35 protein-coding genes and 2 pseudogenes (1 of these 37 running past the window's edge) are annotated in these 57,671 nt (G+C 68.7%); 16 read left to right on the forward strand and 21 right to left on the reverse strand.

From position 1 onward, the window contains the following. Positions 1–6 precede the first annotated feature (6 nt). Positions 7–1,164 (reverse strand): recombinase family protein, encoded by a 1,158-nt coding sequence (locus J7E91_RS29385; RefSeq protein WP_214909718.1) that lies wholly within the window; start codon positions 1,162–1,164, stop codon positions 7–9. A 362-nt stretch (positions 1,165–1,526) separates the two neighbouring features. Here J7E91_RS29385 and J7E91_RS29390 point away from each other — a divergent pair, with 362 nt between their 5' ends. Further along, the gene (locus J7E91_RS29390; RefSeq protein ID WP_308377484.1) at positions 1,527–2,639 is read left to right on the forward strand and encodes an XRE family transcriptional regulator; all 1,113 of its coding nucleotides are present in this window, start codon (positions 1,527–1,529) and stop codon (positions 2,637–2,639) included. Between the two features lie 72 nt (positions 2,640–2,711). Further along, positions 2,712–3,806, forward strand: coding sequence for a hypothetical protein (locus J7E91_RS29395; RefSeq protein WP_308377486.1), 1,095 nt, complete (start codon positions 2,712–2,714; stop codon positions 3,804–3,806). Positions 3,807–3,825: 19 nt separating this feature from the next. On the opposite strand, the gene J7E91_RS29400 is transcribed toward J7E91_RS29395, so the two are convergent. Continuing rightward, the gene (locus tag J7E91_RS29400; RefSeq protein WP_214909722.1) at positions 3,826–4,443 is read right to left on the reverse strand and encodes a hypothetical protein; all 618 of its coding nucleotides are present in this window, start codon (positions 4,441–4,443) and stop codon (positions 3,826–3,828) included. Positions 4,444–5,708: 1,265 nt separating this feature from the next. On the opposite strand from J7E91_RS29400, the gene cas3 reads away from it, so the two are divergent. The 8 genes from cas3 (at position 5,709) to istB (ending at position 17,015) form a co-directional block, all read left to right on the forward strand. Then, positions 5,709–8,444: a CRISPR-associated helicase Cas3' gene (gene cas3, locus J7E91_RS29405; RefSeq protein ID WP_214909724.1), complete on the forward strand. Its 2,736-nt coding sequence runs from the start codon at positions 5,709–5,711 to the stop codon at positions 8,442–8,444. 114 nt (positions 8,445–8,558) lie between these two features. Further along, positions 8,559–10,274: a type I-E CRISPR-associated protein Cse1/CasA gene (casA, locus tag J7E91_RS29410; RefSeq protein ID WP_214909726.1), complete on the forward strand. Its 1,716-nt coding sequence runs from the start codon at positions 8,559–8,561 to the stop codon at positions 10,272–10,274. Beyond that, positions 10,271–10,888 (forward strand): type I-E CRISPR-associated protein Cse2/CasB, encoded by a 618-nt coding sequence (gene casB / locus J7E91_RS29415; protein WP_214909728.1) that lies wholly within the window; start codon positions 10,271–10,273, stop codon positions 10,886–10,888. The genes casA and casB overlap by 4 nt, the downstream gene beginning before the upstream one ends. A 4-nt stretch (positions 10,889–10,892) precedes the next feature. Then, complete coding sequence (gene cas7e, locus J7E91_RS29420) at positions 10,893–12,068, forward strand: type I-E CRISPR-associated protein Cas7/Cse4/CasC (RefSeq protein WP_214909730.1); 1,176 nt, start codon at positions 10,893–10,895, stop codon at positions 12,066–12,068. Then, on the forward strand, positions 12,065–12,844 hold the full coding sequence (cas5e, locus tag J7E91_RS29425) for a type I-E CRISPR-associated protein Cas5/CasD (protein ID WP_214909732.1): 780 nt from the start codon (positions 12,065–12,067) through the stop codon (positions 12,842–12,844). The genes cas7e and cas5e overlap by 4 nt, the downstream gene beginning before the upstream one ends. A gap of 11 nt (positions 12,845–12,855) precedes the next feature. After that, positions 12,856–13,608: a type I-E CRISPR-associated protein Cas6/Cse3/CasE gene (gene cas6e / locus J7E91_RS29430; protein ID WP_214909733.1), complete on the forward strand. Its 753-nt coding sequence runs from the start codon at positions 12,856–12,858 to the stop codon at positions 13,606–13,608. A gap of 1,323 nt (positions 13,609–14,931) precedes the next feature. Continuing rightward, positions 14,932–16,194: an IS21 family transposase gene (gene istA, locus J7E91_RS29435; RefSeq protein WP_214909734.1), complete on the forward strand. Its 1,263-nt coding sequence runs from the start codon at positions 14,932–14,934 to the stop codon at positions 16,192–16,194. Further along, positions 16,194–17,015: an IS21-like element helper ATPase IstB gene (istB, locus tag J7E91_RS29440; protein WP_214909735.1), complete on the forward strand. Its 822-nt coding sequence runs from the start codon at positions 16,194–16,196 to the stop codon at positions 17,013–17,015. Before istA ends, istB begins: the two co-directional genes overlap by 1 nt. Before the next feature lie 6,889 nt (positions 17,016–23,904). On the opposite strand, the gene J7E91_RS29445 is transcribed toward istB, so the two are convergent. Further along, the gene (locus J7E91_RS29445) at positions 23,905–26,064 is read right to left on the reverse strand and encodes a RecQ family ATP-dependent DNA helicase (protein ID WP_214909736.1); all 2,160 of its coding nucleotides are present in this window, start codon (positions 26,062–26,064) and stop codon (positions 23,905–23,907) included. Between the two features lie 196 nt (positions 26,065–26,260). On the opposite strand from J7E91_RS29445, the pseudogene J7E91_RS29450 reads away from it, so the two are divergent. Both J7E91_RS29450 and J7E91_RS29455 read left to right on the forward strand, forming a co-directional pair. Beyond that, positions 26,261–28,045 (forward strand): annotated as a pseudogene (locus J7E91_RS29450) (helicase-related protein); the annotation flags it as partial. Positions 28,046–28,303: 258 nt separating this feature from the next. Then, the gene (locus J7E91_RS29455) at positions 28,304–28,930 is read left to right on the forward strand and encodes a hypothetical protein (RefSeq protein WP_214909737.1); all 627 of its coding nucleotides are present in this window, start codon (positions 28,304–28,306) and stop codon (positions 28,928–28,930) included. 117 nt (positions 28,931–29,047) lie between these two features. Here the strand turns inward: J7E91_RS29455 and J7E91_RS29460 are convergent, their stop codons facing one another. From J7E91_RS29460 to J7E91_RS29485, 6 genes are all read right to left on the reverse strand, one after another. After that, a complete protein-coding gene (locus tag J7E91_RS29460; RefSeq protein WP_214909738.1) occupies positions 29,048–29,695 on the reverse strand; it encodes a hypothetical protein in 648 nt (215 codons plus the stop codon). A gap of 60 nt (positions 29,696–29,755) precedes the next feature. Further along, positions 29,756–30,466, reverse strand: coding sequence for a ribonuclease HII (locus J7E91_RS29465; protein WP_028814179.1), 711 nt, complete (start codon positions 30,464–30,466; stop codon positions 29,756–29,758). Positions 30,467–30,527: 61 nt separating this feature from the next. Further along, positions 30,528–30,656 (reverse strand): hypothetical protein, encoded by a 129-nt coding sequence (locus J7E91_RS36880; protein WP_285439148.1) that lies wholly within the window; start codon positions 30,654–30,656, stop codon positions 30,528–30,530. Positions 30,657–31,093: 437 nt separating this feature from the next. Next, positions 31,094–32,833: a DUF4173 domain-containing protein gene (locus J7E91_RS29475; protein WP_308377493.1), complete on the reverse strand. Its 1,740-nt coding sequence runs from the start codon at positions 32,831–32,833 to the stop codon at positions 31,094–31,096. Positions 32,834–33,274: 441 nt separating this feature from the next. Beyond that, on the reverse strand, positions 33,275–34,183 hold the full coding sequence (locus tag J7E91_RS29480) for an ADP-ribosylglycohydrolase family protein (protein WP_214909743.1): 909 nt from the start codon (positions 34,181–34,183) through the stop codon (positions 33,275–33,277). Then, entirely contained in the window at positions 34,180–34,854 is a 675-nt protein-coding gene (locus tag J7E91_RS29485) for a histidine phosphatase family protein (protein ID WP_214909744.1), read from the reverse strand. The genes J7E91_RS29480 and J7E91_RS29485 overlap by 4 nt, the downstream gene beginning before the upstream one ends. Before the next feature lie 96 nt (positions 34,855–34,950). Between J7E91_RS29485 and J7E91_RS29490 the strand changes: the two are divergent. Then, positions 34,951–35,124: pseudogene (locus J7E91_RS29490) on the forward strand (TetR/AcrR family transcriptional regulator C-terminal ligand-binding domain-containing protein); the annotation flags it as partial. A 3-nt stretch (positions 35,125–35,127) separates the two neighbouring features. Here the strand turns inward: J7E91_RS29490 and J7E91_RS29495 are convergent. Beyond that, positions 35,128–35,733 carry a YdbC family protein gene (locus J7E91_RS29495; RefSeq protein ID WP_214909745.1) on the reverse strand — a complete coding sequence of 202 codons (606 nt, stop codon included), beginning with the start codon at positions 35,731–35,733 and terminating at the stop codon, positions 35,128–35,130. 332 nt (positions 35,734–36,065) lie between these two features. Here J7E91_RS29495 and J7E91_RS29500 point away from each other — a divergent pair, with 332 nt between their 5' ends. Then, positions 36,066–36,596, forward strand: coding sequence for a TerD family protein (locus J7E91_RS29500; RefSeq protein WP_214909746.1), 531 nt, complete (start codon positions 36,066–36,068; stop codon positions 36,594–36,596). Positions 36,597–36,688: 92 nt separating this feature from the next. Here J7E91_RS29500 and J7E91_RS29505 read toward each other — a convergent pair whose 3' ends face one another. Together J7E91_RS29505 and nrdR are read right to left on the reverse strand one after the other, a co-directional pair. Continuing rightward, positions 36,689–39,595 carry a vitamin B12-dependent ribonucleotide reductase gene (locus J7E91_RS29505; RefSeq protein WP_214909747.1) on the reverse strand — a complete coding sequence of 969 codons (2,907 nt, stop codon included), beginning with the start codon at positions 39,593–39,595 and terminating at the stop codon, positions 36,689–36,691. Positions 39,596–39,720: 125 nt separating this feature from the next. Then, positions 39,721–40,245: a transcriptional regulator NrdR gene (gene nrdR / locus J7E91_RS29510; protein WP_214909748.1), complete on the reverse strand. Its 525-nt coding sequence runs from the start codon at positions 40,243–40,245 to the stop codon at positions 39,721–39,723. Positions 40,246–40,692: 447 nt separating this feature from the next. Here nrdR and lexA point away from each other — a divergent pair, with 447 nt between their 5' ends. Continuing rightward, entirely contained in the window at positions 40,693–41,478 is a 786-nt protein-coding gene (lexA, locus tag J7E91_RS29515; RefSeq protein WP_214909750.1) for a transcriptional repressor LexA, read from the forward strand. Between the two features lie 93 nt (positions 41,479–41,571). Here lexA and J7E91_RS29520 read toward each other — a convergent pair whose 3' ends face one another. Genes J7E91_RS29520 through J7E91_RS29540 form a run of 5 tightly spaced genes read right to left on the reverse strand, consistent with a single transcriptional unit; the run spans position 41,572 to position 49,630 of the window. Further along, positions 41,572–43,542: an ATP-dependent DNA helicase gene (locus J7E91_RS29520; protein ID WP_214909752.1), complete on the reverse strand. Its 1,971-nt coding sequence runs from the start codon at positions 43,540–43,542 to the stop codon at positions 41,572–41,574. A gap of 55 nt (positions 43,543–43,597) precedes the next feature. Then, complete coding sequence (locus J7E91_RS29525) at positions 43,598–45,475, reverse strand: IucA/IucC family siderophore biosynthesis protein (protein WP_214909754.1); 1,878 nt, start codon at positions 45,473–45,475, stop codon at positions 43,598–43,600. Positions 45,476–45,535: 60 nt separating this feature from the next. Beyond that, a complete protein-coding gene (locus tag J7E91_RS29530; RefSeq protein ID WP_214909756.1) occupies positions 45,536–46,261 on the reverse strand; it encodes a GNAT family N-acetyltransferase in 726 nt (241 codons plus the stop codon). Positions 46,262–46,301: 40 nt separating this feature from the next. Further along, a complete protein-coding gene (locus J7E91_RS29535; protein ID WP_214909757.1) occupies positions 46,302–48,209 on the reverse strand; it encodes an IucA/IucC family siderophore biosynthesis protein in 1,908 nt (635 codons plus the stop codon). A 29-nt stretch (positions 48,210–48,238) separates the two neighbouring features. Then, positions 48,239–49,630 carry a diaminobutyrate--2-oxoglutarate transaminase family protein gene (locus J7E91_RS29540; protein WP_214909758.1) on the reverse strand — a complete coding sequence of 464 codons (1,392 nt, stop codon included), beginning with the start codon at positions 49,628–49,630 and terminating at the stop codon, positions 48,239–48,241. 294 nt (positions 49,631–49,924) lie between these two features. On the opposite strand from J7E91_RS29540, the gene J7E91_RS29545 reads away from it, so the two are divergent. Then, on the forward strand, positions 49,925–51,148 hold the full coding sequence (locus J7E91_RS29545) for a serine protease (protein ID WP_214909759.1): 1,224 nt from the start codon (positions 49,925–49,927) through the stop codon (positions 51,146–51,148). Positions 51,149–51,236: 88 nt separating this feature from the next. Here the strand turns inward: J7E91_RS29545 and hflX are convergent, their stop codons facing one another. The 4 genes from hflX to dapF form a co-directional block, all read right to left on the reverse strand. After that, positions 51,237–52,736, reverse strand: coding sequence for a GTPase HflX (hflX, locus tag J7E91_RS29550; RefSeq protein ID WP_214909760.1), 1,500 nt, complete (start codon positions 52,734–52,736; stop codon positions 51,237–51,239). A 148-nt stretch (positions 52,737–52,884) separates the two neighbouring features. After that, on the reverse strand, positions 52,885–54,450 hold the full coding sequence (locus tag J7E91_RS29555) for a M1 family metallopeptidase (protein WP_214909761.1): 1,566 nt from the start codon (positions 54,448–54,450) through the stop codon (positions 52,885–52,887). Between the two features lie 126 nt (positions 54,451–54,576). Further along, positions 54,577–56,700, reverse strand: a complete 2,124-nt coding sequence (locus tag J7E91_RS29560) for a bifunctional (p)ppGpp synthetase/guanosine-3',5'-bis(diphosphate) 3'-pyrophosphohydrolase (RefSeq protein ID WP_214909762.1) — start codon at positions 56,698–56,700, stop codon at positions 54,577–54,579. 199 nt (positions 56,701–56,899) lie between these two features. Next, a protein-coding gene (dapF, locus tag J7E91_RS29565; RefSeq protein ID WP_214909764.1) for a diaminopimelate epimerase crosses the window boundary here: on the reverse strand, positions 56,900–57,671 show its 3' portion. It continues 107 nt past the right edge of the window; the window shows 772 of its 879 coding nt (coding positions 108–879); the start codon falls outside the window, past its right edge; it ends in the stop codon at positions 56,900–56,902.

Consider the following 57,671-nt stretch of genomic DNA (forward strand, 5'->3'; position numbering starts at 1 on the left):
AGATCTTCATGAGTCTTCTAGGAGCATCCTCACTCGTCGCCAGGTCTGCTTCTCGACTGGATCAGCAGCCAGGTAGGGGCAGGAGCAGATGGGTGCACCTGCGTATGCCCTGGTCCGACCCTGGCATCGGTATGCCTTCGTTCTGAGGATCGTTCCCCCGCCGATGTAGCGCTTGCCGCAGGGGCTGACGATCCGGCCGCTGAGGGTGTAGGGACGGGCCTTCTGCAATGTGCGGACCGGGCGCACACTGGACGCCCGGAGTTCCTCAACCTCGGCCGGGGTGAAGATCGGCGGTAGCGGAATGACCACCCGGTCGCCGTTCACCGGCCGTCCCTCGTGGTCTCGCCGCACTCCCGCAGAGCCGCGGAACACCTGCCGTGCCTCCAGGACAATGGGGTTGAGCACCTGCTGGCGCAGACTCTGGCCGCCCCACAGCCCGCCGTCCCGCCTCCGAAAGCCCTCCGCATTCACCGCGAGCGCCGCCTGGCTCCAGTCCCGCAAGTCGAGATAGAGCGTCCGCCCCCGCCGCAACGCGCACGCCTCGTGTTTCGCCGCGCAGTCCCTGTCCTCACGGCACTCATCCAGGACGAGGCGGCCCGCCCCGACGCGGTAACCGTAAGGGACCTTGCCACCGATGTAGCCGCCGCTCTCGGCCTTCTCCTGGATTCCGCCCTGGGTCCGCTCGCGGATGATCTCCCGCTCGTCCTCGGCGTAATCGGCATCCTTGCGCATCTTGCTCTCCCCCTCGGGAGTGCTGTTGTCGTAGTCCCGCTTGACCACGGCCACGAAGATGCCGATCTCCTGGAGTTCCCAGACCCACCTCCAAAAAGCACGTCCGGTACGACCGATGGCACGGCCCTCGTTCACGACCTCGATGTCAAAGGGCCGCGGGACCGCCCACGCTCGCTCCATCAACCGCCGCAGGTCGGGGCGTTGGCGTGACTCCAAAGCTCCGGAGACACCGTCATCGACGAAAGTGCCGACGTGCTCCCAGCCCTTCTTACTGATGTACCTGGCTGTCTTCTTGCCCGAGGACGCGATGCCGTAGCCCTTGGCCTGCTCCTCCGTCGACACACGCAGGAAGTCCACAGCCCGCAAGGCCCGCCTGCCCGAACGCAGCCGAGCCGCCGCCACCGCCGCCACCGCCACATGAGGATCTTGCATGCCGGGTGGGTTACCCCTGCGGACCCGAGACGAAGCGCCCGTCGTATGGCGGTTCGACTCCACGCCGACTCGAGGCCGGCCCCGGGAGGGGTGGCGCGAGCCGGGTCGTCGCGATCCGCACTCACACCCCTGACGCCCTGGTCGGTACCGCCATAGGGGCGGCGCCCGGACTGCCACGGCTTCACATCGAGCACCTCACGACACGAAACGATCAACATCGGCCAGAGTGCCCGCTCTTGGGATGTCAGTGGGGCGTGGTATCCCTAGAAACCAGACAGCCTGCGGATCACGACAGGAATATTCTGAGGGATAAAAACGTGTATCCTCAGGGGTGTTGAGTCGGGCAGGACGGGAGGTGGCTCGTGAGTGACCAGGAGAACTTGATCGCGGAACCGGCCATGCTCACACTGGCCCGCGATTCCCGCGGTTGGACTCAGTCCGGTCTCGCTGCAGAGATGTCGCGTGTGGAGGGCGAACGCATCACGCAGGGGTACGTAAGCCGGGCCGAAGCCGGGCGCATCCCGGTCCGGGGTGAGCGGCTGCACCTCTTCGCTTCCGCGCTTGGCTTCACCACCCAAATGCTGTGCCGGGATGCCGAAGCGACCGGGACAGGCGTCGGGCTGGTACATCACCGCAAGCGCGCCTCCATGGGCGCCCCCGCACTACGCCGGATCCACGCGACACTGGCACTCACCCGTATGCAAGTCGAGTCGGTGACACGAGTCGCGGCCCTCCGTCGCAACAGTCTGTTCAGGCCCATCGAAGTCAACGATTTCGATACTCCTGCAGACGCGGCGGAGACGGTACGCGACGAGTGGAATGTTCCCGCTGGCCCCATCGACGACCTGGTCGCTCTGCTCGAGGATGCCGGTGCACTGATCGTGGTCCGCGACCTGGGCACCACGGAACTTGACGCCGTAAGCCAGTGGCCGGCGGGCAAGGCACCGCTGATTCTCTTGAACTCAGCGGGACCCGCCGATCGTTCACGCTTCAGTCTCGCGCATGAGCTGGGCCACTTGGTGATGCACCGCGAGCCCGGCGAGAGCCGTGTGCAGGAGGCCCAGGCCGATCGGTTCGCCTCTGAGTTCCTGATGCCTCACGAGGTGATCCTGCCTGAGCTGAAGCCCAGCATCGATGTTGCCCGACTCATCGACCTCAAAGGCCGGTGGGGGGTGTCAATGGCCGCTCTGATCAGACGAGCCATGGACCTGGGAGTCATCAGCGAATGGCAATACCGCACGCTGATGGTCGAGCTGTCCGCTCTCGGCTACCGAACCAACGAACCGACCACGATTCGGCGCGAAATTCCGCGCCACCTCGCTCAAGTCGTCACCCGACTTGAGGAGCAGCTCCACCTCAGTGCGATCGAGACCGCTCACCTGGCGGGCCTGGGTCGTGAGGAGTTCCACGAGATCTACTTGTGCGCTTCCTCTCCGTCCGGACACAAGGACGTGCCGGACTCTCCAGCGAGGTGATTCATGAGCAACACCCCAGACCCGAGGCAGCAACCGCATGCCGCCAGAACTCTCGACCACACCGTTGCAGCTGTGCCGCTCCTGCAGGGGCGCGTCCTGCTCCACGAGAACGCCATCAACATCCCGCGACCCCGCAACGCACTCAATGACGATCTCAGCGGGGTGGTCATGACCGGGCCCAAGGCCGATGCACGAGCCTTCCAGCTCCGCACCGCTGCCGGCTACAAGGGAACGCTGCTGATCGACAGCGCCCCCTACGCCACCCACACCGCCACGGCAGAAGAACCGTTCATGGCCACTCCTGACGAGCTGTTCGCCGCCGTGGACGACTCCCTCACCTTCCAGAAGGCTCGAGGGGCGAGCGCAGCACTGACTCCGACCGGATACATCCCGCCAGCCAGCTCCAGGGCGCTCAAGGCCGTGATGCGGGAAGCAAACCGAATCGAGCGCGCCGACACCCTGGTCTCTCTCCCGATCGACGTCACGTGGCTCAACCGAGAGAACATCGGTCAACTCATCGCGGTCTGCTCGAAGATCGACCACCCGAAGGCCGTCATCCTCTTCCGCCAGTTCGACCCGCTGGAACAGACGAAGGACGTCCCCGCCAACCTGCGCAGGCTGTTTACCGAGGTCGAACACATGTCGCTTCTGCGCACGGATCTCGCAGCGCTGGACGTCATGGCACATGGCGCCCTCTGTGCCGGCATCGGCGTCCAGAGCTCGCTCCGCCACGCGATCCCGCCCGACGAGAAGCCCCGGACCGGCAAGCGAGGTGGCGGCCCCACCTACCCACACGCACTAATGCCCGAACTGATGTGCTTCAAAGGAGCCGAGTCCCTGTCCAAGCTCTACGCCAACGTGGACCCCGCGACATGCGACTGCGACGAGTGCGACGGGCGCGGCCTCGACCGCTTCGCCCTGCCCGACGGTGAAACGCGACGTGAGGCCGATAACCACACCCTCCTCACCTGGAGCAGCTGGGTCAGCGAAATGGCAAGCTACCGCGCCGGCAGCGAGCGCAGAACGTGGTGGCGCAGCAAATGCGCCGCAGCAGTCGATCGCTACGCGCTGGAGAACCAGCGCATCGGACTAGGCGCACACCCAAAGTCCGGATTCCAAGTACCCCCACCGCTCAGAGCGTGGGCGACGCTACCCGTCGCTCTATAGCAAGCTGCGGGCAGAACACTCAGGGAAGCTGACGGTAGACATCCTCCAGAAACTTCCATCCGGCGACGGTATGGCGTCTACGCACGAACGGACGGGGGGAAACCACGGCCTCCACCGCATCATCCCGCGCCACGAACAGTCCAATGCCGAAGTAATCCGCGCGCATCACAGCATCATCCCTACGCCGCAACACGCCATCCACCACGACCGAACGAGCAGCAAAAGGAGTAAACCGCTCGGCCCGCTCCATAGCCGACTCCCAGCTACGCCCCGGCACAAAGACCATATCGATATGCACCGGATGAATCGCCTGCCTGACGATCAGGCCACCCCGACGGACCACCGCACCCCCCGGTAGGCATTTCAACGCCCGCCGTTCCCTCTCACTCAAAAATCGAGCAGGAACCGACTCCCCAACAGGAAGAGCCATCAGAAGATTCAGCGCATCCAGCCGCACCAGCGGCGGCATCCCCACAGCTGCCCGTCGCTCACGCTCTCGCGCTTCATACCGGTAGGCCACAACTACCTGCGCCCCGAAAACTTCGGCAACAGCCAGCTTCGACTCACGGGGCAAGAGGTCACCCGGAGCCAGCGCCCCCGCGACCACATCCACAGGCTCCCGTGCCGTGATCGCCATGAACCAACCCCCTCTCGTCCCGGACTGACAACCGCCCCAGCGGGGCTTGCACGCACTCCTCGTCACCGCAAGCCATGGACCACCGGATGCAGGTGCAGATCACCTGTCATGAACCGTCTTCCGCTCCTGAGCCGCAGCGCGCGCAAGGCCCACAGGGCTAACTGGCCTCGCGGAGCCCGAGACACGAAAACGCCTCCAAGCGACCAAGGCTAGTACGGGCACTCGCACGATCGGCGACCACCTCCCGAATGATCCCGAATCGGTCAGCAACTGGCCTGCGCTGCCCAGCAAGCACCCGCAGCGGACACCACCGATCGACAGCGATCGTAGCCACCCCAAGACATGACGCCTACAGTTGTTCGAATATTTACAGGAGCCCACCGCCTTAAAGAGCGTTTTGTCCCGGCAAGGCTATTTGAGACTCTGGCCGGAATCGGTGGAGTCACCGACGAGGAGGACCCAGCTAGGAGTACCGGACACAGGGGCGGAAAGATCATCGGACACGGCAAACAAGTCAGCCAGAGCGCAGCCGCTAGGACAGAATTTCTGCGGTGCACGGTGTGGGCGTCCGCGTGCAAGGTGTAGACCAGGCTGCCCAGGAGCGGAAGCCGGCCAACTCTGGCCACTTACTCGGCCAAGGAGGCGACCAGCTGAGGGCGGGTGCGACAACTGCACCGCCACGGCCTCTGCGGGCTGGCCACCTGCGTCCGGTGGGCCAGTCTGCCGGGTGAACAAACCCAGTCCACCATCGCCATCACGACAGCGTTCAACACGTCGTCCGGGACGGACCCATCCGCTGCACCATCATCGCTCAGCCGGGGCCTATGCCGTCGGGGTGATCTCCACGCGCGCGCATCCCACGAGCGGGCCAAGGAAGATCCCGCCCTATTGGCGATCTCCGCCTGCGCGGAGCAGACTGGCGCTGCAGGGCGCGCACCTTGTCGAGGTCCGGGCCATCTCCACCTACGCGGAGCAGACGTGGACTTCATGCACCTGGTACTGCGATCCGGCGGGCCATCTCCGCCTGCGCGGAGCAGACCAGCCCTCGGGCCGCATGGCAAGTGCTGCGATCGGGCCATCTCCGCCTGCGCGGAGCAGACCCTCTTTCACCTGGCCTTCTGTGGCGGATTTGCTGTTTGTTTATCAAAGTGCAAGACCAGCCTTCGGGAGAGACGGCCATGGTTGTCACAGTAGCGCGTGCGGGATTTCTGCTGTCCTCTGTCAGAGGCTGCCGGTAGGACTGTGCGGGAGGACGTGGAGGCTGGATGTCGAAGTTGTCTGACGTGGATCGGCTCTTGTGGGCGAAGACGTGGCGTCGGAATCGTTGGGCGCCGGATACGCCGCCCGGAGCTTTGTGGCATTCGTTGATCGCGCATGTGTGGGACAGCGGTCACGCGGGTGGTTGGTTGTGGGATCACTTTCTCGCGCTCCAGGTTCGCCGGTTGCTCGCTGCGGACCTGGCGGAGGATGCCCAGTCGGCTCGTGTTCGGTTGGTGTGGTTGGCCGCTTCGCATGATCTGGGGAAGGCGACGCCGTCTTTCGCCGGCCTGGATAGCTGCCGCCGAGCGGAATTGATGGCTGTTGGGCTGCCGGTGGATCTGTCCGTCAGGGGCTCACTTCCCCACAGTTGGCTGTCAGGGCGCTTGATCTTCGACATGTTGTGCGCCGAGGGGTGGGATGCCGAGGCTGCCGAGTTCGTGGCCCTGACGCTGGCTGGCCATCATGGTGTGTTCCCCCGGGTGGGTTGGCTGGATGAGGGCATCCGGGCCAAGCGGCGGGGTACCGGTGCGTGGCTGCCGGCGCAGGATGCCGTACACAGGGCAGCTGTAGAAGGCAGCGGAGCTGAGCTGTTCCTGGAGAAGTGGTGCCGGAGTGTGCCGTCGGTGCCGGCCCAGTTGGTGCAGGCTGGCGCGGTGACGCTGGCGGACTGGCTGGCCAGTAACGAGAATCTCTTCCCTTATGAAGGCCGTTTTCCGGACGGATACATGAGGACTTCCGCCTCCCGCGTCCAGCACGCGGGTGAGGTCATGGGGGTGCGGGGAGCTTGGAAGCCGGATGCAGAAAGCGCTCGGTTGGGAGCGCGTGCGCTGTATCGGTCTCGGTTCGGCATTGCTGAGCCGCGTTCCGTACAGGAGGCAATCTGTACGGTCGCGTGCTCTGTGCGTAACCCTGGTCTCCTGATCCTTGAGGCGCCCATGGGAGAAGGCAAGACGGAGGGCGCCCTGGCAGCGGTGGAAGTGCTAGCCGCCAGGCTGGGCGCGAACGGGGTGTTCTTCGGTCTGCCCACGCAGGCGACGGCGAATCAGATGTTCGGGCGGGTCGTGAAGTGGTTGGAGCGACAGGGGGCCGACACGACGGTGGCGCTGGCGCACGGGAAAGCGGCACGGCAGGAGGACTACCGGGCTCTATTGAGTAGTGCCGTAGGGGTGGACGAGTGCACGGGGCTGATCGCGTCGCTGTGGGTCCAAGGCCGCTACCGGGCGCTGCTGGCACCGGTGGTGGTGGCGACGGTTGACCAGTTGCTGCTGGCGGGCCTCGCGTCGCGCTATGTGTCGGTGCGGATGTTGGGTCTGGCCGGGAAGGTGGTGGTCCTGGACGAAGTGCACGCCTATGACGCTTACATGTCAGGGCTGTTGAAGCGGGTGCTGGAGTGGCTCGGTGCGTGCGGTGTGCCGGTGGTGTTGCTGTCGGCGACTCTGCCCGCTAGGCAGCGGCAGGAGCTGCTCGATGCGTACGCGGGGCGGCGATTGGCACTGGTAGACGACGAGGCGTATCCGCGGCTGACATGGGCTGACGCCCCCGGTAGTGGCCGACCAAGCTCGGCGCCGCAGGTTACTGCTGCGACGACGGATCGCGGGCTGGGGGTGCAGGTGGAGATGCTGCCGGAGCCGGATGTCACCGCGGTCGCAGAACGTGCAGTGGAGATGGTGTCGGAGGGTGGGTGCCTCCTGGTCATTCGCAACACGGTGGACAGGGCGCAGAAGCTGGCGGCGCAACTGCGGGGAGTTCTTGGGGAGGACGCTGTCACGCTGATGCACGCGCGGTATACCGTGGCCGACCGTCGGCGCCTGGAGACGAGGCTGATCGAGCGGTTCGGGCCGGCCGGGGCGCGGCCTGTGCCGCACGTGGTGGTCGCCACGCAGGTGGTCGAGCAGTCCTTGGACGTGTCGTTCGACGGGCTCATCTCGGATCTGTGCCCCATTGACCTGCTGTTCCAGCGCATTGGTCGGATGCACCGGCATTTGGTGGCCGACCGCCCGAGGATGCTCGCGCAGGCTCGGGTTGTCGTGACCGGTTATCAGGTTGGCGTCGACGCGCCGCCTTCGGTTCCGGCTGGGTCGCGCACCGTGTACGGGGATCACCTGTTGTGGCGCACAGCAGCGGTATTGCTGGACCGGGGCGTGCTGGAGATGCCGGTTGCCATTCCAGAGCTGGTCAACCGTGTCTACGGCGATGAAGGGGTGGGGCCGGATTCCTGGCAGGAGCGGTTGGTTGAGGCGGCGCGCCAGGATGAGGAAGATCGTGACCGGATGGCGACGCTGGCGGCACAGGTGACTCTGCCCAGTCCGCGCGATGTGGAGACCCTGGCGGACCTCCACAGGGATGCCGCCTTCAGTGGTGAGGACGATGACGGCACGGCGCAGGTCCAGGCGCTGGTGCGGCTCGGGAAGCCGTCGTTGGAGGTGATCTTGATGCGTGGGGGAGCCGCTGCGGGCACGGCTGCGTCTGTCTCCGCTGGAGAAGGCTCAGTGGTGTCGCTGGCAAGCCTGCCGGATCCGGATGGAGTCGAGATGGTGCTGGACCAGGCGATCCGGTTGCCCGGGTGGTCGCAGGAGCTGACGGATGCCGCGGGCGCAGCTGCCTTCACTCCGGAAGCGTGGCGGGACTCTGCGTGGCTGGGTTCGGTCCGCGTGCTCCTCCTTCCAGCGGATGGCCGGCCCCTGCGGTTGGGTCGCAAGAGGGTCACTTACTGCTCACAGGATGGCTTGCAGATCGTCTGATCGGTCTCCTCTCAGCCTGTTTTTGCAGTTCATCGCCCGTTGTCAGTGGGGTCCTGTAGGTATGTGAGTCCGCGCCAGGCACTTGAAAGACGCCTGGACGCAGGGTGATTCGTCATGCCTACGCGCTGGAGCGGTATGGAATTCAACCTGGTCGACGACGACTGGATCCCGGTCGTCCTCACCGACGGCACGTCTGCGGAGGTATCCCTGCGCAGCGTCCTGACACGCGCCGGGCAAATCCGGAGCCTGGCCCTCGACGCCCCTTCCCAAATTCCGCCGGTCATGCGTCTGTTGCTGGCTGTACTGCATCGCGCTCTGCAGGGGCCGACCAGTGAGAAGCAGTGGGTTTCCTGGTGGGACGCTGGGGCCTTCGACGCCGAGGTGGTCGGGAGATACCTCGATGAGCACCGAGCACGGTTCGACCTGTTCGACCCGCAGTCGCCTTTCATGCAGGTGGGAGGGCTGGAAGCGCTCAACGGAAAGACGAAGACCGCAGCTCTGCTGCTCCCGCACATCGCCAGCGGGAACAATGTGCCGCTGTTCTCGGCCGAACGCGATGACCGGCCGGCCGCGTTGTCTCCGGCTCAGGCCGCACGGTGGCTGCTGCACGCCCATGCCTGGGACACCGCGGCGATCAAGACCGGAGCCGTGGGCGACGACCAGGCCGTCAGGGGCAAGACGCTGTCCAACCCTGTCGGATCGCTCGGCCAGCTCGGCGTGGTCATGCCCATGGGACCCACGCTGTGGCATTCCCTGATGTGCAACCTTCTGCCTCTCACCAGCTCTGAGGCCGGGGGGACGGACTTGCCGGTGTGGGAACGTCCCCCTCTGTCGGCGCAGTGGTCGCAGCGGGCGCCGCAAGGACGGCTCGAGCTGTTCACCTGGCCTGCACGCCGTATCCGTCTGGTCCCCGAACCCGCCCCGGAGGTACCGGGGCAGTTCGTGGTGCGACAGGTCGTGGTCTGTGGTGGGGACCGGCTCTCGTTGGAGACCGGTCAGGACCTTCGAGCATGGATGCGCAGTGAACCGCATTCGGCGTGGAAGCGCAGCTCGAACCTGGAGAAGAAGCGCAGCTTCCCCTTGGTGTACTGGCCCGTGCGCCACCAGGTTGAGCGGCAGCTGTGGCGCGGGCTGGGCCCGCTTCTGGCACGCGCGGAGCCGACCACCGCATCAGCGGTCCGGGACGCGCCGACGTTCCAGGGTCCTGCGGTGCTGTCTCAGCTGGGCAGCAGAGCACGCATGACAGCCCTGAAAGGCATGCCTCTGCACGTTCTCGCGGTCGGCTTCGAGTACGGCAACCAGAGCGCGGTGATCAACGAGGCGTACGGGGACGTGCTCCCTCTGCCCGTGATCGTTCTTTCCGCCCAAAGTGACGAGTGGCGCCACGCCGTGCTCGACGCGGTCAGGGCTACCGCCGCTGCCGTGCACGCGCTCGCGAAGCTAGCCGAGAACCTGGCAGTCGCCTCGGGGTGCCGCCCTTCCGAGGAGGGCCTGCTGGCCGGGCACCGGGAGCGCGCCCGAGAGACCGCGTACGCCGCCCTGGACACACCATTCCGACGGTGGCTGTCCTCACTAACCGAGAGCGACGCCGACATCGATCAAACCCTCGATCTATGGGCGAACGAGGTCCGGACCATCATCCGGGCCAGGTCCGGCACGCTCCTGAACGCCACCAGCCCGTCAGCGTGGCATGGCCACGAAACAGAGGACGGCCAGGTCATGGACGCGTCCCTCGCAGAAATCTACTTCCACAGTGCTCTGCACAAAGCACTGCACGAACTTCTCGCCCCTGAAGACGACCCGGACGACCTGGAGCCACCCACGCCATGACCACGACCAGCAACAAGAAGCCCTCCACCGAGCCACCTGCATGGCACAAACGCCTCGTCACCCAGCTCCGGGCCATCGACCGGGACCCGGGACTTGCCGCCGCCTGCCGCCGAGGACGCAACAGGGAGCCCCTCGACGAACTGGACATGCACCAGCCCATCTCCTACGTACTGGAGGGCAACGAAAACACACCGCTCGCCGAGTACGTGCCCTCATGGCAGCGCGACGAGGTCATCGCAGCCGTTCACCACACCCTCGCCCTGTACGCCTGCCACGCGCAGTCCAAGTCCACCTCGGTGCACCGAGACGGCATCTCCCTGGGGGCAGCCATCCGCAGACTGCAGAACGCAATGCCGTCGAAGGACGGCGCGTCCAGGCGCTTTCGCGCTGCCCAAGGCGCCGACTCGACGACCGAGCTGACCAGTCACGTGCGCTTCCTCGTCTCGCTCATGCGCACCTACAACGTGACTCTCGACTACGTCGCGCTGGCCGACGCCCTCGCAGCCTGGCACTCCCCCGCCCGGCGACAGGGCCTCAAGCGCATCTGGGGCATGGACTTCCACCGCACCCCTCACAAGCCCACCGACGCAACCACCGAACCGATCAAGGAGTAGCGCCATGGCCTTCCTCGACCTCCACATCCTTCAGAACGTACCGCCCTCCAACATCAACCGGGACCAGGACGGCAGCCCCAAGACTGCCGTCTTCGGCGGAGTCAGGCGCGCACGCGTCTCCTCCCAGGCGTGGAAGCGTGCCGCCCGCACCGCGTTCGAGGCAGACGGAGCCCTGGCCGGGGAGGACGCCGTCCGTACCAGGCAACTCCCCCAGATGATCGCGGACGAACTCACACAGAAGGCACCGGCCCTCGCCGGCAAGGCGGATGCCATCGGCATGGCAGCGGCGTTCGCGATGTTCAAGGTCGCCGCGAAAAAGCCCTCTGCGAAGAAGGATTCCACCGGCGCACCGGCCGAAGACCGGCCCGTCACCGAATACCTCCTCTTCCTCGGCCGCACCCAGATCAGCACCGTCGTCGACGCCCTGGCCACCGAGGTCGACGCCCTCGCCACCGCGAGCACCGACAAGAAGATCGCGGACATCGTGGGATCGCTGGGTCTGAAAGAGATGGGTGTGACGGCTCACCCCGGCGCAGTGGCGCTCTTCGGCCGGATGGTCGCCAACTCGCCGGACACCGGAGTGGACGCCGGCTGCCAGGTCGCGCACGCCATCTCCACCCACGAAGCGATCACCGAGTTCGACTACTTCACCGCCGTCGACGACATGCAGAAGGAGGACAACAAAGGCGCCGGCATGATCGGGTCCCTGGAGTTCAACTCCGCGACCCTCTACCGCTACGCCACCCTCGACCTGCGCACCCTGCACGCCAACCTCGACAACGACCACGACAGCACCGTGAAGTCCGCCCTCGGCTTCGTACGCGCCTTCACCTCAAGCATGCCCACCGGCAAGGCCAACACCTTCGCCCACCACACCCGCCCCGAAGCCATCGTCCTCAGCCTCCGCGAAGACCGCCCCGTCAGCCACGTCGACGCCTTCGAACGCCCCATCGCCCGCAGCTCCGACGGCTACCTCACCGCATCCGTCGAGGCCCTGTTCACGCACATCCACGACGCAGACGAACAGTGGGGCGACGCCCCGGCCTGGTCCGCCGCCGTCTACCCCTCCGCGCTGCGCAACACCAGCCCTAATCTGCCTGCGCCCACGACGTGGAAGACCGCCCTCGACGAGGCTCAGAAGGCGATCACCGCGGCACTGCCCAAGGCTCCGACCACATGAGCGTCCTGATCCTGCGGCTCGCCGGCCCCCTGCAGTCCTGGGGCATCGAAAGCCGGCACACCATCCGAGCCACCCTCCCCTACCCCAGCAAGTCGGGCGTCATCGGGCTCCTGGCAGCCGCCTGCGGCATCCCCAGAGACTGCAGTGCCTCGCAAACCACCGGCCTCACCCTCGCCAACCTCGCCCTCCTCCGCCTCGCAGCACGCGCGGACCAGCCCGGCGAACTCCTCGTGGACTACCACACCGTCAGCGGCGCCTCCCACGCCCCCACCGACCCCGTCCAGCAACGCCTGCCCAAAGCCGACAACGGCCGACTGCAGGTCAAGGAATCCACCAAGATCACCCGACGCCACTACCTGAGCGACGCCGTCTTCACCGCCTACCTCGAAGGCGACGCGGAGACACTCGCCACTGCGGCACGCGCCCTCCAACGGCCCCGGTTCCCTCCCTTCCTCGGCCGCCGCTCCTGCCCGCCCAGCAAACCCCTACTCATCGGGCTCCAACACCAGACCTGCCTCGACGACGCACTGCGCGCCACACCTTGGCAGGCCAGCGACCGGACGATCGCCCGCCACCACGCCCGAGGACAGTCCAGCGTCAGCCTGGACACCGTCATCGAAGATCCAGCAGGGACCGACGTCCTGCCCGACCAGCCGCTCCCGCCGACCACTCCCTTCCGGCGCCGGTACACCGAACGCCCCATCAGACACGGGCACATCACCCTGCCCCTGTCGACCCACAAAGCTGCCCACGACCCCTTCGACCTGCTCGGCTGACAGGACCCGCCATGTACCTCACCCGCGCCTACATCAACCCCCGCCGCCAAGGCGCCATCAAACTCATCGGCAACCCACGAGCCCTCCACGCCCTCATCATGGGCTGCTTCCCCGACCAACCCCCCACCCCACCAGGCCAAACACCACCCCGAATCCTCTGGCGCCTCGACAGCGACGACACCCGCCGCCCCACCCTGTGGACCGTCTCGCCCACCCGCCCCGACTTCACCCAGCTCATCGAAGACGCCGGATGGCCCGCCGCCGAAACACCCCAATGGGAAACAAAGACCTACACCCCACTCCTCAACCACATCCAAAAAGGCCAGCGCTACGCCTTCCGCCTCACCGCATCCCCCACACACCGCACCGCCTCCCCCGGCCCCAACCAACGCGGGCGCCGCCTCCCCCACACCACCACACACAACCAACTGCGCTGGCTCACCGAACGCGCAGAACGAAACGGCTTCACCATCCCCCTGGCCGGCAACTCCGACGACCTCGGACCCGACGGCGCAATCCCCCTGCAACTCCAACTACGACACCGCGGCAAGAACACCTTCGACAAACTCGACCACCAGGACAAACGCATCCGCGTCGCCCTCACCACAGCCACCTACGAAGGAGCCCTCCACGTCACCGACCCCGACGCCCTCCGCGCCCTCCTCACCACCGGCATCGGCCAAGGCCGCGCCTACGGCTGCGGCCTCCTCACTCTCGCCCGCCTTCCAGAAACCACGCAAAGAAACGGCAAAGCCATCCGGTAAGCGCAGGCCACAAAGGGTCCGCTCCGCGTACGCGGAGATGCTCCGACGAACGGGTTCCTCGCCGATCTCCACATCGAGTCCGCTCCGCGTACACGGAGATGCTCCGGGCGGTCACTTCGGGCACTCCCAGGTCCCTGGGTCCGCTCCGCGTACGCGGAGATGCTCCGCAGGGCAAGCGGCTGCGGGCCGAGCCGATCGCGGGCGCTCCGCGTACGCGGAGATGCTCCGCACTGTGCGGCGTTGAGTGGGAGGATCCGTACGTCCGCTCCGCGCACGCGGAGGTTTTTCGGACCCCCGCGCCGTCGTAGCCCTGCTGCCCGCACTTCGCTCCGCCTACGCGGAGATACGCCGTTCGGCTCGCTGTTGAACTTGAGGGAGCCCTCGTCCGCTCCGCGTACGCGGAGATGCCCCGTCGTGCAGTCCTCGACGTACACGCCCGCGTCCGCTCCGCGCACGCAGAGATGTTCCGGCGGGTATCCTCGGCCAGACCGCTGGTACGACGTCTGCTCCGCGTCGGCGGAGATGCTCCGATGGCGAACTTCCTGACGGTCTACGGGGGTGGGTCCGCTCTGCGTAAGCGGAGATGCTCCATCCTCGACCATGCACGGATGAATCGGCACGCGGTCCCCTCCGCGTACGCGGAGATTTTCCGTAGAACCGGCAGTAGGTAGAGTTCGGCGCAGTGGCCGCTCGGCGTATGTGGAGATGTTCCGTGGGGCGCGACCTACATCGGTTGGACGCCGCCATCCGCTCCGCAAACGCGGAGTTGCTCCGTCGATGGCCGCCTTCGCCTCGCACACGATCGGGCCTCCGCGTACGCGGAGGTGTTCCGTACCAGGCGTCCGATTCCTTGCCGCCCTGGATGTTTGCTCCGCGTGCGCGGAAGCGTTCCAGAGCGCCCGACGCGTCAAAGGACGTGCAGGCAGATCGCTCCGTAAATTGCGGAGGTGCTCCTTCCATAAGGTTGTCGACGACGATCACAGCCGGTTTCGCTCCGCGTACGCGGAGATACTTCGACCAACCAGCGCAACATCCAGGCTCGGTTCAAGTCCGCTCCGCGAACGCGGAGATACTCCGTGGACCTCGGCGTAGGTGGACTGCCACAGCAGGGACCGCTCCGCGAACGCGGAGATGCTCCGGGGTCCGGCGTCCACGCCCCTGTGCAGACAAGTCCGCTCCGAGTAGCGGAGATGCTCCGCGTGCTCTATGGGCGATGCCCTCTCGGCGACGCCTGAATTCTGACCCTCTGACGGCGGATCAAAAGTGACCCTCTGGGTGGTCTTCGCCTGAACCTGATCTTGATCAGAAGGTCAGGAGGGAAGGGTGATCCGCGTGGAGGACTGGGCAGAGATCCGCAGGCTGCACCGGGCCGAGCAGATGCCGATCCGGGCGATCGCCCGGAAGCTGGGCATCTCGAAGAACACGGTCAAGCGGGCGCTGGCGAGTGACCGGCTGCCGAAGTACGAGCGTCCGGCCAAGGGCTCGGTGGTCGACGCGGTCGAGGTGCAGATCCGTGAGCTGCTGCGGGAGACCCCGACGATGCCCGCAACAGTGATCGCCGAGCGGATCGGGTGGGAGCGCGGGATGACGGTCCTCAAAGAGCGGGTGCGGGAACTGCGGCCTGCCTACGTTCCGGTCGATCCGGTCTCGCGCACGACCTATCAGCCGGGCGAGCTGGCCCAGTGCGACCTGTGGTTTCCCGAGGCGGACATCCCGCTGGGCTACGGACAGACGGGACGTCCGCCGGTGCTGGTGATGGTGTCGGGCTACTCGCGGGTGATCGCCGCGCGGATGCTGCCCTCCCGCACCACCGGCGACCTGATCGACGGCCACTGGCGGCTGCTGAACGGATGGGGCGCCGTGCCCAAAACACTGGTCTGGGACAACGAGGCCGGGGTCGGCCGCGGCAAGCTCACCGCGGAATTCGCCGCGTTCGCGGGCCTGCTCGCCACCAAGATTTATCTCTGCCGGCCCCGCGACCCGGAAGCGAAAGGGCTGGTCGAGCGCGCGAACGGCTATCTCGAGACCTCGTTCCTGCCCGGCCGCACGTTCAGCGGTCCCGGCGACTTCAACACCCAGCTCACGGCCTGGCTGGCCGTCGCGAACCGGCGCCTGCACCGCACTCTGCAGGCGCGTCCCGCCGAACGCTGGGAGGCCGACCGGGCCGGGATGCTCACTCTGCCGCCCGTCGATCCGCCCGCCTGGTGGCGGATGCAGACCCGCATCGGGCGTGACCACTACGTCCGCGTCGACACCAACGACTACTCCGTGCACCCGGAGGCGATCGGACGCACCGTCACCGTCCTCACCGACAACGATGAAGTCATCGCGCTGGCGCCCGGCGGCGTGATCGTCGCCCGCCACCCCCGCTGCTGGGCCCGCCACCAGACCCTCACCGATCCCGATCACGCCGCCGCCAGCCAGACGATGCGCGGGCAGGCCCACCACCAGGCCGCCCAGGCCAAGGACACCCGCCGGACCGCAGCCGAGGACGGGCCGCTCGTCGAGGTCGAGCAACGCGAACTCCACTCCTACGACCGACTGTTCACCGTCATCGAAGGCGGCGGCGACAGGGAGGCCGGCTGATGCCCCGCACCACCACTGCCCCGGCCGACAGCACCGGAGCGGGCCGCAGAACCGGCTCCCAGACCACCGCCGACCTCGCCTTCCTCGCCCGCGCGATGAAGGCCCCGGCCCTGCTGGACGCCGCCGACCGGCTCGCCGAACGCGCCCGCAAGGAGTCCTGGACCCACGCCGAATACCTGGTCGCCTGCCTCCAGCGCGAGGTCTCCGCCCGCGAATCGCACGGCGGCGAGGCCCGCGTCCGCGCCGCCCGCTTCCCCGCGATCAAGACGATCGAGGAACTCGACGTCACCCATCTGCGCGGCATGACGCGACAACAGCTCGCGCATCTGGGCACGTTGGACTTCATCGCAGGCAAGGAGAACACCGTCTTCCTGGGCCCGCCCGGCACCGGCAAGACACACCTGGCGATCGGGCTCGCGGTCCGCGCCTGCCAGGCCGGCCACCGCGTCGCCTTCGCCACCGCCGCCGAGTGGGTCGACCGCCTGGCCGCCGCCCACCACACCGGACGGCTCCAGAGCGAACTCACCAAACTGAGCCGTTATCCGCTGATCGTGATCGACGAGGTCGGCTACATCCCCTTCGAAGCCGAGGCCGCGAACCTGTTCTTCCAGCTCATCTCCAACAGATACGAACGCGCGTCCGTGATCGTCACCAGCAACAAACCCTTCGGACGCTGGGGAGAGGTCTTCGGCGACGAGACCGTCGCAGCCGCCATGATCGACCGCCTCGTCCACCACGCCGAGGTCCACTCCCTCAAAGGCGACTCTTACCGCATGCGAGGACGCGAACTCGGACGCGTCCCCACCACCGACAACGACTGAAACGACCGAACCGAAGACACCCGGGTCAGATTTCACCTGTCCAGACTGGGTCCAGGTTCAGCCGCCGCCGACATGCCCCGGCGAAAGGCGTCCGCTCCGTAGACGCGGAGATATTCCGGAGAACCTGACGGGCGTAGCGCGCACTTTCGCTCCGCCAGGCGGAGATGTTCCGATGGTCTCCTGGACGTACTCCGGGGCCGGGGAGCTCGCTCCGCGAATGCGGAGATGTTCCGGACCCCCGCGCCGTCGTGGCCTTGCTGCCTGCGTACGCGGAGGTACTCCGTCGTAGACCATGGCGCGGATGGCACGTGTTGGTTCGCTTCGCGGTCGCGGAGATGCTTCGATGGTGATGCCCGTCGAGATGATCGTCCTGATGTTCGCTCCGCGTAGGCGGAGGTGCTCCAAAGGTAGTGACGATGCCCTCCGCGAACGCGTGGTTCGCTCCGCGTGCGCGGAGATGCCCAGGCCGTTGAGATCACCGAGCAGGCACGGCCGACATCCGCTCCGTGTTCGCGGAGATATTCCGGACCGGACGACTGGTCCACGGCGGCAGTCGGTCCCGCTCCGCGCATGCGGAGATGTTCCGTCGTACACGTCTAGGGCCTCGCGGATAGGCTGGTCTGCTCCGCGCACGCTGAGATGCTTCGGCGAACATCGGCGACCGCGCCCGCGGCGCCTCGTCCGCTCGGCGCAAGCGGAGATGTTCCGGACCCCGAATTCGTTGCCGTGGACTACTCCGGATCCGCTCCGCGCACGCGGAGATGCTCCGTAGACGCCGCTGTCAGTGCTGTGCCGTACCGTGTCCGCTCCGCGTATGCGGAGATGCTCCGGCGCTGGGGATCCACTCGCCGTCGCGCTTGATGTCCGCTCCGCGCACGCAGAGATACTCCGGGCGACGTCCTTACCTTCCCGCACCCTCTGTTGCCCGCTCCGCCTACGCGGAGATACTCCGACCAACCAGCGCAACATCCAGGCTCGTGCAAGTCCGCTCCGCGTACGCGGAGATGCTCCGGTGACGGCGCCGGCGGTGGTGGAGTAGATGCCGTCCGCTCCGCGTAGGCGGAGATGCTCCTTGGGTCGACATCACCGCGGTGCGGAGATGATCCCAGCCATCCGCGTGCGTCAATGGGCCGTCCCGAGTGTCGCTCCGTGTAGACGGAGATACTCCCATCATGGCCGCTAAGGGAAGCTCGTCCCATCCGTCCGATCCGCATACGCCGAGGTGTTCCTCCATGAGGTTGTCGAAGACGATCACCGCCGGTCTCGCTCCGCGTACGCGGAGATGTTCCGTACCAGGCGTCCGAGTCGTCCCCTCCCTGGACGTTGCTCCGCGTGCGCGGAGGTGTTCCGGCGAACTGACGGCAGCGCGCCACGAAGGCCAGGTTCGCTGCGCGTACGCGCAGATGTCCCGATGAACGGCAGCCGCACGCGGTAGCAGTTCAGGTTCGCTCCGCGTACGCGGATATGTTTCGTACCTCGAACGCCCGCTCACCGAGCAGGCCGAGTCCGCTCCGCGCACGCGGAGGTGCTCCGTCGGATCCGTGGACCTTCCCGCCAGTTCCAGAGTCCGCTCCGCCTACGCGGAGATGCTCCGGCGCGTGCTTCCTCCAGCGACGGAAAGCCCTCTTCCGCTCCGCATGGCGGAGATGTTCCGTACATCAACGAGATGACTGCTGCGCTGCGGGGGTCGGCTCCGCGTACGCGGAGATGCTCCGTGGCAGATCCGTGACCTGTTCCCGAAGTCCAGATCCGCTTCGCGTATGCGGAGATGCTCCGTGACCCCAGGTGATGCCCGTGCGGCTCTAGCCGTCCTCTCCGCGTACGCGGAGATGTTCCGGAACCTGACAGGCGTGGCGCGCACTTTCACTCCGCCAGGCGGAGATGTTCCGATGGTCTCCTGGACGTACTCCAGGGCCGGGGAGTTCGCTCCGCGAACGCGGAGGTGTTCCGAACCCCCGCGCCGTCGTGGCCTTGCTGCCCGCGTACGCGGAGGTGCTCCGTCGTAGATCATGGCGCGGATGGCCACGTGCTGGTTCGCTTCGCGGTCGCGGAGATGTTCCGCCGAAGATCACCAGATACGCGGCAACGGCCAGGTCCGCTCCGCGTGCGCGGAGACGCTCCGGGCGACACCGGGGCGACAGGTGCGCAGGGGTCGTCCGCTCCGCGCACGCGGAGATGTTCCGGCGATGATCGAGGGCCAGACCTACCACCTGGTGTCCGCTCCGCGTAGGCGGAGATGCTCCGAATACCTGCGCGCCGACGGCCGGGTAGTCGCTGTCCGCTCCGCACATGCGGAGGTGTTCCGATGACCTCCAACGTGAGAGGTCAGATATCAGAAGTCCGCTCCATTGTTCCGTTCAAGGCCAAGATGGGCCGCGGCCACCGGGGGTCCGCTCCGCGTACGCGGAGATGTTTCGACGGTCGTGCACTGGGTGCCGATCACCCGCAAGTCCGCTCCGAGTGCACGGAGATACTCCAACGGCCGGCGGCGGCATCGGTCAGGCCATCTCGTCTGCTCCGCGTACGCGGAGATGTTCCGTTGTCGAAGACCTCGGGGTTGAGCGGGGTGGCGTCTGCTCCGCGCACGCGGAGATGCTCCGATCGGGGCGATCACCCACACGACCTGCCACAGGTTCCGCTCCGCGTACGCGGAGATGTTCCGCCGTCCCAGTGGTGAATGAGCTTGCCGTTCACGTCAGCTCCGCGTACGCGGAGATGCTCCGACCGTTGTCTTCCGCGGTCCGCGCACAGCCAGGTCCGCTCCGCGTACACGGAGATGCTCCGGCCCTCTCGAAGGCGCTCCCCGCCCGCCCCAAGTCCGCTCCGCGTACGCGGAGATGATCCCAGCCATCCGCATGCGTCAATGGGCCGTCCCGAGTCCCGCTCCGTGTAGACGGAGATACTCCCATGATGATCGCTAAGGGAAGCTCGTCCCATCCGTCCGATCCGCATACGCGGAGGTGTTCCGTCCATGAGGACGCGGATATGTCTCGTGGGGTGCTACCTACATCGGTTGAACGCCGCAGTTCGCTCCGCGTACGCGGAGATATCCCGCTGTGGGAGCAGCGATCGTACTGGCACGTGCTGTCCGCTCCGCATACGCGGAGGTGGTCCAGGGTGCTGGCGGCGCAGCCAGAGCATGTCCTCGTTCGCTCCGCGTACGCAGAGGTGTTCCGGGTGCTCCCCAGGAACGGTTCCCTTTATCTCGTCTGCTCCGCGTACGCGGAGCTACTCCAATCGCCTTAGAGGTCGCGACCGGCCAGCTCCTGTCCGCTCCGCGTACCCGGGATTGCTCCGCCCACCAAACGGTCCGGGACCGCTCCGCCTACGCGGAGATGCTCCGTGGTCCGGGTACGGCAGTATGCGGCCCCGGGTGTTCGCTCCGCGTACGCGGAGATGCTCCGTCCTCGGCCTTGGTACCGAACAGGGCGACCGCGTTCGCTCCGCGCGTGCGGAGATGCTCCCCGCACCGCATGGCCGTCGTCTGCATTGCCCGCAAGTTCGCTCCGCGCTCGGGAGATGCTCCGCTGAAGGCTGGGAACACAGCCGACCTTGGCGTCCGCTTCGCGTACGCGGAGATGCTCCATGGGGCGCGACCTACATCGGTTGGACGCCGCCCTTCGCTCCGCATACGCGGAGATGCTTCGTTCGGTGCCACTCCAGAGGACCGGGCCCGGCTGTCCGCTCCGCATACGTGGAGGTGTTCCGATGACCCCCGCGTGGGAGGTCAGGTACCAAAGTCCGGTCCAAGTACGCGGAGCTCCGCGCACGCGGAGATGTTCCGTGGATGGGTGGCGGCATCGCGGCCATCCTCCTGTCCGCTCCGCATTCGCGGAGATGCTCCGCTCGACGACGCCATCATCGCGCGCACCAAGGCGTACGCTCCGCGTGCACGGAGATGCTCCGGTGGTCGCCATGCCTGAAGTGCACGTCTTGACGTCCGCTCCGCGTACGCGGAGATGTGCCGCAGCGCTCCGACGTCGAGCCGGTGATCCCGTAGTCCGCTCCGCGTACGCTGAATTGCTCCGACCCGTAAGCAGCCCGGCACCTCAAGGCGCAGTCCGCTCCGCGTACGCGGAGATGCTCCGCGGATGTGCCTGGTCTACTGCGCCTACGGCTAATCCGCTCCGCATACGCGGAGATACTCCAGACCCCGAGTTCGTCACCGTGGACTACTCCGGATCCGCTCCGCGAACGCGGAGGTTCTCCGGACCCCCGCGGCGTCGTAGCCTGCTGCCCGCATTCGCTCCGCGTACGCGGAGACGCTCCGGAGGAATCATCATGGGCACCGCCGAGAAGATCGTCCGCTCCGCGTACGCGGAGATGCTCCGGGTCAGCGCCACATAGACCACGCCTCGGCAATGTCCGCTCAGCGTACGCAGATGCTCCGATCACCGGATCCCGGGCGATCAGGCTGACCCCGTCCACTCCGCCTACGCGGAGATGCCCCGTTGCCCAGGGGCCTTCGACTGCGTGCCGAGCAAATCCGCTCCGCGTACGCGGAGTGCTCCGTTTACGACGTGCCCGTGACGGCCGGTGCCGTCGTCTGCTCCGCGTACGCGGAGATGCTCCGGTCGACATCTCCAACTGGACATCGCAGCTGGAGTCCGCTCCGCGTACGCGGATATGTTTCGTGGTGCGCGACCTACATCGGTTGGACGCCGCCCTTCGCTCCGCATACGCGGAGGTGTTCCAGGGTGCGGATAGCGCAGCCAGAGGATCTCCTCGTTGGCTCCGCGCAGGCGGAGGTGCTCCACAGGCAGTGACGATCCCCTCCGCGAACTCATGGTTCGCTCCGCGTGCGCGGAGATACTCCATGGGGTGCGGCCGACTTCGATCCGAACCAGATATCTGCTCCGCGTACGCGGAGATGTTCCGTACTGGACAAAAGTTCAGCACACGGGTCCTGGGTCTGCTCCGCGTATGCGGAGATGCTCAGCTGTCGAAAACCCCGGGATTGAGCGGGGTGGCATCTGCCCGTGCACGCGGAGATGCTCCGCCGGAGGAGGTGTAGGACCTCCTGTGGAGGCCGTCCGCTTCGCGTACGCGGAGATGCTCCGACGAAGAACAGGCAGCCGGGAACAGCGGGCGGGTCCGCTCCGAGTACATGGAGATGTTTCAACCGCCGGTGGCGGAGTCGGTCAGGTCATCATGTCTGCTCCGCGTACGCGGAGATGTTCCGTCGTACACATCTAGGGCCTCGCGGATAGGCTGGTCTGCTCCGCGCACGCGGAGATGCTCCGAGATCCCCGGCGTATGGCAGGAACAGGTCGACTTCCGCTTCGCGTACGCGGAGATGCTCCGGACGCGAAGCTCCGCCAGTCGGGCAACCGGCTGTCCGCTCCGCGTGGCGGAGATATCCCAGCGTTCTACCGGTAGCGCGCTATTAAGGCCGGGTTCGTTGCACGTACGCGGAGATGTCCCGATGAACGGCAGTTGTACGCGATAGCGGTTCAAGTTCGCTACGCATAGGCGGAGATGTTCCGTACGACACGGCCGTCCGTGAGCATGGGGCCGCGCCTGCTCCGCGTACGCGGAGATGTTCCGATCTTGGTGTCGTCCGCCATGGCCTGAAGGGCGTCTGCTCCGCGTACCCGGAGATCTTCCGTACTTGTGCTGCTCACGGCTGCCGTAGGCGTGTACGCGAAGATATCCCGCCGTGGGTGCAGCGATCGTACGGGCACGCGCTGTCCGCTCCGCATACGCGGAGGTGGTCCAGGGTGCGGGTAGCGCAGCCAGAGGATCTCCTCGTTGGCTCCGCGTGCGCGGAGGTGTTCCGGCGAACTGACTGCAGCGCCACGAAGGCCAGCTTCGCTGCGCGTACGCGCAGATGTCCCGATGAACGGCAGCCGCACGCGGTACCAGTTCAGGTTCGCTCCGCCTACGCGGAGATGTTCCGATGGTGATTCCTGTCGCGATGCTCGTCCTGATGTTCGGCCCGCATACGCGGAGGTGCTCCCTTGCCTACCGTCCATCAGGTTCCACCAATACGGTTGCTCCGCGTACGCGGAGATGCTGCGTGCGTCTACTCCCTGGCGAAGAAGGGCCTGCAGTCCGCTCCGCGTACGCGGAGATGTTCTGGAGTCCGGCACGTGCGGCGACGTGTGCATCCTGTCTGCTCCGCGTACGCGGAGATGTTCCGGCGCTGGGCATCGCCTCGCCGTCCAAGGTCATGTCTACTCCGCGTACGCGGAGATGCTCCGACGAAGAACAGGCCGCCGGGGGCCAGAGGCGGGTCCGCTCCGAGTCGATGGAGATGTTTCGACGGTCGTGCACTGGGTGCCGATCACCCGCCAGTCCGCTCCGTGTACGCGGAAATGTTCCGACGGACGGGTGCGCCTGGTACATAGTTGCCCAGCCCACTCCGCGTGGCGGAGATGCTCCCAACGGCAAGTCCACGCTGGGCGGCGGCATCGCGTCCGCTCCGCGTACGCGGAGATACTCCGGACCCCGAGTTCGTCGCCGTGGACTACTCAGGATCCGCTCCGCGTATGCGGAGATGCTCCGTTCCGACCTGACTTGGCGTCAAAGATCAGTCGGTCCACTCCGCGTGCGCGGAGATGTTCCGACGCCGAGGAACTGCGGGTCCGGCGTCAGGAAGTCCGCTCCGTGCACGCGGAGATGTTTCGGTCTCGCCGGACATCGCGCGGGAGCTGGCGTGGCTCCGCGCAGGCGGAGATGTTCCGCCGTGCATGTCGTCCTCGACGTACACGCCCGGGTTCGCTCCGCGTACGCGGAGGTGTTCCGCCAGCCACACCAAGCTGGATGGTCACACCCGAATGCCCCGGGAAGGGCTCAACCTCTCGTAGGTCCGCTTCATCGCGAGTGTGGAGGCCAAGGTCGAAGCCCGGCCCTCCGCAGCAGCAATCTTCGAGAGTCCACATAGCGGCTATCCGGCGAGCGCCAGGACGAGCGGGAGCACTTGGTCGGCTCCGGCTTGGCGCAGGAGGCGTGCGCCCACCGCGAGGGTCCAGCCGGAATCGGTGTAGTCATCGACGAGCAGAACCGGGCCAGGAGTGGCGGCCAAGGCGGCGGCGAGTCCGTCGGGAACGGTGAACGAGTCTGCGAGCGCGCGCAGCCGCTGGGCCGAATTGCTGCGGTGCGCGGTGTGCTCGTCGGCGTGCGGGGTGTAGACCAGGCTGCCCAGGAGCGGGAGCCGGCCGACCCTGGCCACTCCCTCGGCCAGGGAGCCGACCAGCTGCGGGCGTGTGCGGGAGGGCATGGCGACGACGCCGACGGGCCGGGCCACCGCGTCAGGAGTACCGCTGGCCCAGCCGCCCGGTGAACGGGCCCAGTCCGCCAGCACCGTCACCACAGCGTTCAGCACATCGTCCGGAACCGGCCCGTCTGTTACCTGCGCCGACAGGAGTGGGCGCAGGCGGTTGCCCCAGCCGATGTCCGACAGCCTCCCCAGCGCCCGCCCGGTCACCGCCTGTTGACCCGCAGGGATGCGGCCCTTAAGGTCCATGCCGACGGCTGCGAGGCCGGTCGGCCACATCTTGCGGGGCTCGACCTCGACGCCCGGCCGGTCCAGCTCCCCCGTCGCCGCCGCGAGAGCCCCGGACGACACGGCGGGATCGAGCCAGGGGCCGGCACAGTTGTCACATCGACCGCACGGAACCGCCTTCTCGTCATCGAGCTGCCGCTGCAGGAACTCCATGCGGCAGCTGGTGGTCGCCACGTAGTCCCGCATGGCCTGCTGCTCCGCGGCCCGCTGCTTCGCAACCCAGGCGTACCGCTCCGCGTCATACGCCCACGGCTGCCCTGTGGCAGTCCAGCCGCCCTTCACCCGCTTGACCGCCCCGTCCACGTCCAAGACCTTCAGCATCGACTCCAGACGCGAACGCCGAAGATCCACCAACGGCTCCAGCGCCGGCAGCGACAACGGACGCCCCGCGTTCTCAAGCACATCCAGAGTGCGCCGCACCTGCTCCTCGGACGGGAAACCCACCGAAGCGAAATACGCCCAGATCGCCTCATCCTCCCGCCCCGGCAGCAGCAAAACATCCGCATGATCCACACCACGCCCCGCACGCCCCACCTGCTGGTAATAAGCAATCGGAGACGAAGGCGAACCCAGATGCACCACAAATCCGAGGTCCGGCTTGTCAAAACCCATTCCCAGCGCGGACGTGGCAACCAGCGCCTTGACCCGGTTCGCCAGCAGATCCTCCTCCGCCTGCAACCGGTCCGCGTTCTCCGTCTTCCCCGTATAGGAAGCCACCGGATATCCACGCTGCCGCAGGAACGCCGCGACCTCTTCAGCCGCCGCCACCGTCAGCGTGTAAATGATCCCCGAACCCTGCAGATCCCCCAGCCGCTCCCCCAGCCACGCAAGCCGGTGCGCCGCATTCGGCAGCTCCAGCACCCCAAGGCGAAGACTTTCCCGGTCCAGCGGCCCCCGCAACACCAAGGCGTCCTTGCCGCCGGTGCCCAATTGCTCCGCCACATCCGCAGTCACCCGAGCATTCGCCGTGGCTGTCGTGGCAAGCACCGGCACCCCCGTCGGAAGCTCCGCCAGCATGGTGCGCAGCCGCCGGTAGTCAGGCCGGAAATCGTGACCCCAGTCGGAAATGCAGTGCGCCTCATCGACCACCAAAAGCCCGGTCGTCGCCGCAAGCTTCGGCAGCACCTGATCACGAAAGTCCACAGAATTGAGACGCTCCGGGCTCACCAGGAGAACGTCGGTCTCCCCGCGCTCCACCTCCCCGTAGATCGTCTCCCACTCCTCCGGATTAGCCGAGTTGATCGTGCGCGCCTGAATTCCCGCACGCGCCGCCGCCTCGACCTGGTTACGCATCAACGCCAACAGCGGCGAAATAATCACCGTCGGGCCAGCCCCCCGCCGCCGCAGCAAAGCAGTGGCCACGAAATACACTGCCGACTTTCCCCACCCGGTGCGCTGCACCACCAGCGCCCGACGACGCTCCTCGACCAGGGCCGCCACCGCCTGCCACTGATCCTCCCGCAGCCGCGCAGACCCCGCAGGGGCGCCGACCAGCTCAACGAGGACGGCATCGGCTTCAGCGCGCAGTTCCAGGGTGTCCATACCCCCATGCAACCCGATAGCACCGACAATCGACGACTCCACCCCGTGTCACCACCCGCTCACAAACGGTCCACAGGCACACGCCGATCGAGGACGGCCGAAACCGACCCTCCCGCCACGACCACCCCCGAACAGCACATTTACGCAGGTCAGGGCTCCACATCCGCCTGGAATTTGAATGCCCTCCCAGTGCCGTAGCCCGGAGCGGCTCAACAATCCCGACTTCCGCGACGAGGTGCTGCCCAAGCTGTCGGCTGCCACCGGCCTGCTGGTGGTGGACGAGGCCCACTGCATCTCGGACTGGGGGCACGACTTCCGGCCCGACTACCGACGGCTGCGCACCATGCTCGCCGACCTGCCGCCCGACGTGCCGGTTCTCGCCACCACGGCCACGGCCAACGCGCGCGTCACCGCCGATGTCGCGGAGCAGCTGGGCACGGGAGGCGGCTCCGACGCCCTGGTGTTGCGCGGGCCGCTCAACCGGGACAGCCTCAGCCTCGGTGTCCTGCACCTCCCCGACGCGGCTCACCGGCTGGCCTGGCTTGCCGACCACCTCAAAGAGCTCCCCGGCTCCGGGATCATCTACACCCTGACCGTGGCCGCCGCCGAGGAGATCACCGCGTTCCTGCGCCAGCGCGGGCACGCCGTCGCCTCGTACACGGGCAAGACCGAGAACGCCGACCGGCAGCAGGCCGAAGAGGATCTGCTCGCCAACCGGGTCAAGGCTCTCGTCGCCACCTCCGCCCTCGGCATGGGCTTCGACAAACCCGACCTCGGCTTCGTCGTCCATCTGGGCTCCCCCTCCTCCCCCATCGCCTACTACCAGCAGGTCGGACGCGCCGGACGCGCCGTGGACCACGCGGAGGTGCTGCTGCTGCCGGGCAAGGAGGACGAGGCGATCTGGCAGTACTTCGCCTCGGTCGCGTTCCCGCCCGAGGAGCTGGTCCGGCGCACCCTCGATGTGCTCGCCCGCGCGGGGAAGCCACTGTCGCTGCCCGCACTGGAGCCTTTGGTGGAGCTGCGCCGCTCACGCCTGGAGATGATGCTCAAGGTCCTCGACGTGGACGGCGCGGTCAGGCGGGTGAAGGGCGGCTGGACCGCCACCGGACAGCCTTGGACGTACGACGCCGAACGGTATGCCTGGGTGGCCCGGCAGCGAGCGGCCGAGCAGCAGGCCATGCGCGACTACGCCACGACGGCCGGCTGCCGGATGGAGTTCCTGCAACGCCAGCTGGACGACGAAGGCGCGGCGCCCTGTGGCCGCTGCGACAACTGCGCGCAGCCCCGGTTCACCGCCGGGCTGTCCCCGGAGGCACTGGATACGGCGCGCGGCGAACTGGGCCGCGCGGGCGTCGAAGTGGAACCGCGTCGGATGTGGCCGACCGGGCTCGCCGCGGTCGGCATCGACCGCAAAGGCCGTATCCCCGCAGGCGAACAGGCACTGCCCGGGCGTGCCCTGGGGCGGCTCTCGGACATCGGCTGGGGCAACCGGCTGCGCCCGATGCTGTCGCCGCGCGCCGCGGACGGACCGGTGCCGGAGGCCGTGGCAGAGGCGGTGGTGGGTGTGCTGGCCGACTGGGCGAAGGGGCCGGGCGGATGGGCATCCGGTGATCCGGACGCCCCCGCACGCCCGATTGGGGTGGTCACCATGGCCTCGCGCACCAGGCCGGAGCTGATCCACACACTGGGCGCCAGGATCGCTGAAGTCGGAAGGATGCCGTTGCTCGGCTCGCTGGAGTACACGGCGGCGGCCAACGTCACTTCCCCGCATCGCAGCAACAGCGCACAGCGGCTCCGTACGCTCGACGGCGCCCTCACTTTGCCGCCTCAGCTGGCTTCGGCACTGGCGGGCGCCGATGGCCCGGTCCTCTTGGTGGACGACTTCACGGAAACGGGCTGGACGTTGGCGGTGGCAGCGCGCCTTCTGCGTCAAGCGGGCGCCCCGGCGGTGCTGCCGCTGGTGCTTGCCGTGCAGAGCTGAGTCACCTGGTCAAAGCGGATGCGCTGCCGCTGCTCCGGCCGGGTGGGAGGCATCTCACGCGGCCGGACTGGGCAGGGATATCCACGTCATACCCGCAGATTTCAGTCGGCCGCGCCAATTGCTCGTTGCCGCACACCCCGCGGGACAGCGAGAATTGGAGCGCTCCCCGCGCGGACCGCCTGAGGACCGGAAGGGCTGTACCGCGGTGCGCCCAACCGACCCTGCCCGCATCGCGGGCGCGTATGCGAAGGGAGGACCGTGACCTTCGGATTCGCTTCGTCCACCGGCTCGTTGAACTCGGCATCGGCCGATTCCGCCAGCCGTCTGGGCCGGACGCTCGAACCGTCCGAGTGGGCAGCCGCCGGTATACCGCTGCTGCGCAATCCGCGTGAAGTGGTCAGCGGACTGCACGCCCGGCATCACCCACAACCTGCCACAGCTGTCGTCGCCGTCCTCGACGCCGAGGAACGGCTCACCGCCAGCGCTTCGTTCGCCCGGCGTTCCGTCCCGGCGGACGGCTGGGAGTTCCGCAACTCCCTGCTCGCGCACCTGCGTCGCGTCATCCCGCACGACCTGCGCCGCCGTACGCCCGTACGGACCGCCGTGCTGCTCTACTGCCGCGACGGCGACGAGCGCTGGACCGAGGAGGACGGGGCCTGGATGTGGGGCCTGCGGGACGCCTGCACCCTGCACGGACTGCGCTGCGGCGCGTACATCACGTTGACGCACGGCGGCTGGCAGGTGCTGGGCGAAGGCCGTGGCGGCCGTCGCCCGAGCACCGGATCACGCCCGTCCGGCCTGGCCGAAGCCGCGGCCGAGGCAGAGCCGCCGCCGCGCACAGGTGGCGGGGCGGCGGACGCGCTGCGGCGGGCGGCGGCCCGCTGAAGCGGTCCGCCGACCTGCTCGCCCCTCCCGTACCTCACGCACCTCGCGCACCGCACGGAGCGCGAGTTGCGCACGGAACGTACGGCGCGCACCAAGGCGTACGTACGTGTAAGTGCCTCAGACGCCCGCGCCGAGCACGGAGTTGACCCGCTGCGGGTCTCCGCACACGATCAGCAGCGCGCCCGCACGTGCCTTGGCGAGTCGCAGCGCCGGGTTCACCGCGTCGCCACGCTCGTCACCCTCGCCGGCTTCGCCGTTGACAGCGACGACGACCACGGGTCGGGCGGCAGCCCGCTCCGCGACGGCGGCGTCCGCGTAGAAGACGTCGTCACGGGCGTCGTGCTGGGCCCAGTAGGCGGCTTCACCGAAGGACAGCTCGTGGGCGGCCCATGGGTGCAGCGCACCGGTAGTGAGCACCAGGATGTCGCCCGGCGCGCGGCCCGCGTCGAGCAGGACGTCGACCGCCTCGTCGGCGGCGTCGAGCGCGCCGCCCGCCGGAGCGGGGATCAGCTGGATCTGCGGCGCGGAACGATTCTCCTGCCGCGGGGACGGGGACCGGCCACCGGGCGTGTGCACCCGCTGCGCAGCGGGCGACGCCGGCCTGACCGGGCCGGGGCCGGGTACGGCACGTCCGGGACGCGGCGTGGCCGCGGTGCGCGGACCGGGTACGGGACGGGGGGTCGACGCGGGACGGCCGGTGGCCGGAGTGACGCGGGGACCCTGGGCGCTCTCGTGAATCTGAGGCTCCTCGGGGGAGAGAGGCATAAGTGGATGTCTATCAAATGTCACCGCTGAACGCAGCAGCGGGTGGGTACATGCGTGCGATCAGAAATCGAAGCCGAGTTGGCCCCCGTTTTCCAGAGCTGCGGCCTCCGCCGAGATCCGGGTCTTCTTGAGATGCTGCCACTGGGGCAGCGCGTCGAGATAGACCCACGAAAGCCGGTGGTACGGGGAGGGCCCCCGCTCCGCCAGCGCCGCCTTGTGCACTGGTGAGGGATAGCCCGCGTTGGCCGAGAATGCGTAGGCGGCCAACTCCTCGGATTCCTTCTCCAGTTCGGCCATCATCGCGTCCCGCCGCACCTTGGCGATCACCGAGGCCGCAGCGACCGCGATGCAGGACTGATCGCCCTTGATCACCGTACGGACCTTCCAGGGCAGTCCGAGATAGTCGTGCTTCCCGTCGAGGATCACCGCGTCCGGCCGCACCGGCAGCGCCTCCAGGGCGCGTACGGCGGCGAGCCGCAGGGCGGCAGTCATCCCGAGCTCGTCGATCTCCTCGGGCGAGGAGTGCCCGAGGGCGTGCGAGGTGACCCACCCCTCAAGGACCGCGGCCAGCTCGGTACGGCGCTTGGGGCTGATGAGCTTGGAGTCGGTGAGTCCGTCGGGCGGACGTCGCAGACCGGTGACAGCCGCGCACACAGTGACGGGTCCGGCCCACGCTCCGCGCCCGACTTCGTCGACACCAGCAATGATCTTGGCACCGGTGGTGGCGCGCAGTGAGCGCTCGACGGTGTGGGTGGGTGGTTCGTACGGCATGGCGCCTGCCAGGTTACGCCGCCGGGGGCGGCCGGCGACACCCCGGGCCCGTCCCCTGCGTTCAGCCGGCCACCGGACGCAGAAACGGCGCCCTGACCTGGTCGGTCATTTCGGCGATCTCCTCGTCCTGCCATTCGCTGCCGCACACCTGCGAGCGGTACATCGTCAGGCCCAGGACCACGTCGAGCACCAGATCATCGGCGGGAGCGTCGGGCGGACGTCACCCCCGTCGATTCCCCGGCGTACGACCTCACAGAAGAGCCGGTTCGACGGCTCGGTCACTTGCCGAAGGATCACTCCGTGGAACCGTTCGGCGACCCCGCTGTCGCATTCGTAAAGAACCGACCGCAGTGGGAAGCCGGGCTCGGAATACATCGCTCCGCACACCTGCCGGCAGAGCTGACAGAGATCTGCGCGGATGCTGCCCCTGCCTGAGCGCCGGCGCGCCGCCAAACCACCTGCGCGGCATCCACCGTGACTAGCTCTCAGCCGGCCGCGCCACACAAGCCGGGCGCAACCGCGCGTTCACGCGGCCCGACGGGTCCGCTGTCGGCGTCAGCCCGGAACGGCCAGGGGTGGAGCCACGGTTCGGCTCCACCCTCTGGCCCGTTGACCGCATGTTGCCGGTCAGTACTCGTCGTAGAACCCTCGCTGGTCGCCGTACGTGCCGAGCTTCCGGCACTCGGTCTCGTCGACCTTCAGCGGGCGGTCTTCGAGGATCTCGCGCGCCCGCGCCACGCCGAGGCTCGTCGCGTACCAGGGCTCGTTCCGGTCCTCCAGCCGGCCCGCGATGCCGACCAGCGCACAGGAACGCTGCGGTTCCGGCAGCGTGTCCAGTGCCGGAACGGCGTCGGCCGACAGGTCCTGGAAGTAGTGCACGTCAAGCTTCCCGGTACTGCCGTAGCGCGCCACGTTCTGCTGCGCGACCAGCCCGTCCGGCGAGATCAGGCCGAAGGCCAGCACGGCCGCCGCCGCACTCGCGGCAACCGCGCGCGGCAGCCAGCGGGACCCGAGCATCCCGGCCGCCATGATCAGTACGATCACCAGGCCCAGCCACAGCTCGACCGCCGCCACGGAGATGCGCAGCCTGGTCAGGCCGTACGCATCGACGTACAGGTCCATGCGGCGCAGCGCGGACGCGACGACGACCAGGGTGAGGACGCACAGAGTGCCGAGCACCGAGCGGACCAGGGTTCGGTCGCGGTCTCCGCCGCGCGGGGCGAAGCGCAGGGCGAGGGCGATGACCAGGAGGACCAGCAGGGTGGCCCAGAGCAGTTGCCAGAAACCCTGCCGCGCGTACTCGGCGTACGACAGTCCGGTCTCGCTGAGCACCTTGTCGTAACCGCCGAACAGGACGGCGAGCTGGACCGCGATGAAGGCCGCGAAGAGCAGATTGAGCACGACCAGCGGAAGTGCCCACTCCGCTCGGCCGCGGGCACGCCCGGGACGTATCTCGAGCCGGTCCCAGCGCATCGGCGCGGCAGCGGTGCGGGCGGCGGCGAGCGCACCCAGCAGGCCGACCGCGAAGAGGAATGTCCGCCAGGGGCCGTCCGCGACGGAGACGTCGGGGCTGAGGCCGCCGAGCAGATCGGCGAAGGCGGCGTCCGCGGAGGCGAAGAGCGCGCCGAAGACGATCAGCAGTACGACGGCGACAAAGGTCGTACGCACCATGGGCGCCCAGCGGCCGCGGGACACTTCCGCCCGCTCGCGCAGACCGCGCCAGGCCCACGCCGTACCGGGGCCGAGTGAGCCGAAGATGCCCAGGGAGCCGGCGAGGACGCCGGCCCAGGTCCGGTTGCCGTGCAGGGCGAGCGAGCCGAGCGCCAGCGCGGAGATGCAGGCGAGGAACGTCGGCCAGCCCGCGTCGCGCAGCGCCGGAATGGCCAGCAGCGCCAGGCCGCCGACGGCCCAGACGAGCGTCCAGGGGCGCAGGCGGCGACCGGCCGCCTGAGCGGCGAAGTACGCGGCGACCGCGGCCGGTACGGCTACGACCAGCAGGTTCAGGCCCAGCCCGTCCCCGAGCAGCAGGGCGCTGAGCAGGGCGGTGGCCAAGGCAGCCACGAACGTGGCCGGACGGATTCTGGCCGGTGGCTCGGGTCGTACGTCGGTCAGCCACTTCGGGGGGCCGGCCGGTTGCCGCGGTGCGGCGGGTGGCGGCGGCCAGGGATGGTGGCGCTGGGGCTGTGTCGCCCTGCTGTGCTGCTCCCGGTACGACATCGTCGCCGGTGGCTGCGGAGCTGTGTCCTGCGGCGCGGGTCCCGGACCGTTGCCGCCATCGGACTGCTCGGGCGGTGCGGACGGCGTGGATGAACTGGACGGCGTGGACGGTGCGGATTGCTTGGATGGTCTGGATGGCGTGTCGGACACGGGACCCCCTCCCGACCGGGCGGGGAGACGGCAGGGTGCCGCTGCCGGAGCCCGGTGTCTCGTCGGCGCCCGCCCGACATGATCAACAGGGCGGCGTGGCCCGTCAGACTAGCTCTGACGCACCCGGTCGGCGCCGCCAGGAGCGGGCTGTGGCAGGACCGTGACAGTCACGGAACCCCGCCGCGACGGGCGACCGGCCGAGACGCCACGAGGCTGCCGAAGCCGGGCGCCGGCCAACGACATGTCGCGGGCGACGTAGTGCCAGGGCGGCATCACACGGCCCGTGTCACACGAGGCCGCCGTCACGCGAGGCCGACATCGTGCGGGCCGGCGCCATGCGAGGCCGACATCGTGCGGGTGGACATCGTGCGGGCCGGCGTCATGCAGGGCCGACATCATGCAGGGCCGGCGTCACGCGAGGCGGCATCATGCGGCCCGGCGTCAGATCGTCTGCGCGGGAATCCATCCGGGCAGCTCTTCCGTCCGCTCCAGCCAGGCGGCCGGCGGGGCTCCGGCCTTCCCCGCGGCGACGACTCCGCCGAAAATGGCGCAGGTGGTGTCCACGTCGCCGCCCACCTGCGCGGTGACCCAGAAGCCCTGCTCGAAGTCGCCGAGCGCCCGGGCGGCCGACCAGAGGGCGAACGGCACGGTGTCGTGCGCACTCGTACGCCGTCCACAGCCCAGCACCGCGGCCACTGTCCCGGCGTCGCCGTAGTCCAGCATGTCGCGGGCGCGGCGGAGCCCGGCGCCCACGGCGCTGCGCGGTACCAGCGCGATCACGCCGTCGAGCAGCCCGGTCGGCGTCGGCGGCCCTGCCGGATCGGCGGCGAGCGCGGCGGCGGCCGCCACGGCCATGGCTCCGACCACGGCCTCACGGTGCTGATGCGTGACGTACGCCGAGATCTCGGCCTGGTGGGTGGCCTGCTCGGGGTCGTCCGCGTACCAGGCGCCGAGCGGCGCGATGCGCATCGCCGCGCCGTTGCCCCAGGAGCCCTGGCCGTTGAAGAGCGCCGCCGCGAGCTCGCGCCAGTCACCGCCCTCCCTGATCAGCCGGAGCATCCGGTTGACGGCGGGGCCGTAGCCGCGGTCGAAGTCGTGATGATCGGCGAAGGAACGTGCAAGCGCGTCCTGGTCGATACGGCCGTGTTCGGCGAGCACGGCCAGGATTGAGCAGGCCATTTCGGTGTCGTCGGTCCACTGCCAGGGCGCGGGCGGCAGCTCGCGACTTCTGAGCAGCGGATAGTTCGCGGGTACAAAGAACTGGGAGCCCAGGGCGTCTCCCAGGGACAGCCCACGCAGGCTGGCCAGGGCGCGTTCGAGGCGCCGGACGGTGGAGGAGTCAGCGGTCATCGCTCCGCCACTCTATCCGGACAGCCGTACGGCTCGGGAGCCCTCCAGCGCTGGAACGGCCGGTCAAGGGTGTAGCGCCCGTCCTTCCCCAGCAGCAGTGTCCGGGTTTCGCCGTTGCCCGGATTGCACAGCGATTCGAAATCCGCCACCGTCCAGTGGAACCAGCGCATGCAGAACAGCCGCATGGTCAGACCGTGGGTGACGAGCAGCACGTTCGGCGGGTGGTCGGGCGCCTCGAAGCTCCGGTACAGGCTCTCCAGGAAGGCCCCGACGCGGTCGTACACGTCGGCCCCGGACTCCCCTTGGGCGAATCGGTAGAAGAAGTGCCCGTAGGCGTCCCGATACGCCTTCTGCAGGCGTACGTCGTCCCTGTCCTGCCAGTTTCCCCAGTCCTGCTCACGCAGCCGCGGCTCCTCCCGTACCCGCACGCGGTTCGGGTCGAGCCCGAAGGCGGCGAAGGTCTCATGCGTGCGGCGGTACGGCGAGACGTAGGCGCTGACCCGCTCTTCGCCGAAGAGTTCACGCAGGTGCGCCCCCACTTCCTGGGCCTGACGCAGACCGGCTTCCGTCAGTCTGAGCGCGTGGTCGGGCTCACGCTCGTACACCGAGTCGTCGGCGTTTCCCTCCGACTCCCCGTGCCGGACCAGTACGATGCGCCGCGGTCGTGCCATGCCGAAACCCTAGAACGTGAGATCGGATGCGGCTCAGCCGGGTAACCGCCCAGCCTCCATCCAGCGTATCCGGCCGTTGAAACGCCTGCGCAGCAAGCGGTCGCCCTCGACCTGGCCGGCGAGGACGACAGGACCCCGCCGGACACCGGCAGCCTCGAAGGAGACCTGCGCGCCCTCGCCCGCGAGGTGACCGACTCCTTCAGCGACCCGGCCGCGGCCGCCGCGACCGCCGCCGCCCGGGCCGGTGCGTACCGGAGCGCCCGTGCGGCGTGATCACACCGTCCAGGCCGGATCCAGCTGAACGACCGCGCCGGCGATTTCGGCCACATCGGCATCAGTCTGCGCACGCAGCGAAAGACGCTCCACCCGCTCGGCGCGGTACTTTCCGTGCTCGGCGGCGGAGTGCCACATCGACAGCACCAGGAACTCATTGCCGGGCGCCTCGCCGAAGAGCCCGCGCAGCATGCCCGGCGACCCGGCCATCGCCGGATTCCAGACCTTCTCCTGCATCAGCGAGAAATGCTCGACCCGGCCCTCATGCACCTTGCAGTGCGCGACACGGACCACATCGGCGTCGGTGAACCGAGGCTCGAAGCCCGTCTTGACGTCGAACCGGTAGTCGAAGAGCCCGACTTGGATGTTCTTGTACGTACCGGACTGTGCGGCAGCGAGCCGGTCGTGCGAGCGCGCCATGAACGAGTCGTAGAACGCGCGGCTCTCCCAGAAGGAAAAGATGTGAGCCACGCCCGGCCGCTCACGGCTCCAGCCACCGCCCTGCCCCCGGAAACCCGGTTCCCCCAGCAGCCCCGCCCACTTCCGCTGCCCCCGCTCGAAACCCCGACGGTCGATCACTGTGCAGCGAATCCACTTGACCAGCACCGCGCCATCGTACGGCCAGGAACACGCACCCGCTCACGCCCGCGGCGCACTTCACCACGACGATGCGGCGCAGCCCGACTCCCCTGTCAATGCGCCCAGTTGCGCCACATGGGAAGCTCCCGGCTCAGTGCCGAAAAGCTACACGCACCGCGCCGTCACAAACGATCAGCGTGCGAACGCCGCACATCAATGCGGTTTTCATCGGCGAACAGGGCGGAACAGGCCTCGACGCCACCCGAGTTGTCGGTGCTCGGGGCTAGCCTGGTTCCAGGTGCAATTCGCACAGCTCGCGCCGGTGGGATCCGGCCGGGTTCCGAGGGAGGGGAAGACCGGTGGGCAGTCTCAACAAAGGGGTCGGCAAGGTCGAAGTGACGCTCAGGTGGGACCCCACCCCCCTGGGCGAACCGGCCCACGACCTCGACATCATCGCCGCGACGTACGCCGCGGAGGACCCGTACGGCAGCCCCGCGTACGTCGTGCACTTCGACAGCCGCTCGCCGGACGGCACCATCACCCTCAACAGGGACAGCCGAGACGGCCAGGGCTTCGGTTTCGACGAGGCCATGACCCTGGAGCTCGACCGGCTGGCGCCCGCCTATGCCCGGGTGGTGGTGGGCATAGCCATCCAGCAGCGCGGGGGAAGGACGACGTTCGGCGAAATAGTCAATACGGGCTTCCGCATCCGTGAGGGCTACACCGTGCTCGCTGAGAACGACTTCGCCGACGTGTCCGCATCGACGGCCGCCACCATCGCCGAGTTCACCAGAAACGCCTCGGGCGGCTGGGAGTTCCGCCAGGTCGTCCGCGGGTTCGACGCCAACCCGAATTCCTTCGCCGGAACGATGGGAAGCAGCCTGACCTGACAGCCGTGCGCGCCCGGAAACGCCGAAGGGCGGCGAGCCCGTCAGGCCCGCCGCCCCTCTGTTCCTCAGTGTGTGTGCCTACTGGCCGCAGATCAGCTGCAGCCGCTGGTCGAGCCGCAGCCCTCGCAGATGTAGCAGCTGCCCGCACGCTGCATCTTCGTACCGCAGGAGAAGCACAGCGGCGCGTCCGCGCTGATGCCGAGCTGCATCTCGACGAGCTCCGCCGAGGTGTGCGCCTGCTTCTGCTCCGGCACGGCCTCCACCTTCGGGGCGGCGACCGGCTTCAGCGTCTCCGTCTGGCGCGGGGCGGACTGTGCCAGACCCTCGACGTCGATGTCGACGTCGCTGTCCTCCATCGACGGCTCGTACGAACCGGTCTCCAGGTGACGCTGACGCTCTTCGGCGGAGTGGATGCCGAGCGCCGAACGGGTCTCGAAGGGCAGGAAGTCCAGCGCCAGGCGGCGGAAGATGTAGTCGACGATCGACTGCGCCATCCGCACGTCCGGGTCGTCCGTCATGCCGGCCGGCTCGAAGCGCATGTTCGTGAACTTCGAGACGTACGTCTCCAGCGGAACGCCGTACTGCAGACCGACCGAGACGGCGATCGAGAAGGCGTCCATCATGCCCGCGAGGGTCGAGCCCTGCTTGGACATCTTCAAGAAGACCTCACCGAGACCGTCGTCCGGGTAGGAGTTGGCGGTCATGTAACCCTCGGCCCCACCCACCGTGAAGGAGGTGGTGATCCCCGGGCGGCCCTTGGGAAGGCGCTTGCGCACCGGGCGGTACTCGACGACCTTCTCGACCGCGGCGCGGATCGTCTCCTCGGTCTTCGCCGTGACCTCAGCCTTGACGTCCTTCTTCTTGGCGGAGAGCGGCTGGCCGACCTTGCAGTTGTCGCGGTAGATCGCGAGCGCCTTGACGCCCATCTTCCACGCCTCGAAGTAGACCTCTTCGACGTCCTCGACGGTGGCCGTCTCCGGCAGGTTCACCGTCTTGGACAGCGCGCCGGAGATCCACGGCTGGATGGCCGCCATCATGCGGACGTGGCCCATCGCGGAGATGGAACGCTCGCCCATCGCGCAGTCGAAGACCTCGTAGTGCTCCTGCTTCAGACCGGGGGCGTCGATCACATTGCCGTGGTCGGCGATGTGGGCGACGATCGCCTCGATCTGCTCCTCCTGGTAGCCCATGCGACGCAGCGCCTGCGGCACCGTGCCGTTGACGATCTGCATCGAGCCGCCGCCGACCAGCTTCTTGAACTTGACCAGCGCGAGGTCGGGCTCAAGGCCGGTGGTGTCGCAGGACATCGCGAGACCGATGGTGCCGGTGGGCGCGATGACCGAAGCCTGCGCGTTGCGGAAGCCGTTCTTCTCGCCGAGGCGCAGCACGTCCTGCCAGGCCTCCGTGGCAGCGGCCCAGATCGGCGAGTCCAGGTCGTCCACGCGCGGGGCGGTGGCGTTGGCGTCGGAGTGCTGCTTCATGACGCGCTTGTGCGGCTCGGCGTTGCGGGCGTAGCCGTCGTACGGGCCGACGACCGCGGCCAGCTCGGCGGAGCGCCGGTACGACGTACCCGTCATCAGCGAGGTGATGGCGCCGGCGAGCGAACGGCCGCCGTCGCTGTCGTACGCGTGACCGGTCGCCATGAGCAGCGCGCCGAGGTTGGCGTAGCCGATGCCCAGCTGACGGAAGGCGCGGGTGTTCTCACCGATCTTCTGGGTCGGGAAGTCCGCGAAGCAGATGGAGATGTCCATCGCGGTGATGACGAGCTCGACGACCTTGGCGAAGCGCTCGGACTCGAACGACTGGTTGCCCTTGCCGTCGTCCTTGAGGAACTTCATCAGGTTCAGCGAGGCCAGGTTGCACGAGGTGTTGTCCAGGTGCATGTACTCGCTGCACGGGTTCGACGCGGTGATCCGGCCGGACTCGGGGCAGGTGTGCCAGTTGTTGATGGTGTCGTCGTACTGAATGCCGGGGTCGGCGCAGGCCCAGGCGGCCTCGGCCATCTTGCGGAAGAGCGACTTGGCGTCGACCTCCTCGATGACCTCACCCGTCATACGGGCGCGGAGGCCGAACTTGCCGCCGGTCTCGACCGCCTTCATGAACTCGTCGTTCACACGGACCGAGTTGTTGGCGTTCTGGTACTGGACGGAGGCGATGTCGTCGCCGCCCAGGTCCATGTCGAAGCCCGCGTCACGCAGCGCGCGGATCTTCTCCTCTTCCTTCACCTTGGTCTCGATGAAGTCCTCGATGTCGGGGTGATCGACGTCGAGCACGACCATCTTGGCCGCGCGGCGCGTGGCGCCGCCCGACTTGATCGTTCCCGCGGAGGCATCGGCGCCGCGCATGAAGGAGACCGGGCCGGACGCGTTGCCGCCGGAGGAGAGGAGCTCCTTGGAGGAGCGGATACGGGAGAGGTTCAGGCCGGCGCCGGAGCCGCCCTTGAAGATCATGCCCTCTTCCTTGTACCAGTCGAGGATCGACTCCATGGAGTCGTCGACGGCCAGGATGAAGCAGGCGGAGACCTGCTGCGGCTGGGGCGTTCCGACGTTGAACCAGACCGGCGAGTTGAAGCTGAAGATCTGGTGCAGGAGCGCGTACGCCAGCTCGTGCTCGAAGATCTCGGCGTCAGCGGGAGAGGCGAAGTAGTTGTAGTCCTCACCGGCCTTCCGGTACGTCTTCACGATCCGGTCGATCAGCTGCCGCAGACCGGTCTCGCGCTGAGGCGTACCGACGGCCCCGCGGAAGTACTTGCTGGTGACGATGTTGACCGCGTTCACCGACCAGAAGTCGGGGAACTCGACGCCACGCTGCTCGAAATTGACCGAGCCGTCGCGCCAGTTGGTCATGACGACGTCACGACGCTCCCAGACCACCTCGTCGTACGGATGCACGCCGGGCGTGGTGTGGATGCGCTCGATGCGCAAGCCCTGCCGAGCCGCAGCAGTCTTGGATCCCTTGGTACGGGAACCTCGTGCCGGGCCGCTCGCCGTCTCTGTCATGCCGCCTCCCATATACGTACAAAAACGCTCTGAAGTGCCCAGTTCTTCCCGGGGCACGTTGTGTGTGTCTGATGTTCCGGACGCCGCGAAAGCGGCCGGAGCAAGTCCTGTCCGCCGCCGGTCGGTCAGTCGGCGGCAGCGGCGGGCACGGGGACCTCGGGGGTCACTCCGGGCCCACGATCGCAGTCGCAGTCGCTTGCGGGTGGCCGCTCTTCGCGGAGCTCCGCGATGGCGGCCTCAAAGTCTTCGAGTGAGTCGAACGCCCGGTACACGGACGCGAAGCGCAGGTACGCGACAAGATCGAGTTCCTGCAGTGGGCCGAGTATGGCGAGCCCCACGTCGTGGGTGGTCAGTTCGGCACTTCCGGTGGCGCGCACCGCTTCCTCGACCCGCTGGCCGAGCTTGGCGAGGGCGTCCTCGGTGACCGGCCGCCCCTGGCATGCCTTGCGCACGCCAGAAATGACCTTGGTGCGACTGAAGGGTTCGGTGACACCGCTGCGCTTGATCACCATCAGTGAGGCGGTCTCCACCGTGGTGAAACGACGGGAGCAGTCGGGACACTGACGGCGCCTGCGGATCGACGTTCCGTCGTCGGTGGTGCGACTGTCGACAACACGACTGTCGGGGTGCCTGCAGAAGGGGCAGTGCATGGATCCCAACCCTCCCTCACAGCGCGACTGAATAGCCTCGGCAGCCCCACCTGGGGCCCTTCGAAGCAGCCACCAGCATAGGCGATGGCGGGCAGCCCGGCGGACCGGGGACCACAACTTGTAGGCGGCCGCGGCCATGGAACCACTAGATCTGGGGTCTGGGCGCTTTTTCACTCTCTGCGCGTGTCGCGTCGCGCACCGCAGTCCGCGCGGCGCTCCCCGCGCGGCCGACACGCTGACGACACCCCGCCACCCCTCGGCCCAGCCGCGAAGGTTACCGTAATGGCCCGAATTGCCATTCGGCTAAAAACGGCTCCTCATACACCCCACCGTGCGTTCGAGAAAGGCATTCCGCGCTTTTTCACTCGAACGTGTGTTTGGCGCAACCTTTCGAAAGCAACTACCGTTGTCCAACCAGGGAGCGAGAACATCTCGAGAGGGGCCGACGTGACCACCACCGCTGACAGTGCAACTATCACTGCCCAGGACCGATCCCAGAGCCGACTCGAGCCGGTGCATGCCATGAATGAAGCAGCCACAAATCCGGAGGGCCCCAAGCCCTCACGCTCGCTGCCCGGCCGACCTCCAGGAATCCGGGCGGACAGTTCCGGCCTCACTGATCGGCAACGCCGGGTCATCGAGGTCATCAGGGACTCGGTGCAACGGCGGGGTTACCCGCCGTCCATGCGCGAGATCGGTCAGGCGGTGGGCCTCTCCAGCACCTCTTCCGTGGCCCATCAGCTGATGGCCCTCGAGCGGAAGGGTTTCCTGCGTCGTGACCCGCACCGCCCCCGGGCGTACGAGGTGCGGGGCTCGGACCAGCCGAGCACCCAGACCACCGACACGGCCGGCAAGCCCGCCGCGTCGTACGTCCCGCTGGTCGGCCGGATCGCGGCCGGCGGGCCGATCCTCGCCGAGGAGTCGGTGGAGGACGTCTTTCCGCTTCCCCGGCAGCTCGTGGGGGACGGTGAGCTGTTCGTCCTCAAGGTCGTCGGTGACTCGATGATCGAGGCGGCAATCTGCGACGGCGACTGGGTGACGGTACGCCGCCAGCCCGTCGCCGAGAACGGCGACATCGTGGCCGCGATGCTGGACGGCGAGGCGACGGTGAAGCGGTTCAAGCGCGAGGACGGCCACGTGTGGCTGCTCCCGCACAACGCCGCCTACCAGCCGATCCCCGGCGACGAAGCGACGATTCTCGGCAAGGTCGTGGCGGTGCTGCGACGGGTGTGACACCCGCCGGACTAAGACCGGGCCCCTGGAACCCACTGCGCCGGTTCCGGGGGCCCGCTGCGTTCCGCGTCGCGGGCCGGACAGGCTCGGCCCCTACTTCCCCTCGGCCTCCGCTGCGGCGTTGATCGCGGCGAGCGAGCGGCGTACCTGGTTACGGTCCGTGGTGTACCAGAAGTCGGGCAGGGACGCCCGCAGGTAGCTGCCGTAGCGGGCATTCGCCAGCCTCGGGTCGAGTACGGCGACGACGCCACGGTCTCCCATGGCCCGTACGAGCCGTCCCGCGCCCTGGGCCATCAGGAGCGCCGCGTGCGTGGCCGCGACAGCCATGAAGCCGTTGCCGCCGGCCTCCTCGACAGCCTTCTGCCGGGCGCTCATCAGCGGGTCGTCCGGGCGGGGGAACGGAATCCGGTCCATGACGACGAGCTGGCAGCTCGGGCCCGGCACGTCGACGCCCTGCCAGAGCGACAGCGTGCCGAACAGGCACGTCTGCGGGTCGGCCGCGAAGGATTTGATCAGCTCACCAAGCGTTTCCTCGCCCTGGAGCAGGATCGGCATGCCGAGCCTGCCGCGCAGTTCCTCGGCCGCTTCTTTCGCCGCCCGCATCGAGGAGAAAAGACCCAGCGTGCGGCCACCGGCGGCCTCGACCAGCTCGGCGAGCTCGTCCATCATGTCGCCGCGCGAACCCTGGCGGCCCGGCGTCGCGAGCTGCCGGGCGACGTACAGGATTCCCTGCTTCGGGTAGTCGAAGGGCGAGCCCACATCCAGGCCCTTCCAGACCGGAACGTCTTCCCCCTCGGTTCCCTCCGGCGACAGGCCGAGCGAGGCGCCTACGCCGTTGAAGTCACCGCCGAGCTTGAGCGTGGCGGAGGTCAGGACGACCGACCGGTCGCTGAAGAGCTTCTCGCGCAGCAGCCCCGAGACGGAGAGCGGGGCGACACGCAGGGAGGCACCGTAACGGTCGTGCCGCTCGCACCAGACGACGTCGTACTCGGAACCGTTGGCGATCCGCTCCGCGACACCGTGGAGGGACTCGACGGCCGCCAGCGCCTGTTTGCGCACCGCGTCCTCGTCCTGGACGGACTTGTCGCGGGTCGAGCCGATGGCCGAGATGACGTTACGGGCGGCGTCACGCAGCGCCATGAGGGCGTACCCGAGATCCTCCGGGACCTCTTCGAGGCGCCCGGGGAGCGCGAGCTCCATCAGCCGCTCGAAGGACTCCGCCGCCGTCTGGAGCTCGTCGGCGACCTTCTCGTTGACCAGCTTGGCCGCCCGGCGGACAGCGCGGTTGACCTGCCCGGGACTGAGCTCGCCGGTCGCGACGCCGGTCACCCGTGAGACCAGTTCGTGCGCCTCGTCGACGATCAGCACCTCATGCTGGGGGAGCACGGGGGCGCCCTCGATGGCGTCGATGGCCAGGAGGGCGTGGTTGGTCACGACGACATCGGCGAGCTTGGCGCGCTCGCGGGCCGCCTCCGCGAAGCATTCCGCTCCGTACGCGCACTTGGACGCGCCGAGGCACTCACGTGAGGAGACGGAGACCTGGCCCCAGGCACGGTCGGAGACACCCGGGGTGAGATCGTCGCGGTCGCCCGTCTCGGTCTCGTCCGCCCAGTCGCGCATGCGCAGCAGGTCCTTGCCGAGCTTGCTGGTCGGAGCCGCGGCTTCGAACTGGTCGAAGAGGCCGTCCTCCTCTTCCTGCGGTACGCCCTCATGGAGCCGGTGCAGGCAGAGATAGTTCGACCGGCCCTTGAGCATGGCGAACTCGGGGCGTCGGCGCAGCAGCGGATGCAGCGCTTCGACCGTACGCGGAAGATCACGCTCCACGAGCTGCCGCTGCAGGGCCAGGGTCGCCGTCGCCACGACGACGCGCTCGCCGTGCGCCAGGGCCGGGACCAGATAGCCGAGGGACTTTCCGGTGCCGGTGCCGGCCTGGACGAGCAGGTGGGCATTGTCGTCGATGGCTCCGGCCACGGCCTCGGTCATGGCGACCTGGCCGGGCCGCTCCGTGCCGCCGACGGCGGTGACGGCGGCATGGAGGAGCTCGGGGAGAGAGGGCTTCGTCATAGCCCGTCCAGCCTACGGGGCACCACTGACAACCCGCGTCACGCCGGCGACCGCATCAGGACAGGTGGAGGGGGTTCGGGACGGTGCCGTGCACCGCGGCGTGCGGGCGGTCGGGGCGGTCGCGGTAGCCGTCGAGGTGCAGGCGGTTCCGGTTGAGACAGAGACGCTCGATCCGCGGGGTGAGCAGATCGAAGATCTCGTACCGGTCCTTGAGCTCGGGGAAGCGGGCTTGGTGCCGCAGAATTTCAGCTCGTACGAGTGACCAGAATTCATTCTCGGGAACGCCCAGTTGCTCTTCGCACAGGGGCGCCAGATAGCGGAACACCCCGACGAACAGGCCGGAATGGATGAACTGCGTGAGGAAGGCGGGAGGCTCGGTCAGCAGCACCTCGCGTACGTCGTCGGGCATGGTGTCGTGCTCGGGCAGCGGATGCGCGCTCACGTTCACGTCGTCGACGAAATCCTTGATCGCGAGGCGTACCGGAATGTCGTGGTCGTCGAAGACGACGATGGCGTTCTCGCCGTGCGGGGAGAAGACGGTGCCGTAGCGGTACAGGAAGTGCAGCAGCGGGGGCAGCATCGCGGCGAAGAGGCGCCGGAGCCACACGGCGGGCGGGATGCCCGAGCGAGCGACGAGTTCCGCGGTGAAGGCGCGGCCCTCGGGGTCGGTGTGGAGCAGAGAGGCGAGCGTACGGGCGCGCTCTCCGGGCGCCAGCCGGCCAGTGAGCGGCTCGCGCCAGATGGCGCCCAGCAACTCCTTGTACTGGTACGGAACCTCGGGGAGGCCGTCGTACAGGGGGTGCTCGACGGCGACGGAGGCGACCTCGCCCAGGAGGACCACTCCGCACTCGTCACGCAGGAACGGGTCGGCGTCGCGCAGCCCGTGCACCCAGGCGGTGACGGCGGGCGCCGCAAGGGTGCGCTCGGTGGGCAGTCCGCGCCAGACCAGCGTGTTGAGGACGGCGAGCGGCAGTTTGACCGTGTGCCGGTCGGGACGGCTCGTATTGAGGAACGTACGGATGGACTGCTGCGGCAGTCGTACGTCGCCGTCGGTGGGGAGCGGCACGATGGCGCCCTGGGCGACGGCGGGTGCGAAGAGCGGCAGGATCACTTCGTCCCACTGCCAGGGGTGCACGGGCAGATAGAGGTACCGCGCGGGGTCCAGGCCGCGGGCGCGCAGTACGGCGGCGAACGACTCGCGGGTGGGGACGTCCAGCTCGCGTGCGTAGAGGCGCTCGGGGGTGGCGAGTAAGGGGACTCCTCGGTAGCCGGCGATGTCGGTGCTGACGGCGATCCAGGGAAGGGCGGCCGGGTGACGGGCTTCGGGGGCCCAGCGGGCGGTGTCGGTGGCGGAGAGGCCGAGGCGGCCCTTGTTGAGGACGAGCCAGGGATGGCCCGTCTGGTGCCCTTCGAGCTCCGCGTACCCGAGGTCGGCGAGGCGCGCGGCGGACACGGCGGTGTGGTCGAGGCGGGCGTCGGCGGCCAGGGTGGCGCTCAGCTCGCGGATGAGGTGGCCGAGGGTGGCACCGTCGAGCGCCAGGAGGCGGCGGGCGAGGACCAGGAAGCGAAGGGGATCACCGAAAGGGCGGCCGCCGGTGCCGACGTCGGTGTCGGCCGCGGCATCGGTGTCGGCGGCGGCATCGGTGTCGGTGTCGCGCTCGCGGAGTTCGATCGTGTCGGGCTTCACGCGCCAGCTGCCGTAGGCGCCGCGCACCGCCCGGAAGGAGAGGATGCCGCCGTCGTCGAGCCGGAGAGTGTGACGGTCACCGGCGGGCTGCGGGAGCGGCTCGATGATCTCTTCGTACGCGAACTCGCCGAGCATCTTGGCGAGGAGGCGGCGGGCGGCCAGGTCCCAGGTGCCGGGTTTCAGCTCGGGTGGCGCGAGCAGCGGGAGCGAGTCCTCGAAGTCATGGGCGACGGCGGGCTTCGGCACGGGGACTCCTCGGGGTGGAACCCATTCGGGGCGAGCGGTGTATGAGAGGTAGCGGGTCGTTCACAGCAGGTTTCGCAGGGCGCGGTCGCGAACCATGAGCGCGGCTCGCTTGTCGGGGAGATCGAGCTCCGCCGAGAAGCGGAAGCCGGCCGCGAGGAAGGCGGAGACGGAGGGGGTGTTGCGAAGGTCGGGTTCGGCGACGACACGTGCGCAGGCGGGACGCTTTTCGAGTACGAGGTCGGCGACGGCTCTGAGGAGGGTGGTGCCGAGGCCGCGGCCTCGGTCCGCGACGCCACCGACGAGGAGGTGGATGCCGGTGTCGTGCGGGCGGGCCGGATAGTGGCGGGCCAGCGGGTCGAGGTCGGCGCGGTAGATCTCCCAGTAACTCATGGGTACGCCGCCCAGTACGCCGAGACAAGGTGCGCTGCGGCCGTCACCGTCGAGCTGGGTGCGCAGGTGTGCGGCGGTGACGTCCTGCGGACCCGAGAGTTCCCAGAATGCGGCTACAGCTGGATCGTTCATCCACCGGCTGATGAGTGGCAGGTCCCGCTCGATGCGTACGGGAACGAGCTGGAAGACACCCGCCGAGGTGGTGACGGCGCCCCAGTGGGCGGGGGTGTCGAGGAGGCCTCCGCCGACGGGTCCGGGGACGGTCACCGGCGCGTCGTCACCGAAGAGCGCGATGAGCTCGTCGGTGAGCCGCAGGTCGAGGGTGTCCTCGGTGCTGGATCCGGCGCGGGGAGCGGAGTTGGTTCCTGCGTCGGTGCTCGCATCGGCGGGAGGCACGGTGACGCTCCTCTCAGCAGTTCGGGTGGGACGTGTTCCGTCAGGTACGAAGGGGATTGGTGATGGTGACGTAGACGGACTGGGTGTCGACCGGGCCTTCGAGCTCGTCGAGGCCGTGCAGCCGGGTCAGCAGGTTGGCCTTGCAGCGGAGGCTGGGGGTCTCCAGCAGTTGCGCGGGCAGCGGGGAGCCGAGTGCGGCGTTTTTCCCGAGGAACTGGCGGAAGGCGGCGATCAGGACGCGTTCGTCGGCGAGCCGCTGGGCACCGAACGCTCCGATCAGGCCGAGGACGTTGTTGATGCCGAGGTAGTAGGCGAAGCGTTCGTCGGTGACGGCGTCGGGGACGAAGGTGTCGCTGGTGGCGCCGATGCCGGGGAGGCGGCGTTCGAGGTCGGCGCGGTGGGATTCGCGGAAGTAGTAGCCCTGGTTGTCGCGGTAGCGGCCGCCGACGGGCCAGCCGTCGGGGTCGAGGAGGACCAGGGTGTTCTGCTGATGGGCTTCCAGCGCGACGCCGGCCGTGCCGTCCAGCCAGAGCACCGGGCGTACGACGTGGTCGAGGTAGCGCAGGAACCATTCGGTGGCCACGGCTCCGGTGGGCCGGCCGGTCCGGGCGGCGAGCCGGGCGACGACCTCGGCGAGGCGGGAGTGCATGCCGGTCCGGCCCGGCCAAGGCCGCGGGGCGGTGAGAGCCGCGATGCAGACGGCGTCGTCGCCGGGGCCGAACGGGTTGTGACGCAGCAGGGCGTCGAGGCCGGGAATGGGTTCGCCGTCCGCCGTGTCCACGGCGAGCCAGGCCGGGTCGCGGATGATGTCGAAGCCGGGGTGGGCGGACTGCCATTGCTCGGCCAGCCCGCCGCGCAGCAGCCGGTGGACCTCGACGCCTCGGTGGAGTTCCTTGCGGAGGTTCTCACGGCGGGAGTTGGTGATGCGTACGCCGAGCGAGAGCTTGACCATGGCGGGCGAGCCGGGACGGTGCACGGTACGGACGGAGGAGGTGGGGTGCCACCGGGCGCCGTGCGGGCCGAGGTCGTGGAGGAGACCTTCTCCGAGGAGCGCCGCGACGGCGGGCCGGTGCTTGAGCTCGCGGGCCTGCCAGGGGTGCAGGGGCAGGGGGACCGTGTGGTCGGGCAGTCGGAGTCCGTCGGCCAGCCGGACGACGAGCTGCTCGACGGGGACGGCGCGGCCACGTTCGGTCCAGGCCGAGTCCGCGGCCAGTACGGACCGGTCGACGGCCATCCAGTGCAGCGGAAAGGAGCCGTACAACTCGGGTGAGTACAAGAGCGTTTCGGCCTCGGAGAGCCCCTCGCGGCTCTTGGGGGTGGGGTGCAGTGGATGCCCGAGGAGAAGGGACTGTTCCGCGCTGAGGAACAGGTCCGCCTCTTCGGACGGGCCGGGGTGCGCGCGCCGTTCGGCGATGAACCGTGCGGTGCGCCGGACGGAGTCGGCGACCCGGCCGACCAGGTCCGCTCCTTCGCGCTGCCCCGCCTCGCGGCCGAGGAGCGCGGCGACCGTGACGGCGTCGGCGGGCGGCGCCCCCTGCGGCCCGCCTTCCAGCACCGGCATGCCGAAACGGTGCCATCCGGTGGCCGACCAGTAGCGGACGGGGACGAGCAGTGCGGTGCCGCTGGTGTCGAGCGGGATGCGGAGCGTCGGTCCCAGGGGCCGGCCGAGATCTCTCTCCCGGACCCAGCAGCGCAGCAGGTTCTCGACGGCTGCCGCCTCCGCCGCCGCGTGCGGGTCGGGGTGGTCGAGCAGGTCCGCGGCCAGGCCCGCTGTCTGCGGGCGGGCACCTGGCCCCGGTGTGCGCTGTTCCCCATGGGCGCTGCCCTTCTGCCGGGGCACCTTGGGCTCGTCGACCACGAGGCGGCCGTGCGTACCGCCCTGTCCTCGGTCGTGGGGGGCGGGTCGGTCTTCGGCCTCGGACGCATCGGATGCGGGAGTGGGGTTCACGGGGGTCTTCCTTGGGACGAGGTCCGGGGTCAGTTCGACAGCCCGGTCTGTTGCCGGTGGTACGGAGAGCGTTCGGCGGCGGACAGGGCGTCGGCCAGACGGTCGAGGACCGCCGAGGCCTGTTCATCGGTGAGGGTGAGAGGAGGCAGCAGACGGACGACGCCGGCATGACGCCCGCCGAGCTCGACGATGAGTCCGCGTTCCAGACACTCCTGCTGGACTGCGGCGGCCAGAGCGGACGCCGCCGGGGGTACGCCCGTGGACGTACGGCTTTCGTCGCCGGGTGCGGCGTCGGGGTCGACGAGTTCGATGCCGATCATCAGTCCCCGGCCGCGTACGTTCCCGATGCAGGGGTGGTCGGCGGCCAGGCCCTGCAACTGGCCCATCATGCGTGCGCCGAGCACGGCGGCGCGCTCGGCGAGCCGGTTCTCGCGTACGTACGCCAGGGTGGCGGCGCCCGCCGCCATGGCGAGCTGGTTGCCGCGGAACGTACCGGCGTGGGCGCCCGGCTCCCAGACGTCGAGATCGGCCCGGTAGACCACCACGGCCAGTGGAAGGCTGCCGCCGATGGCCTTGGACAGAACCATCACATCGGGCACGATTCCGCTGTGCTCGACCGCCCAGAAAGCGCCGGTCCTGCCGACGCCGGTCTGTACCTCGTCGGCGATCAGCGCGATGGAGCGGTCCGCCGTGATCCGGCGCATCCGCCGCATCCACTCGTCCGGTGCGGGAATCACCCCGCCCTCCCCCTGCACCGGTTCAAGGATCATCCCGGCCGGGTGCGCCACGCCGCTCTTGGGATCGTCGAGAAGGTTCTCGGTCCAGCGGGCGGAGAGTTCGGCGCCGCGTTCGCCGCCCACACCGAAGGGGCACCGGTAGTCGTACGGATAGGGCAGTCGCGTCACCCGTACGTCCTGCGCACCGCCCGAGGCGTCGAGGGCGCCCGCCGTCATGCCGTGGTACGCCCCGGTGAAGGCCAGCAGTCCGCTGCGCCCGGTGGCGGTGCGTACGAGTTTGAGCGCGGCCTCGACCGCGTCCGTACCGGCCGGGCCGCAGAACTGCACCCGCGCGTTGTCGGCGAGCCCGCGCGGCAGCGTCGCGAACAGCTCAGTGATGAACGCGTCCTTGACGGGGGTCGCGAGGTCGAGCACATGGAGCGGGGCGCCGGAGTCGATGACCCCCTTGATGGCTTCCAGGACCACAGGGTGGTTGTGACCGAGGGCCAGGGTCCCGGCGCCCGAAAGGCAGTCGAGATAGCGACGTCCGTCCGCTCCCTCGATCGTCAGGCCGCGCGCACGCACGGGAACGATGGGCAGCGATCGCGCGTACGTACGGGCGGACGATTCGCGCAGCGACTGGCGTCTCAGGATCCCCTCGTGCGCGGCGCTCAGCACCGCGGCGGCAGGTTCGGTCACGGCCACGTCTGTTGGTCCTCCCGCGGTGAAACTTCCGTCGCTCGCAGTGTCTGTAAGTGCGTGCCCGTCAGGGCTGAACACCGACCCTGCGTCCCCCGTACGTACCAACGACAGTGGCGGCGGGGGATCACGGGCAATAAGAAGATCCTTACGTCGGGGGAACCGCGGCCCTGCCGCGCGCCGTCCCCATCGGCACCGGCATAGTGGGGACCGCACTCCGGCCCGGAGGTCCGCCGTCGGGGTGCACAACGTGTGCAGAGTTCGCTGAAGAAGATTTCGAAGTCCCAGGGGGATCAAGACATGCGACCCATTCGCCCGACCATCGCAGCACGTGGCGGAAGGAGCGCGCGTCGCCGAACGTCCCCCGCACTTGCCGCTGTCGGCCTCGCCGCCGCCCTCGCCCTGACCGCCACCGCCTGCGGTCCGGCCGAGGACAACGCGGGCGGCGAGCCGAGCGCCTCCGCCAGTCAGGCCACCGACGACAAGATCGTCATCCCCGACGATCTGAAGGACCGGCTCAAGGAGCACGGTGTCGACCTGGACAAGTGGAAGGGCGGCGCCTGGAAGGACTGGAGCAGGGACGACTGGCTCCGCGAGGCCGAGGACTACATCAACCCGATCATCGAGGACCTCTGGGACGCGGACCGCATGCGGGAGGCGGAGGAGCCCGACAGGCCGGTGGCTCCCGACATCTCCGGCGACGAGGGTGTCACCGACCCGACGCCCGCGCCCGTCGAGGCGGTGCCCGTGAAGACCCCGTACACGGCGAGCACCCCCGAGTCCGGGAAGCTCTTCTTCGACGGGCCCGAAGGTTCGATGGTCTGCTCCGCGACCGTCATCAAGGACCCGGCACACCCCGGCAAGTCCAACATGGTGTGGACGGCCGGCCACTGCGTGCACGCCGGCAAGAAGGGCGGCTGGTACCGCAACATCGCCTTCGTCCCGTCGTACAACAACACCGGCAAGTCGGCCGCCGAGCTCGACGCCGCGCCCAAGAACGAGAACGAAATCACTCCGCACGGCGTGTGGTGGGGCGACTGGGCGCAGACGTCCGCGCAGTGGATCGCCCAGGGCGGCCCGACCGGCGGCGAAGGCGCTCCGTACGACTTCGCGGTGCTGCACGTCACCCCGGAGAAGGGCAGCGGCAAGTCCCTTGAGGAGACGGTCGGTTCGGCCCTTCCGGTGGAGTTCAACGCGCCGGCCGCACCCGAGATCGCGAGCATGACGGCGACCGGTTACCCGGCCGCTCCGCCCTTCGACGGCCAGAAGCAGCTGCAGTGCGCGGACAAGCCGGGGCGCCTGTCCATCAAGGCCGGCGACCCGACGATGTACCGCATCGGCTGCACCATGACCGGGGGCTCCTCCGGTGGCGGCTGGACGGCAACCGGCCAGGACGGCAAGCCCGCACTGGTCTCCAACACCTCGATCGGCCCGGTGACGGCCGGCTGGCTGGCCGGTCCGCGCCTGGGCGCGGAAGCCAAGACGATCTACGACTCGGTGAGCGGGAAGTTCGCCAACCAGTAGAGCGCAAGCCCGAAGGCCGCCCCCTCGTCGTGAGGGGGCGGCCTTCGGGCTTTGCTCTGTTCCTGTACGGCTCCGGAGCGGGCCCCGGTCAGCGAGTCGCCGGTACGAACGGCGCCAGGTCCGCCGCCAGCTCCTCGTGCACCCGTACCTTGATCAGCGTGCCTTCGCCGGTGTGCTCCTCGGAGATCACCTCGCCGTCGGCGTGTGCCCGCGAGATCAGCCCGCCGTGCGTGTACGGCACGAGAGCCTCGATCTCGACCTCGGGCCGGGGCAGCTCGGAGTCGATCAACGCCAGCAGTTCCGCCATGCCCGCGCCCGTACGGGCGGACACCGCGATCGCGTGACGCTCGATACGCAGCAGCCGCTGCAGTACGACCGGATCTGCCGCGTCCGCCTTGTTGATCACCACGATCTCCGGCACATCCAGCGCGCCGACATCACGGATCACTTCGCGCACGGCCGCCAGCTGCTCCTCAGGCGCCGGGTGCGCGCCGTCCACCACGTGCAGGATCAGGTCGGCCTCCCCGACCTCCTCCATCGTGGAGCGGAACGCCTCGACGAGGTGGTGCGGCAGGTGCCGTACGAATCCGACGGTGTCGGCGAGCGTGTAGACCCGTCCGCTCGGGGTCTCCGCCCGGCGCACGGTCGGGTCGAGGGTGGCGAACAGCGCGTTCTCCACCAGCACGCCCGCGCCCGTGAGGCGGTTGAGCAGCGAGGACTTGCCGGCGTTCGTGTATCCGGCGATCGCGACCGAAGGCACCTGGTTGCGCTTGCGTTCCTGGCGCTTGATGTCGCGACCGGTCTTCATCTCCGCGATCTCCCGGCGCATCTTCGCCATCTTCTCGCGGATCCGACGCCGGTCGGTCTCGATCTTGGTCTCACCGGGACCACGGGTGGCCATACCGCCGCCACCACCGGAACCGGCGCCGCCCATCTGCCGGGACAGCGACTGACCCCAGCCGCGCAGCCGAGGCAGCATGTACTGCATCTGCGCGAGCGCGACCTGGGCCTTGCCCTCTCGGGACTTGGCGTGCTGGGCGAAGATGTCGAGGATCAGGGCGGTGCGGTCGACCACCTTGACCTTGACGACGTCTTCGAGGTGGATGAGCTGGCCGGGACTGAGCTCACCGTCGCAGACGACGGTGTCGGCCCCGGTCTCGATCACGATGTCGCGCAGCTCGATCGCCTTGCCCGAGCCGATGTACGTGGCCGGGTCCGGCTTGTCACGACGCTGTACGACACCGTCGAGCACGAGGGCGCCCGCGGTCTCGGCGAGAGCCGCCAGCTCGGCCAGCGAGTTCTCGGCGTCGAGCACGGTTCCCGAGGTCCAGACGCCGACGAGCACCACACGCTCCAGGCGCAGCTGCCGGTACTCGACTTCGGTTACGTCTTCGAGCTCGGTGGAGAGGCCGGCCACACGTCGAAGCGCCGCACGGTCGGAGCGCTCGAACTGGTCGCCGTCCCGCTCCTCGTCGACTTCGTAGCTCCAGGCGACGTCCTCTTCCATCAGGGCATCGGCCCGAAGGCTCTCGGTCACGTTCTCCGTGAAGCTCTGTGCGTCCTTGGAAGCGGAAGAAGAGGAGGTCATTGGATCCTTACGTCGATAGAAAGTCGGTTGCATCGGTCACAACGCGTGACGTGGCCGGAAGATTCCCGAGGTGTCCGGAGTCCCCCGTCCCGGCAGCGCCGCAGACCCGTTGATAGTGGCACGGTGCGCCCCGGGCCGTCACTCCGGTTTATGCCCGCTCCCAGTGTTCTCGCACCTGTCCACGCACCGGAACCGCCTTGGCCGCAGCCTTGGCGGTCCCCCTGCCCGCAGCCTTTCCTGCCGCCTTGCCTGCCGCCTTGCCGGACTCGCTGCGCCAGTCCGGGTGCCCGGGCATGGGCGGCGTCTTCTTCCCGTACAGCCACTCCTTGAAGAAGCCGGACAGATCCCGGCCCGCGATCTCCGAGGCGAGGCTCGTGAAGTCGTCCGTCGTCGCGCTGGTGTCACGGTGACCGCTGACCCACCGCCGCTCCAGCTGCCCGAAGGCGTCCTTTCCGATCTCCTGGCGCAGCGCGTACAGCACCAGTGCGCTTCCGTCGTAGACGACCGGCCTGAAGAGGCTGATCTTCTTTCCCGGTGCGGGGCTCCGGGGAGCGGCGGGCGGGCCTCCCTGGGCCCGCCACGCGTCCGACTGCACGTACGCCTGACGCATCCTCGCCTCCAGCGGACGCTTCGCGTGGTCCTCGGCGTACTGGGCCTCGTACCAGGTGGCGTGCCCTTCGTTGAGCCACAGGTCGGACCAGGAGCGCGGTGAGACGCTGTTGCCGAACCACTGGTGGGCCAGTTCGTGCACCATGATCGATTCGACGTACCAGGCGGGCAGGTCGGAGCGGGTTAAAAGTGACCGCTCGAAGAGTGACAGCGTCTGTGTCTCCAGCTCGAATCCGGTGTCCGCGTCGGCGATGAGCAGCCCGTACGTCTCGAGCGGATAGCGGCCGACCTGCCGCTCCATCCATTCGAGCTGCCCCGGTGTCTTCTTCAGCCACGGTTCGAGCCGCGCCCGGTCGGCGGTGGGCACGACGTCGCGCAGGGGAAGGGCGTTCGGTCCGCTCCTGTGCACCACGGTCGACCGGCCGACAGACACCTGGGCGAGTTCGGTCGCCATGGGATGCCTGGTCCGGTACGTCCAGGTGGCGCCGTCCGCCGCCTTCTCACGCTCTCCCACCGGCAGCCCGTTGGCGACCGCGGTCATGCCCTTCGGCGCGGTGACACGGAACGTGAAGAGTGCCTTGTCCGCGGGGTGGTCGTTGCACGGGAACACCCGGTGCGCCGCGTCGGCCTGGTTCGCCATGGCGAGGCCGTCGCGCGTACGTACCCAGCCTCCGTCCGGGCCCTCCTTGGGGCTGGGATCGCTGGTGTGCCGGACGGTGATGTGCAGGGGCCGTCCCTCGTGCACCGGCTCCCGGGGCGTGACGATCAGGTCCTCCCCCGCCGTCGCGAACGCCGCGCGCTCGCCGTTGACCTCGACCGACGCGACGGTGCCGCGCGAGAAGTCGAGGTTGACGCGGTCGAGCCGCTCCGTGGCCAGCGCGTCGATCTTCGTGACGGCGTCCAGGGGCTTGCTGTTGCTTCCGCGGTACGTGAAGGAGATGTCGTACGCGCGAACGTCGTATCCGGGGTTCCCCAGGTGCGGGAACAGCGGATCGCCGATGCCGAGCGCCACCGGTGGTGCGGGCGCGGGCACGGTCGCGGCGACGAGGGTGGCCGATGCGGCGGCCAGCAGGGCGGCACGCAGGCGCCGTGAGGTGATCATCATGACTTACCGCTATCAGTGCGGTCGGCGGCCGCCGTGACGGCACGCGAAGCTCCCACTCGAAAGAGCGGTGCGTTCGGTCAGGCGGTGGCCCGTCAGGCAGGGGTACGGGCCGGGCGGTGGTCCGGGTCAGGCGGTCGCGGGATGCTGGGCGCGGCTCACGTCGTACACGCCCGGCACCGCGCGCATGGCGCGCATCAGCGCGGGGAGCCCCGCGGCGTCGGGGAGCTGGAGCGTGTAGGTGTGCCGTACGCGCTGCTCGCTCGGCGGTTCCACGGTGGCCGAGACGACCGCCGCGCCGGCGGTGGCGATGGCCTCGGTGAGGTCGGCGAGGAGCCGCGGGCGGCCGAAGGACTCGGCGACCAGGGTGACCCGGCAGTCGCCCGTGGCCAGCCAGCGCACGCCGACGGGCTCCCGCCCGCGCGCCTGCATCCGGCCCACCGCGGGGCACTCCTCGCGGTGCACGGTGACGACGCCGCCGCGCACCGCGAATCCCGTGACGGCGTCGGGCGGTACGGGCGTACAGCAGCCCGCGAGCCGTACGGTCGCGTCCGGCAGGTCCACGACGACGTTCTCGGCGCCCCGCGGCACCGAGGCACCGATGCCGGGCGCCGGAACGGCGCTCCCTCCCGCCGGCCTGGACTCCCGCGGCCCGCCTCCCGGACCTCCGGAGGCGGGTGCCTCGTCCTGGGAGTGGGCCGACAGCCAGCTGGTGATGGCGATGCGCGCGGCGGGCGTACGAGCGTGGTCGAGCCACTCCGGCGAGGGCCCCGAGCCGATGTCGTGGGCGAGCAGCAGCTGCACCGTGTCACCGTCGCTGAGCACCGTACTGAGCGTCGCCAGGCGGCCGTTGACCCGCGCGCCGATGCAGCGGTGCGCCGTCTCGCCGTACTGCGCGTACGCGGCGTCCACGCAGCTCGCACCGGCCGGCAGCCCCAGCGTGCCGCCGTCCGAGCGGAACACGGTGATCTCCCGGTCCTCTGCCAGGTCCGCGCGCAGCGATGTCCAGAAGGTGTCGGGGTCGGGCGTGGACTCCTGCCACTCCAGCAGCCGGGACAGCCAGCCGGGCCGGGTGGGGTCGGCGCGCTCGCCCTCGACGGCGGGTTCGGCCCCGTCGGTCGGCGTGTACGGGTTGCCGAGAGCGACGACGCCCGCCTCCGCCACCTTGTGCATCTGGTGCGTGCGGATGAGGATTTCGGCCACCTCGCCGTCCGGGCTCGCGACGGCCGTGTGCAGCGACTGGTAGAGGTTGAACTTGGGCGCCGCGATGAAGTCCTTGAACTCGGAGATGACCGGCGTGAAGCAGGTGTGCAGTTCGCCCAGTACGCCGTAGCAGTCGGCGTCCTCGGCGACGAGCACCAGCAGCCGTCCGAAGTCCGTGCCGCGCAGTTCGCCGCGTTTGAGCCTGACCCGGTGCACGGAGACGAAGTGCCGCGGCCTGACGAGTACTTCGGCGGCCAGGCCCGCCTCCCGCAGCACCTTCCTGACCTCGTCCGCGATGGTGTTCAGCGGGTCGCCCGCGCTCGCGTCCGCCGCGATGAGGGCGCGCGTGTGCTCGTACTCCTCGGGGTGGAGGATCGCGAAGACCAGGTCTTCCAGCTCGGTCTTCAGGGCCTGTACGCCGAGCCGTTCGGCGAGCGGGATCAGGACGTCGCGGGTGACCCTGGCGATCCGGGCCTGCTTCTCGGGGCGCATCACGGTGAGGGTGCGCATGTTGTGCAGCCGGTCGGCGAGTTTGATCGACATGACCCGGACGTCGTTGCCGGTGGCGACGAGCATCTTGCGGAAGGTCTCCGGTTCGGCGGCGGCGCCGTAGTCGACCTTCTCCAGCTTCGTCACACCGTCGACGAGGTAACAGACCTCCTCGCCGAACTCCGACCGCACCTGTTCGAGCGTCACATCGGTGTCCTCGACGGTGTCGTGCAGGAGCGCCGCGGTCAACGTGGTGGTCTCGGCGCCGAGTTCGGCGAGGATCAGCGTGACGGCCAGCGGGTGCGTGATGTACGGCTCGCCGCTCTTGCGCATCTGGCCGCGGTGCGACGACTCGGCCAGTACGTACGCCCGGTGCAGGATGGTGAGGTCCGCGTCGGGATGGTGGGCGCGGTGGGCGTCCGCGACGTGGCCGATCGCGTCGGGCAGCCGGTCGCGCGAGGTGGGGCCGAGCAGTGCGACCCGGCCGATCCTGCGGAGATCGAGCCTGGTGCGGCCACGCCTGCGACTGGTGGCGCCTGGGTTGGCGGCCTCTGCACTCATGGGCACCTCCGGCAGCTTCGACCGGCGGTGGACGCGTGGACCCACGTCCCGGCCGGTGCTTGATGCTACCGAGCCCACCACGCCGCGCAGTCCCGCTCTCGCCCAGCGTGAACCGGATCACCCATTCGAGCGAAGCTCTATGCGATGCCCGTTTCCTGCTGGTCGTACGGGGCGTGAGGGGCGCGCGGTGCTACGGGGCCTACGCCGCCGGAGCGATCCAGTCCGCGTCGATGGTGCCCTCGGCGACGATCACGGCGGGCCCGGTCATCTCGATGGTCCCGTCGGGCCGCTCGGTGATCACCAGACGGCCGCCAAGGACATCCACGGTGTACGTCACGGGCTCGCCGGTGACGGCGGGATCGGCGCCGTCCCTGCGGGCGGCCGCGACGGCCACGGCGCACGCGCCCGTACCGCAGGAGCGGGTCTCGCCCGAGCCGCGCTCGTGCACGCGCATGGCGACGTGGCGCGGACCGCGGTCGACGACGAACTCGATGTTGACGCCGTCCGGGTACGCGGAGGCGGGGCTGAAGGGCGGTGCGGTGAACAGATCACCGGCGTGCTCCAGGTCGTCGACGAAGGCGACGGCGTGCGGGTTTCCCATGTTCACATTGCGGGCGGACCAGTCACGGGCCCCCACGGAGACGGTGACATCGCCCTCGGGGAGGACGGCCCGGCCCATGGAAACGGTGATGCCGCCGCCGGAGTCCGCCTTGGCGATGTGCACCAGCTTGACGCCGCCGCGCGTGGCGATGGCCAGGTCGCCCCCGCCGACGAGACCCGCGCGCTGAAGGTAGCGGGCGAAGACGCGGACGCCGTTGCCGCACATTTCGGCGATCGAGCCGTCCGCGTTGCGGTAGTCCATGAACCACTCGGCCGCGTCGGCCATCGACCGGGCCTCGGGGTGCTCGGCGGACCGTACGACATGCAGCAGTCCGTCGCCGCCGATGCCGGCCCTGCGGTCGCACAGTCTC

This window comes from Streptomyces sp. ISL-99, from assembly GCF_018614005.1.
Taxonomy (GTDB): Bacteria; Actinomycetota; Actinomycetes; order Streptomycetales; family Streptomycetaceae; genus Streptomyces; species Streptomyces flavidovirens.

Bases quoted from the DNA above. Each gene is read 5' to 3' on its own strand.
- J7E91_RS29385 (WP_214909718.1), bottom strand. From the start codon at position 1,164: ATGCAAGATCCTCATGTGGCGGTGGCGGCGGTGGCGGCGGCTCGGCTG.
- J7E91_RS29400 (WP_214909722.1), bottom strand. From the start codon at position 4,443: ATGGCGATCACGGCACGGGAGCCTGTGGATGTGGTCGCGGGGGCGCTG.
- cas3 (WP_214909724.1), top strand. From the start codon at position 5,709: ATGTCGAAGTTGTCTGACGTGGATCGGCTCTTGTGGGCGAAGACGTGG.
- casA (WP_214909726.1), top strand. From the start codon at position 8,559: ATGCCTACGCGCTGGAGCGGTATGGAATTCAACCTGGTCGACGACGAC.
- casB (WP_214909728.1), top strand. From the start codon at position 10,271: ATGACCACGACCAGCAACAAGAAGCCCTCCACCGAGCCACCTGCATGG.
- cas7e (WP_214909730.1), top strand. From the start codon at position 10,893: ATGGCCTTCCTCGACCTCCACATCCTTCAGAACGTACCGCCCTCCAAC.
- cas5e (WP_214909732.1), top strand. From the start codon at position 12,065: ATGAGCGTCCTGATCCTGCGGCTCGCCGGCCCCCTGCAGTCCTGGGGC.
- cas6e (WP_214909733.1), top strand. From the start codon at position 12,856: ATGTACCTCACCCGCGCCTACATCAACCCCCGCCGCCAAGGCGCCATC.
- istB (WP_214909735.1), top strand. From the start codon at position 16,194: ATGCCCCGCACCACCACTGCCCCGGCCGACAGCACCGGAGCGGGCCGC.
- J7E91_RS29445 (WP_214909736.1), bottom strand. From the start codon at position 26,064: ATGGACACCCTGGAACTGCGCGCTGAAGCCGATGCCGTCCTCGTTGAG.
- J7E91_RS29460 (WP_214909738.1), bottom strand. From the start codon at position 29,695: ATGCCTCTCTCCCCCGAGGAGCCTCAGATTCACGAGAGCGCCCAGGGT.
- J7E91_RS29465 (WP_028814179.1), bottom strand. From the start codon at position 30,466: ATGCCGTACGAACCACCCACCCACACCGTCGAGCGCTCACTGCGCGCC.
- J7E91_RS29480 (WP_214909743.1), bottom strand. From the start codon at position 34,183: ATGACCGCTGACTCCTCCACCGTCCGGCGCCTCGAACGCGCCCTGGCC.
- J7E91_RS29485 (WP_214909744.1), bottom strand. From the start codon at position 34,854: ATGGCACGACCGCGGCGCATCGTACTGGTCCGGCACGGGGAGTCGGAG.
- J7E91_RS29505 (WP_214909747.1), bottom strand. From the start codon at position 39,595: ATGACAGAGACGGCGAGCGGCCCGGCACGAGGTTCCCGTACCAAGGGA.
- nrdR (WP_214909748.1), bottom strand. From the start codon at position 40,245: ATGCACTGCCCCTTCTGCAGGCACCCCGACAGTCGTGTTGTCGACAGT.
- J7E91_RS29520 (WP_214909752.1), bottom strand. From the start codon at position 43,542: ATGACGAAGCCCTCTCTCCCCGAGCTCCTCCATGCCGCCGTCACCGCC.
- J7E91_RS29545 (WP_214909759.1), top strand. From the start codon at position 49,925: ATGCGACCCATTCGCCCGACCATCGCAGCACGTGGCGGAAGGAGCGCG.
- hflX (WP_214909760.1), bottom strand. From the start codon at position 52,736: ATGACCTCCTCTTCTTCCGCTTCCAAGGACGCACAGAGCTTCACGGAG.
- J7E91_RS29555 (WP_214909761.1), bottom strand. From the start codon at position 54,450: ATGATGATCACCTCACGGCGCCTGCGTGCCGCCCTGCTGGCCGCCGCA.
- J7E91_RS29560 (WP_214909762.1), bottom strand. From the start codon at position 56,700: ATGAGTGCAGAGGCCGCCAACCCAGGCGCCACCAGTCGCAGGCGTGGC.